This window comes from Streptomyces sp. NBC_00667, assembly GCF_036226825.1.
Taxonomy (GTDB): Bacteria; Actinomycetota; Actinomycetes; order Streptomycetales; family Streptomycetaceae; genus Streptomyces.
Genome location: NZ_CP109022.1, coordinates 1,687,501 through 1,743,235, shown reverse-complemented (window position 1 = coordinate 1,743,235; position 55,735 = coordinate 1,687,501). Strand labels below are relative to the sequence as shown.

The 55,735-nt window shown below is 71.8% G+C and carries 58 protein-coding genes and 1 riboswitch (2 of these 59 running past the window's edge); of the genes, 32 read left to right on the top strand and 26 right to left on the bottom strand.

All coding sequences use genetic code 11. The features are described from left to right. Window positions 1-70, bottom strand: a riboswitch (cobalamin riboswitch) (it extends 64 nt beyond the left edge of the window). Between the two features lie 173 nt (window positions 71-243). After that, window positions 244-465, bottom strand: coding sequence for a hypothetical protein (locus tag OHA81_RS08335; protein ID WP_329194208.1), 222 nt, complete (start codon window positions 463-465; stop codon window positions 244-246). A gap of 28 nt (window positions 466-493) precedes the next feature. Then, window positions 494-1,759, bottom strand: a complete 1,266-nt coding sequence (locus OHA81_RS08330; RefSeq protein WP_329194207.1) for an inorganic phosphate transporter — start codon at window positions 1,757-1,759, stop codon at window positions 494-496. A 341-nt stretch (window positions 1,760-2,100) separates the two neighbouring features. On the opposite strand from OHA81_RS08330, the gene OHA81_RS08325 reads away from it, so the two are divergent. Then, on the top strand, window positions 2,101-3,231 hold the full coding sequence (locus tag OHA81_RS08325; RefSeq protein ID WP_329194205.1) for an alpha/beta hydrolase: 1,131 nt from the start codon (window positions 2,101-2,103) through the stop codon (window positions 3,229-3,231). Between the two features lie 117 nt (window positions 3,232-3,348). Beyond that, window positions 3,349-4,860, top strand: a complete 1,512-nt coding sequence (locus tag OHA81_RS08320) for a hypothetical protein (RefSeq protein ID WP_443056472.1) — start codon at window positions 3,349-3,351, stop codon at window positions 4,858-4,860. A 76-nt stretch (window positions 4,861-4,936) separates the two neighbouring features. Here the strand turns inward: OHA81_RS08320 and OHA81_RS08315 are convergent, their stop codons facing one another. Together OHA81_RS08315 and ypfJ are read right to left on the bottom strand one after the other, a co-directional pair. Next, complete coding sequence (locus OHA81_RS08315) at window positions 4,937-5,332, bottom strand: VOC family protein (RefSeq protein ID WP_329194203.1); 396 nt, start codon at window positions 5,330-5,332, stop codon at window positions 4,937-4,939. A 107-nt stretch (window positions 5,333-5,439) separates the two neighbouring features. Next, complete coding sequence (ypfJ, locus tag OHA81_RS08310; RefSeq protein WP_329194201.1) at window positions 5,440-6,330, bottom strand: KPN_02809 family neutral zinc metallopeptidase; 891 nt, start codon at window positions 6,328-6,330, stop codon at window positions 5,440-5,442. Between the two features lie 261 nt (window positions 6,331-6,591). Here ypfJ and OHA81_RS08305 point away from each other — a divergent pair, with 261 nt between their 5' ends. The 3 genes from OHA81_RS08305 to OHA81_RS08295 all read left to right on the top strand — a co-directional run bounded on the left by OHA81_RS08305 (window position 6,592) and on the right by OHA81_RS08295 (window position 9,695). Beyond that, window positions 6,592-8,190, top strand: a complete 1,599-nt coding sequence (locus tag OHA81_RS08305) for an ABC-F family ATP-binding cassette domain-containing protein (RefSeq protein ID WP_190181943.1) — start codon at window positions 6,592-6,594, stop codon at window positions 8,188-8,190. A 385-nt stretch (window positions 8,191-8,575) separates the two neighbouring features. Further along, a complete protein-coding gene (locus OHA81_RS08300) occupies window positions 8,576-8,797 on the top strand; it encodes a helix-turn-helix domain-containing protein (protein ID WP_005319113.1) in 222 nt (73 codons plus the stop codon). Between the two features lie 118 nt (window positions 8,798-8,915). Beyond that, window positions 8,916-9,695 (top strand): enoyl-CoA hydratase/isomerase family protein, encoded by a 780-nt coding sequence (locus tag OHA81_RS08295; protein WP_329194192.1) that lies wholly within the window; start codon window positions 8,916-8,918, stop codon window positions 9,693-9,695. A gap of 100 nt (window positions 9,696-9,795) precedes the next feature. Here OHA81_RS08295 and OHA81_RS08290 read toward each other — a convergent pair whose 3' ends face one another. From OHA81_RS08290 to OHA81_RS08270, 5 genes are all read right to left on the bottom strand, one after another. Then, window positions 9,796-10,551, bottom strand: a complete 756-nt coding sequence (locus OHA81_RS08290; protein ID WP_329194190.1) for an SDR family oxidoreductase — start codon at window positions 10,549-10,551, stop codon at window positions 9,796-9,798. 10 nt (window positions 10,552-10,561) lie between these two features. Next, the gene (locus tag OHA81_RS08285; protein WP_329194189.1) at window positions 10,562-11,350 is read right to left on the bottom strand and encodes an SURF1 family cytochrome oxidase biogenesis protein; all 789 of its coding nucleotides are present in this window, start codon (window positions 11,348-11,350) and stop codon (window positions 10,562-10,564) included. Window positions 11,351-11,398: 48 nt separating this feature from the next. Continuing rightward, window positions 11,399-11,659 carry a hypothetical protein gene (locus OHA81_RS08280; protein ID WP_329194187.1) on the bottom strand — a complete coding sequence of 87 codons (261 nt, stop codon included), beginning with the start codon at window positions 11,657-11,659 and terminating at the stop codon, window positions 11,399-11,401. Window positions 11,660-11,723: 64 nt separating this feature from the next. After that, window positions 11,724-12,701, bottom strand: coding sequence for a DEDDh family exonuclease (locus OHA81_RS08275; RefSeq protein ID WP_329202091.1), 978 nt, complete (start codon window positions 12,699-12,701; stop codon window positions 11,724-11,726). 282 nt (window positions 12,702-12,983) lie between these two features. After that, on the bottom strand, window positions 12,984-13,679 hold the full coding sequence (locus OHA81_RS08270) for a TetR/AcrR family transcriptional regulator (RefSeq protein WP_329194186.1): 696 nt from the start codon (window positions 13,677-13,679) through the stop codon (window positions 12,984-12,986). A gap of 110 nt (window positions 13,680-13,789) precedes the next feature. Here OHA81_RS08270 and OHA81_RS08265 point away from each other — a divergent pair, with 110 nt between their 5' ends. The 7 genes from OHA81_RS08265 (at window position 13,790) to OHA81_RS08235 (ending at window position 20,787) form a co-directional block, all read left to right on the top strand. After that, window positions 13,790-14,587, top strand: coding sequence for an acetoacetate decarboxylase family protein (locus OHA81_RS08265; protein WP_329194185.1), 798 nt, complete (start codon window positions 13,790-13,792; stop codon window positions 14,585-14,587). 1 nt (window position 14,588) lies between these two features. Beyond that, window positions 14,589-15,473, top strand: coding sequence for an SDR family NAD(P)-dependent oxidoreductase (locus tag OHA81_RS08260; protein WP_329194183.1), 885 nt, complete (start codon window positions 14,589-14,591; stop codon window positions 15,471-15,473). Window positions 15,474-15,492: 19 nt separating this feature from the next. After that, entirely contained in the window at window positions 15,493-16,779 is a 1,287-nt protein-coding gene (locus tag OHA81_RS08255; RefSeq protein WP_329194182.1) for an amidohydrolase family protein, read from the top strand. Further along, on the top strand, window positions 16,776-17,996 hold the full coding sequence (locus OHA81_RS08250; protein ID WP_329194180.1) for an amidohydrolase family protein: 1,221 nt from the start codon (window positions 16,776-16,778) through the stop codon (window positions 17,994-17,996). The genes OHA81_RS08255 and OHA81_RS08250 overlap by 4 nt, the downstream gene beginning before the upstream one ends. Before the next feature lie 162 nt (window positions 17,997-18,158). Continuing rightward, complete coding sequence (locus OHA81_RS08245) at window positions 18,159-19,031, top strand: sterol desaturase family protein (RefSeq protein WP_329194178.1); 873 nt, start codon at window positions 18,159-18,161, stop codon at window positions 19,029-19,031. Beyond that, window positions 19,028-19,714 carry a lysoplasmalogenase gene (locus tag OHA81_RS08240; RefSeq protein WP_329194176.1) on the top strand — a complete coding sequence of 229 codons (687 nt, stop codon included), beginning with the start codon at window positions 19,028-19,030 and terminating at the stop codon, window positions 19,712-19,714. Before OHA81_RS08245 ends, OHA81_RS08240 begins: the two co-directional genes overlap by 4 nt. Window positions 19,715-19,743: 29 nt before the next feature. Continuing rightward, a complete protein-coding gene (locus OHA81_RS08235; protein WP_329194174.1) occupies window positions 19,744-20,787 on the top strand; it encodes a zinc-dependent alcohol dehydrogenase family protein in 1,044 nt (347 codons plus the stop codon). Window positions 20,788-20,846: 59 nt separating this feature from the next. Here OHA81_RS08235 and OHA81_RS08230 read toward each other — a convergent pair whose 3' ends face one another. Further along, on the bottom strand, window positions 20,847-22,400 hold the full coding sequence (locus OHA81_RS08230; RefSeq protein ID WP_329194172.1) for a S8 family peptidase: 1,554 nt from the start codon (window positions 22,398-22,400) through the stop codon (window positions 20,847-20,849). Between the two features lie 287 nt (window positions 22,401-22,687). Between OHA81_RS08230 and OHA81_RS08225 the strand changes: the two genes are divergently transcribed. The 3 genes from OHA81_RS08225 to moaA all read left to right on the top strand — a co-directional run bounded on the left by OHA81_RS08225 (window position 22,688) and on the right by moaA (window position 25,844). Further along, window positions 22,688-23,056, top strand: coding sequence for a DUF485 domain-containing protein (locus OHA81_RS08225; RefSeq protein ID WP_329194170.1), 369 nt, complete (start codon window positions 22,688-22,690; stop codon window positions 23,054-23,056). Next, window positions 23,053-24,678, top strand: a complete 1,626-nt coding sequence (locus OHA81_RS08220) for a solute symporter family protein (protein WP_329194168.1) — start codon at window positions 23,053-23,055, stop codon at window positions 24,676-24,678. Before OHA81_RS08225 ends, OHA81_RS08220 begins: the two co-directional genes overlap by 4 nt. A gap of 176 nt (window positions 24,679-24,854) precedes the next feature. Beyond that, complete coding sequence (moaA, locus tag OHA81_RS08215; RefSeq protein WP_329194166.1) at window positions 24,855-25,844, top strand: GTP 3',8-cyclase MoaA; 990 nt, start codon at window positions 24,855-24,857, stop codon at window positions 25,842-25,844. A gap of 284 nt (window positions 25,845-26,128) precedes the next feature. Here moaA and OHA81_RS08210 read toward each other — a convergent pair whose 3' ends face one another. Continuing rightward, entirely contained in the window at window positions 26,129-26,386 is a 258-nt protein-coding gene (locus OHA81_RS08210; protein ID WP_329194165.1) for a hypothetical protein, read from the bottom strand. A 137-nt stretch (window positions 26,387-26,523) separates the two neighbouring features. After that, the gene (locus tag OHA81_RS08205; RefSeq protein ID WP_329194163.1) at window positions 26,524-26,856 is read right to left on the bottom strand and encodes a DUF3099 domain-containing protein; all 333 of its coding nucleotides are present in this window, start codon (window positions 26,854-26,856) and stop codon (window positions 26,524-26,526) included. A 178-nt stretch (window positions 26,857-27,034) separates the two neighbouring features. Here OHA81_RS08205 and OHA81_RS08200 point away from each other — a divergent pair, with 178 nt between their 5' ends. Continuing rightward, window positions 27,035-27,316 carry a GlsB/YeaQ/YmgE family stress response membrane protein gene (locus OHA81_RS08200; protein ID WP_329194161.1) on the top strand — a complete coding sequence of 94 codons (282 nt, stop codon included), beginning with the start codon at window positions 27,035-27,037 and terminating at the stop codon, window positions 27,314-27,316. An 83-nt stretch (window positions 27,317-27,399) separates the two neighbouring features. On the opposite strand, the gene tyrS is transcribed toward OHA81_RS08200, so the two are convergent. The 3 genes from tyrS to OHA81_RS08185 all read right to left on the bottom strand — a co-directional run bounded on the left by tyrS (window position 27,400) and on the right by OHA81_RS08185 (window position 31,666). Continuing rightward, window positions 27,400-28,665: a tyrosine--tRNA ligase gene (gene tyrS, locus OHA81_RS08195; protein WP_329194159.1), complete on the bottom strand. Its 1,266-nt coding sequence runs from the start codon at window positions 28,663-28,665 to the stop codon at window positions 27,400-27,402. Window positions 28,666-28,742: 77 nt separating this feature from the next. Beyond that, a complete protein-coding gene (locus OHA81_RS08190; RefSeq protein ID WP_329194157.1) occupies window positions 28,743-30,143 on the bottom strand; it encodes a metallopeptidase TldD-related protein in 1,401 nt (466 codons plus the stop codon). Beyond that, window positions 30,143-31,666, bottom strand: a complete 1,524-nt coding sequence (locus tag OHA81_RS08185) for a TldD/PmbA family protein (RefSeq protein WP_329194155.1) — start codon at window positions 31,664-31,666, stop codon at window positions 30,143-30,145. Before OHA81_RS08185 ends, OHA81_RS08190 begins: the two co-directional genes overlap by 1 nt. A gap of 186 nt (window positions 31,667-31,852) precedes the next feature. Between OHA81_RS08185 and fabG the strand changes: the two genes are divergently transcribed. The 3 genes from fabG to OHA81_RS34585 all read left to right on the top strand — a co-directional run bounded on the left by fabG (window position 31,853) and on the right by OHA81_RS34585 (window position 34,098). Then, a complete protein-coding gene (gene fabG, locus OHA81_RS08180; RefSeq protein ID WP_329194153.1) occupies window positions 31,853-32,572 on the top strand; it encodes a 3-oxoacyl-[acyl-carrier-protein] reductase in 720 nt (239 codons plus the stop codon). A 5-nt stretch (window positions 32,573-32,577) separates the two neighbouring features. Then, entirely contained in the window at window positions 32,578-33,348 is a 771-nt protein-coding gene (gene fabI / locus OHA81_RS08175) for an enoyl-ACP reductase FabI (protein WP_329194152.1), read from the top strand. Between the two features lie 213 nt (window positions 33,349-33,561). Then, the gene (locus tag OHA81_RS34585) at window positions 33,562-34,098 is read left to right on the top strand and encodes a hypothetical protein (protein WP_443056470.1); all 537 of its coding nucleotides are present in this window, start codon (window positions 33,562-33,564) and stop codon (window positions 34,096-34,098) included. Window positions 34,099-34,106: 8 nt separating this feature from the next. On the opposite strand, the gene OHA81_RS08165 is transcribed toward OHA81_RS34585, so the two are convergent. Continuing rightward, complete coding sequence (locus tag OHA81_RS08165) at window positions 34,107-34,778, bottom strand: FadR/GntR family transcriptional regulator (protein WP_329194151.1); 672 nt, start codon at window positions 34,776-34,778, stop codon at window positions 34,107-34,109. Between the two features lie 90 nt (window positions 34,779-34,868). On the opposite strand from OHA81_RS08165, the gene OHA81_RS08160 reads away from it, so the two are divergent. From OHA81_RS08160 to OHA81_RS08145, 4 genes are all read left to right on the top strand, one after another. Continuing rightward, window positions 34,869-36,155, top strand: a complete 1,287-nt coding sequence (locus OHA81_RS08160) for a CynX/NimT family MFS transporter (RefSeq protein WP_329194149.1) — start codon at window positions 34,869-34,871, stop codon at window positions 36,153-36,155. 5 nt (window positions 36,156-36,160) lie between these two features. Continuing rightward, window positions 36,161-36,280 carry an SGM_5486 family transporter-associated protein gene (locus tag OHA81_RS08155; RefSeq protein WP_329194147.1) on the top strand — a complete coding sequence of 40 codons (120 nt, stop codon included), beginning with the start codon at window positions 36,161-36,163 and terminating at the stop codon, window positions 36,278-36,280. 157 nt (window positions 36,281-36,437) lie between these two features. After that, a complete protein-coding gene (locus OHA81_RS08150; RefSeq protein ID WP_329194145.1) occupies window positions 36,438-36,659 on the top strand; it encodes a hypothetical protein in 222 nt (73 codons plus the stop codon). A 107-nt stretch (window positions 36,660-36,766) separates the two neighbouring features. Then, window positions 36,767-37,288 carry a SixA phosphatase family protein gene (locus OHA81_RS08145; RefSeq protein WP_329194143.1) on the top strand — a complete coding sequence of 174 codons (522 nt, stop codon included), beginning with the start codon at window positions 36,767-36,769 and terminating at the stop codon, window positions 37,286-37,288. Window positions 37,289-37,362: 74 nt separating this feature from the next. Here the strand turns inward: OHA81_RS08145 and OHA81_RS08140 are convergent, their stop codons facing one another. From OHA81_RS08140 to serB, 5 genes are all read right to left on the bottom strand, one after another. Then, complete coding sequence (locus OHA81_RS08140; protein WP_329194141.1) at window positions 37,363-38,223, bottom strand: tryptophan 2,3-dioxygenase family protein; 861 nt, start codon at window positions 38,221-38,223, stop codon at window positions 37,363-37,365. Next, a complete protein-coding gene (locus OHA81_RS08135) occupies window positions 38,216-39,163 on the bottom strand; it encodes a diiron oxygenase (RefSeq protein ID WP_329194139.1) in 948 nt (315 codons plus the stop codon). The genes OHA81_RS08140 and OHA81_RS08135 overlap by 8 nt, the downstream gene beginning before the upstream one ends. Next, complete coding sequence (locus OHA81_RS08130) at window positions 39,160-40,422, bottom strand: aminotransferase class I/II-fold pyridoxal phosphate-dependent enzyme (RefSeq protein WP_329194137.1); 1,263 nt, start codon at window positions 40,420-40,422, stop codon at window positions 39,160-39,162. The genes OHA81_RS08135 and OHA81_RS08130 overlap by 4 nt, the downstream gene beginning before the upstream one ends. Next, entirely contained in the window at window positions 40,422-41,216 is a 795-nt protein-coding gene (locus tag OHA81_RS08125; protein ID WP_329194136.1) for an SDR family NAD(P)-dependent oxidoreductase, read from the bottom strand. Before OHA81_RS08125 ends, OHA81_RS08130 begins: the two co-directional genes overlap by 1 nt. A gap of 304 nt (window positions 41,217-41,520) precedes the next feature. Continuing rightward, a complete protein-coding gene (gene serB / locus OHA81_RS08120; RefSeq protein ID WP_329194134.1) occupies window positions 41,521-42,720 on the bottom strand; it encodes a phosphoserine phosphatase SerB in 1,200 nt (399 codons plus the stop codon). A gap of 314 nt (window positions 42,721-43,034) precedes the next feature. Between serB and OHA81_RS08115 the strand changes: the two genes are divergently transcribed. Continuing rightward, window positions 43,035-45,560 carry an ABC transporter ATP-binding protein/permease gene (locus OHA81_RS08115; protein ID WP_329194132.1) on the top strand — a complete coding sequence of 842 codons (2,526 nt, stop codon included), beginning with the start codon at window positions 43,035-43,037 and terminating at the stop codon, window positions 45,558-45,560. Between the two features lie 114 nt (window positions 45,561-45,674). On the opposite strand, the gene OHA81_RS08110 is transcribed toward OHA81_RS08115, so the two are convergent. Continuing rightward, window positions 45,675-46,346, bottom strand: a complete 672-nt coding sequence (locus OHA81_RS08110) for a transglycosylase SLT domain-containing protein (RefSeq protein ID WP_329194130.1) — start codon at window positions 46,344-46,346, stop codon at window positions 45,675-45,677. 551 nt (window positions 46,347-46,897) lie between these two features. On the opposite strand from OHA81_RS08110, the gene OHA81_RS08105 reads away from it, so the two are divergent. The 3 genes from OHA81_RS08105 (at window position 46,898) to OHA81_RS08095 (ending at window position 49,052) form a co-directional block, all read left to right on the top strand. Further along, window positions 46,898-48,049 (top strand): GAF domain-containing sensor histidine kinase, encoded by a 1,152-nt coding sequence (locus OHA81_RS08105; protein WP_329194128.1) that lies wholly within the window; start codon window positions 46,898-46,900, stop codon window positions 48,047-48,049. Next, window positions 48,042-48,689, top strand: coding sequence for a response regulator transcription factor (locus OHA81_RS08100; RefSeq protein ID WP_329194126.1), 648 nt, complete (start codon window positions 48,042-48,044; stop codon window positions 48,687-48,689). The genes OHA81_RS08105 and OHA81_RS08100 overlap by 8 nt, the downstream gene beginning before the upstream one ends. Window positions 48,690-48,806: 117 nt before the next feature. Continuing rightward, window positions 48,807-49,052, top strand: coding sequence for a chaplin (locus tag OHA81_RS08095; RefSeq protein WP_329194124.1), 246 nt, complete (start codon window positions 48,807-48,809; stop codon window positions 49,050-49,052). Window positions 49,053-49,327: 275 nt separating this feature from the next. On the opposite strand, the gene OHA81_RS08090 is transcribed toward OHA81_RS08095, so the two are convergent. Beyond that, complete coding sequence (locus OHA81_RS08090; RefSeq protein WP_329194122.1) at window positions 49,328-50,104, bottom strand: hypothetical protein; 777 nt, start codon at window positions 50,102-50,104, stop codon at window positions 49,328-49,330. A 134-nt stretch (window positions 50,105-50,238) separates the two neighbouring features. On the opposite strand from OHA81_RS08090, the gene OHA81_RS08085 reads away from it, so the two are divergent. From OHA81_RS08085 to OHA81_RS08070, 4 genes are all read left to right on the top strand, one after another. Next, window positions 50,239-51,033: an ABC transporter ATP-binding protein gene (locus tag OHA81_RS08085; RefSeq protein WP_329194120.1), complete on the top strand. Its 795-nt coding sequence runs from the start codon at window positions 50,239-50,241 to the stop codon at window positions 51,031-51,033. Window positions 51,034-51,087: 54 nt separating this feature from the next. Continuing rightward, window positions 51,088-51,519, top strand: coding sequence for an NfeD family protein (locus OHA81_RS08080; protein ID WP_329194118.1), 432 nt, complete (start codon window positions 51,088-51,090; stop codon window positions 51,517-51,519). Window positions 51,520-51,603: 84 nt separating this feature from the next. Further along, window positions 51,604-52,581 (top strand): SPFH domain-containing protein, encoded by a 978-nt coding sequence (locus OHA81_RS08075; protein ID WP_329194115.1) that lies wholly within the window; start codon window positions 51,604-51,606, stop codon window positions 52,579-52,581. Between the two features lie 89 nt (window positions 52,582-52,670). Further along, entirely contained in the window at window positions 52,671-53,441 is a 771-nt protein-coding gene (locus tag OHA81_RS08070; protein ID WP_329194112.1) for a sulfite exporter TauE/SafE family protein, read from the top strand. A gap of 49 nt (window positions 53,442-53,490) precedes the next feature. Here OHA81_RS08070 and OHA81_RS08065 read toward each other — a convergent pair whose 3' ends face one another. The 3 genes from OHA81_RS08065 to OHA81_RS08055 form a co-directional block, all read right to left on the bottom strand. After that, window positions 53,491-53,994: an HNH endonuclease gene (locus OHA81_RS08065; protein ID WP_136216287.1), complete on the bottom strand. Its 504-nt coding sequence runs from the start codon at window positions 53,992-53,994 to the stop codon at window positions 53,491-53,493. 149 nt (window positions 53,995-54,143) lie between these two features. After that, entirely contained in the window at window positions 54,144-54,677 is a 534-nt protein-coding gene (locus OHA81_RS08060; protein WP_329194106.1) for a YbhB/YbcL family Raf kinase inhibitor-like protein, read from the bottom strand. A gap of 51 nt (window positions 54,678-54,728) precedes the next feature. Next, window positions 54,729-55,511 (bottom strand): sporulation protein, encoded by a 783-nt coding sequence (locus tag OHA81_RS08055; RefSeq protein ID WP_329194104.1) that lies wholly within the window; start codon window positions 55,509-55,511, stop codon window positions 54,729-54,731. Between the two features lie 110 nt (window positions 55,512-55,621). On the opposite strand from OHA81_RS08055, the gene OHA81_RS08050 reads away from it, so the two are divergent. Further along, window positions 55,622-55,735 carry the 5' portion of a DNA-3-methyladenine glycosylase gene (locus OHA81_RS08050; RefSeq protein ID WP_329194102.1) on the top strand. The gene runs 528 nt beyond the window's last position, so only the first 114 of its 642 coding nucleotides appear in the window; its start codon is at window positions 55,622-55,624; its stop codon lies off the right edge, out of view.

Here is a 55,735-nt window from a genome sequence, read left to right as displayed (position 1 = left end):
GGTGACAGTGGCGGGACCGCGCCGGATTCGCACCGGACTTCCTCTCCATGCCGCCGTAATGGCTCGGGCAGTCCACCACGCACCGCGAACGCCCGTCAACTTGCCGTTGACCTGCGGCGAGGGAGCGGGACGGCCGGGCAGGGTACGCGAAAGCTCCCCACGGGAATCCCGCGGGGAGCTTTCGACGACCGGCGCGTCGGCCGACGCACGGTCAGAGCGTCGGCCGACGCGCCGGTCCTCGCGTCAGCTGACGATCAGGTAGATCGCGTAGGCCACGGCGAGGCCGCACAGCGCGAAGCACGCGTACGCGCCGCTGCGGGCCACGGTCGCGGTCCCGCCCTGCTCGGTGGCGGTCTCGTGCTTGGAGAGACCCACGAGGCCCAGGGTGAACAGGGCCACGAGGGCGACGGTGGCGGAGAGGCTGACCCCGAAGACGGAGCCGAGTGCTGCCCAGTCGATCTTCATACCGCTGATTCCTCTGTCGTTCTCGGGGTCAGACCGCGGCGGCCGGGGCCGCGGGTGCCGGGGTGGCCGCCGGGATGGTGGCCTTGAGGTCCTCGTCGGTCACGGCGGCCGTGGTACCGGCGGCGGCGATCGGCGGGACGGTGACGGCGGCCATGGCCGTGGTGACGACACCGGGCGCCTCGGCGGCGGCCGTGGCCGTCTCCGTGACGTTGTGGTGGTCGACGACCTGGCGGCGCGAGATGAACCAGATCGCGGCGCAGGAGGCGACCAGGAAGACCACGACGGCGGCGACGCCGACGTTGCCGGTCCGCATGACCAGCTCCGCACCGGCGCCGACCAGGGCGGCGGCGGGCAGGGTCAGGCCCCACGCGATGAACATCCGGGTGGCGGTGGACCAGCGGACCACGCCGCCCTTGCGGCCCAGGCCCGCACCCATGACCGCGCCGGAGCAGGCGTGGGTGGTGGAGAGGGAGAAGCCGAGGCTGGAGGAGGCCAGGATGACGCTGGCGGCCGAGGTCTGGGCCGCGAAGCCCTGCTGCGGCTGGAGGTCGGTCAGGCCGCTGCCCAGGGTGCGGATGATGCGCCAGCCGCCCAGGTAGGTGCCCGTCGCGATGGCCATGCCGGCCGAGATGATGACCCAGACCGGGGGGTTCGCACCGGACTCCAGGGCGCCGCCCGCGACGAGCGCGAGGGTGATGATGCCCATCGTCTTCTGCGCGTCGTTGGTGCCGTGCGCGAGGGAGACGAGACCGGCCGAGGCGATCTGACCGGCGCGGTAGCCCTTGGTGGAGGTCTTCCCGCCGACCTTGCCGCCGAGCTTGTACGTGAGCCTCGCGGCCAGCATGGCGGCCGCACCGGCCACGAGGGGAGCCGCGACCGCGGGGATGAGCACCTTGGTGACGACAACGCTGCCGTTGACCGCGCCGAGGCCGGCCGAAGCGACCGCGGCGCCGATCAGGCCGCCCATCAGGGCGTGGGAGGAGCTGGAGGGAAGCCCGACCAGCCAGGTGACGAGGTTCCAGAGGATCGCGCCGACCAGGGCGGCGAAGATCACCTCTGGCTGGATGCCCTCCTCGTTGACCAGGCCCTTGGAGATCGTCTTGGCGACCTCCACGGACATGAACGCCCCGACGAGGTTGAGCACGGCGGACATGGCCACCGCGGTCTTGGGCTTGAGAGCGCCGGTCGAGATGGTGGTCGCCATCGCGTTGGCTGTGTCGTGGAAACCGTTCGTGAAGTCGAACACGAGAGCGGTGATGATCACGATCCCGAGGAGAAGCGTTATGTGCTCCATTTACCCAGGCTTCTGTTTGGCGTCAGTGGTTCGGCGACCGTAGGCAACCTGGGTGAACGGAAGATGAACTGAGGGGGGTCGGTCGGTGTCCCGTCCCGGTGCCCGATCGGGGGCTTCCTCCCGATTCGGCCCCAGATCCCGCGATAAGGGCACGTCAGGGCGGGTGAACGTCTGTTTCCGGAAGGAGCTTCGAGCGGCTGGGCGGCCCCGTGCCCGCCGCGCGACGAGACCCAGATCACGTGGCGCTCCCGCCAAGCGGAACCGTCACCGGCCGTGACGCGACGGCTGCGGAACGATCTCCTCCAGTGGCCCGCGCGCCGCCGCGCCCCGACACTGGAGCGGTGCGTACCGCCACAGCGACGGCAGCGGCCGTCACCACGACCCTGATCGGTGCCGGAGCGGCCGTCGTCGCGGCCGGCCGGTACGCCGCCGACGCGGCCCTGCGCCCCGAACCGGGCCGCCCCCTGCCCGGCGTCCCCCGGCTCACCGTCCACTCCACCGCGGCCGGCCGGGTCGTCCTGACCCGCTCCCTGGCCTCCCTGCGCCCCGGCCGGTACGGCCTGGACGCCCCCGGTGTGCACGCCGTCGTCGGCCCCGTCCTCACCGGCGTGCCGCACGGTCCCGACACCGTCGTGCGCCGGCTCCTCGCCGTCACCCACGGCAGCCTCGACCCCGGTACCCGGGTCTGCCTCACCCCCCAGGTCCACCTCGGAAACCCGCGCACGGCCCTCGGCCTCGACCACGCCGACGTCGACGTCCCCGGCGAGCTCGGCCCGCTGCCCGCCTGGTTCGTCCCGGCGGCCCGCGACACCTGGGTCATCACCGTGCACGGGCTCGGCGGCACGCGCGAGCACCCGATGGTCGTCATGCCGTTCCTGCACCGCCACGGGCTGCCCGTCCTCGACCTCGCCTACCGCGGCGACCTCGGCGGCCCCCGCCCGCCCGACGGCGTCGGCCACCTCGGGGAGTCGGAGTGGCGCGACGTCGACGCCGCCATCCGCTACGCCCTGCGCTACGGCGCCCGCCGCGTCATCCTGCACGGCTGGTCCACGGGCGCCACGATGGCCCTGCACGCCGCCGAGCGCTCGGCGCTGGCCGACCGGATCTCCGGACTGGTGCTGGACTCCCCGGTCCTCGACTGGCACGCCACCCTGCGCGCCCTTGCCGCGGCCCGGCGCACCCCGGCGCCGCTGATGCCGTTCGTGCTCCGGGCCGCCGAGAGCCGCGCGGGCCTGCGCGTCGACCGGCGCCCCCCGGGCGCCGACCCCGGCCTGCTGCGGATGCCCGTCCTGATCTTCCACGGCCCCGACGACACGCTCGCCCCCTGGGGGCCCTCCCGCCGGCTCGCCGCGGCCCGCCCCGACCTCGTCACCTTGAAGGCCGTCAGGGACGCCCCGCACGGGGCGATGTGGAACGCCGGCCCCGAGGTGTACGAGGAGACCCTGCGCCGCTTCTTGACCCCTCTCATGTGAAAGCCCTGTGGCGGACGGGGTGGCGTGGCCGTCTTGTCCCGTTATGCGCGCCGGGTCACCCACAGCAACGACCCATTCCGTTTGGGCTTTCGGCCAGTGACGGGCGAGACTGCTTCCGTGACGTCCCGAAAGCCTGATGAGCAGTTGGCTCGCGACTCCAGACTCCGACTCGTCTCCCCGCGCTCCGTCGCCGCGGCCCGCAAGGCGGTGACCGACCGGCGGACGCGAACCACCCCCCGGCCCCCGGCGGGCACGCCCGCGACGGCCGACCTCGCGAACCGGGCCCGGGCCTCACTCGCCGACGCGGTACGCCTGGCCCGCTGGGCCGAGCGGCACCTCGGGGCCGGAGACGGGGGAAGGCCCGCCCCGGCGGGCGCGCTGCCCGCCGCCGACGTCGAACGGGCCGCGGACGACCTGCGCCTGACGCACGGCCAGATCCGTGTCGGCTGGGACCGTGCCCGTCTGTCGGGCCTGGTCGAGGTGCACGGCGGCCACGCCCGGCCGGGCTGGCGCCTGCGCGCCTGGGACCGCGACGACACCGCCGTCCTGCGCGGCTGGGTCGCCCTCTTCGACGCCTGGTCGCTCGTCCACCCGGCTCCCGCCGACATCGCCCCCGCCGCGGTGGCCGAGGTCGTCGAGGCCATGCCCCAACTCCTGTCCCTGCTCCAGCTGTCCGCCGGTCCGGTGACCGTCCCGGACCTGCTGGACCTGCTCGGCCAGCGGGTGACCGAACTGCGCGACGAACGGTGCGAGGTCCCGTACGAGGGCGCTGCCACGGACGGCACCGCCACGGACGGCACCGCCACGGACGGCACCGCCACGGACGCCTGCGCGCACGACGGCCCCGTGGTGGCGGTCACCGCCCGGGCGGCCCCCTCCGCCCAGGAGAGCGCCCCCGCGCCCCCCGTCCCCCTCGCCCGGCTGCTGCGCTGGGCGCTCGGCGGGCTCGCCGCGGTCGACGCCGTCACCCTCGGGCCCGCGCAGGCCACCCTCACTCCGCTCGGCAGCTGGGCCGTATGGGTCAAGCTGGAGCAGATCTGCGTCGCCGCGCAGAGCCCGGCCGGGAACATCGAACAGTCCGCCGCCGCCATGCTGCACGGCTGCGCCCGGCTCACCCCGGGCCCCGCGCGCGCCGAGTACCGGGCCTGGCTCGCCGCCCGGCCCGTCGGACACGCCGTCAGCGAACTGCTCCAGGCCGCCCGCGGCGAGGACGCCCTGCTGCGCGGCCTCGCCTTCGAGGCGCTCCGCGTGGTCGGCGCCCCCGCCGAACCCGAGGTCCGCGGCGCCGTCCGCGATCCGGCGCTGCGGCCCTACGCCCTGCTCTGGCTCGCCGAGCACGACGGGGTGGACCCCGACGAGGCGCAGGACGTCCTCACCCCCGAGGAGTCCACCTGGCTGTGGGTGGACACCGCCGCGGCCATCGCGGACCACGGCGAAGCCGAACTCCTGGCCCGCCACCTCGACTCGGCCGTGCGCACCACCGTGCCCCGGCTGCTGGACGAGGTCCGGGCGGTGGGCCACCCCCGGACCGTGCAGGTCCTGGTCGCGCTGGCGGCCGCCCATCCCGACCCGGCCCTGGCCAAGGCGGTCCGCCGGGCCGCCTTCCAGGTCCACACCGGCGGCGCGTAGCACCGCGGGGCGTGCGGACGCACCGCCTGCACGGGCGCACACGCGTGCGGGCGTACGGAGGTACGCGCCGCCGGGGTCAGACCTGCGGCGCGTACGTCCCGAAGCTCCAGATGTTGCCCTCGGCGTCGCGGGCCATGTAGTCCCGCGAGCCGTAGTCCTGGTCGGTCGGCTCCATCACGATCTCCACGCCGTGCTCCGCGGCCCTGCGGTGGTGGGCGTCCACGTCGTCCACGACGACGTAGACCCCGGCGGGACCGCCGTCCGCCATGGCCTTGTCGAAGGCCCCGCCGCGGCCCTTGCTGCCGAGCATCACCGCGCCGTTCCCGTACGACAGCTCCGCGTGCATCACGGTGCCGTCCTCACCCTCGTAGACGGCGACCTGCGTGAAGCCGAAGGCCTCGGTCAACTGCCGGATCGCGGCCTTGGCGTCGCGGTAGAGCAGCGTCGGAACGATGGACGGAACACCTGCCATGACGATCACTCCCTCTCGTGCGGTGCGCGTGTGCGGATCTGCGCCCAGGTGACCGGCGGGGCGGCCACCTCGACCCGCGGCCCCAGCATGGCAGGCCCCGCCGACGGTCAGCGGAAGGTGTCGCACCGGGCCATGTCACCGGTCCGGTAGCCCTCGTAGAACCACTGCCGGCGCTGCTGCGCCGAGCCGTGCGTCCAGGTCTCCGGGGTGACCCGCCCCTGGAACTTCTCCTGGATCCGGTCGTCGCCCACCGCGGCCGCCGCGTCGAGACCGTCCTGGATGTCCTGCTCGGTGAGGCTGGTGATCAGCGGGCGTCCGGTGGACTCGTCCGGGGTCCGGGTCGCGTTGTGGGCCCACACCCCGGCGTAGCAGTCGGCCTGGAGCTCCACCTTGACCGAGCTGCTGTTCTCGCCCCGCTGCCCGTCCTGGTACGCGCGCAGCACTCCCGTCATGTCCTGGACGTGGTGCCCGTACTCGTGGGCGACCACGTACGCCTGGGCGAAGGGTCCGCCGCTCGCGCCGAACTTCGTCCGCAGCTCCTGGAAGAAGCCCAGGTCGAGGTAGACCTTCCGGTCACCGGGGCAGTAGAACGGGCCGACCGCCGAGGTGGCCGGGCCGCAGGCGGTGTCCACCTGACCGGTGAAGAAGACCGTCGAGGCGGGGACGTACCGGGCACCCCGTCGCAGGAACTCCTGCCGCCAGTAGTCCTGCGTGCTGTTCGTCACGGCGACGAGCCGGCAGTCCTCGCGGGTGTTGGCGTCGTGGCCGGTCCGGCAGGTCTGCTGCACCTGGGCGGCGGACGAGGGGCTCGTCACCGGCCGGGGGCTCCCGCCCGACAGCCCGAGCTGGTCCGGTCCCACCCCCAGCAGCAGTCCCAGGACCAGGGCGATCACACCGACCAGGCCGCCGCCGATCGTGGCCCTGCCGCCGGGGACGCGGCTGCCGCGCTGGTCCGAGACCTCCGACGTGTCCAGATGTGCGTCGTCGTCGAACTGCATGCCGCACCGCCCTCGCTCCCACGTGTCCGCCCCTGCGGCGACCGCCACGTCCTCACTGATACGTGCCCCGGCGCGCGCGGGTGATCCGTGCGCCGAACGGAGGATCCGGTCAGGGCGCGCAGGTCGCCGGGCGCCCCCGAAAAGTGGTTGCGCGCCCCCGGTAGAATGTCTTCATGGCAAATCTCCTCGCGGATTAGCGGCGTCGAAGCTTCGCGCGTCCCTGCCCCCCTTCCGCCGTCCCCACCGCCCTGGAGTATTTCCGTGATCACCGCCACCGGCATCGAGCTGCGCGCCGGCGCCCGCGTCCTCATCGAGTCCGCTTCCTTCCGTGTCGCCAAGGGCGACCGCATCGGCCTGGTCGGCCGCAACGGAGCGGGCAAGACCACCCTCACCAAGTGCCTCGCGGGCGAGGGCCAGCCCGCCGCCGGCTCCATCGCCCGTTCGGGCGAGGTCGGCTACCTGCCGCAGGACCCGCGCACCGGCGACCTCGACGTACTCGCCCGCGACCGGATCCTCTCCGCGCGCGGGCTCGACGTGCTGATCAAGAAGATGCGCATGAACGAGGAGCGCATCGCCACCGGTTCCGGCGGCACCCGCGACAAGGCGATGAAGCAGTACGAGCGCCAGGAGACCGAGTTCCTGACCAAGGGCGGCTACGCCGCCGAGGCGGAGGCCGCCACCATCTCGGCCGCCCTCGGCCTGCCCGACCGGGTGCTCGGCCAGCCCCTGCACACCCTCTCCGGCGGTCAGCGCCGCCGCGTCGAGCTCGCCCGGATCCTCTTCTCGGACGCCGACACCCTGCTCCTCGACGAGCCCACCAACCACCTCGACGCCGACTCGATCGTCTGGCTGCGCGACTACCTCAAGAACTACCGCGGCGGATTCATCGTGATCTCCCACGATGTCGACCTGGTCGAGACCGTCGTCAACAAGGTGTTCTACCTGGACGCCAACCGCGCCCAGATCGACGTCTACAACATGGGCTGGAAGCTCTACCAGCAGCAGCGCGAGGCCGACGAGAAGCGCCGCAAGCGCGAGCGCCAGAACGCCGAGAAGAAGGCCGCGGCCCTCAACTCCCAGGCCGACAAGATGCGCGCCAAGGCGACCAAGACCGTCGCCGCGCAGAACATGGCCAAGCGGGCGGAGCGGCTGCTGTCGGGCCTGGAGGCCGTCCGCGTCTCCGACAAGGTCGCCAAGCTGCGCTTCCCGGACCCGGCGCCCTGCGGCAAGACCCCGCTGACCGCGGAGGGCCTGTCGAAGTCCTACGGCTCGCTGGAGATCTTCACCGACGTCGACCTGGCCATCGACAAGGGCTCGCGCGTCGTGATCCTCGGCCTCAACGGCGCCGGCAAGACCACGCTGCTGCGCCTGCTCTCGGGCACCGAGAAGCCGGACACCGGCACCGTGACCCCCGGTCACGGCCTCAAGCTCGGGTACTACGCGCAGGAGCACGAGACGCTCGACCCCGAGCGCACGGTCCTGGAGAACATGCGCTCCTCCGCGCCCGACCTGGACCTGGTGGCCGTCCGCAAGACGCTGGGCTCGTTCCTGTTCTCCGGCGACGACGTGGACAAGCCGGCGGGCGTGCTCTCCGGCGGTGAGAAGACCCGTCTGGCGCTGGCCACCCTGGTCGTCTCCTCCGCGAACGTCCTGCTGCTCGACGAGCCCACCAACAACCTCGACCCGGCCAGCCGCGAGGAGATCCTCGGCGCGCTGCGGACGTACAAGGGTGCGGTCATCCTCGTCACGCACGACGAGGGCGCGGTGGAGGCCCTGGAGCCGGAGCGGATCATCCTGCTGCCGGACGGCGTGGAGGACCTGTGGGGCCCGGACTACCGGGACCTCGTGGCCCTCGCCTAGTGCGCGCGGGGGCCCCGCGCGGGCCCTCCACGGTCCCCCTCCTGGCGTGATCCAGTTCCTTATGGATCATTCGGCCCACGCGTGATCCATCATCTGAGTGAGGCGGTCTCATACCGCCGCACCGCCACGACGGCCCCGGCCGTGCCCGTTGGGGTACGCGACCGGGGCCCGTCCGGTTTTCGGCGTCCTGCCCCTGACCTGGTGATTCCTTGCGCGGGCGGGGGAGTGTGACGGAGGTCATGCGGCGGAACGCGAGATTCCGCTCTGCTCGTGCGTCCACTCCTCGGCAAATGCCGTCGTACCGACCTTGCTGAATGGGTGGCCAGGATCGCGGAGAGGGGTGATCATGAGAAGTCCAGAGCGCACTTCCCATGAGGAGGCACGGGTGGCCGAGACTCTGAAGAAGGGCAGCCGGGTAACCGGCGCCGCGCGCGACAAGCTCGCGGCAGACCTGAAGAAGAAGTACGACTCCGGTGCGAGTATCCGGGCGCTGGCCGAGGAGACCGGCCGGTCCTACGGATTCGTCCACCGGATGCTCAGCGAGTCCGGAGTCGTGCTGCGCGGTCGCGGCGGCGCGACGCGCGGCAAGAAGGCGGCCTCGGCCTGACCCTGGCCGTCACGGACGGTTCTTCGGTGGCCCCCGGTCGGCCGTGTGGCCGACTGGGTGGTTACTGTGCAGTCACTTAGGCCGGGATTGCCGGCCGCTGCACACCGGAGGCACCGAGATGGCTCTGCTCGACAAGGACGGCGTACGGCTCACCGTGGACGACACGGTCGCCACGGTGACACTGACCAATCCGGCCAAGCGAAACGCTCAGTCCCCCGCGCTCTGGCGGGCTTTGGCGGAGGCCGGACGGTCGTTGCCGGGCAATGTCCGGGTCGTCGTGCTTCGCGGCGAAGGCAAGTCCTTCTCCGCCGGACTCGACCGCCAGGCGTTCACGCCCGAAGGCTTCGAGGGTGAGCCGTCCTTCCTCGATCTGGCGCGCGGTTCGGAAGAACTGCTCGACAGGACCATCGCCGAGTACCAGGAGGCGTTCACCTGGTGGCGGCGCAACGACATCATCTCCGTCGCCGCCGTGCAGGGGCACGCGATCGGCGCCGGCTTCCAGCTCGCGCTCGCGTGCGACCTGCGCGTGGTCGCGGACGACGTGCAGTTCGCCATGCGCGAGACCAGCCTCGGCCTCGTGCCCGACCTGGCCGGGACCCAGCCGCTGACCTCGCTGGTCGGCTACGCCCGCGCGCTGGAGATCTGCGCGACGGGCCGCTTCGTGCATGCCGAGGAGGCCGAACGGGTCGGCCTGGCGAACCTCGTGGTCCCCGTGGACGAGCTGGACGCTGCCGTCCAGGACCTGTCGACGGCGCTGCTGGCCCCGCCGCGCGACGCCGTCATCGAGACGAAGGCGCTGCTCCGCGACGCCACGTCACGCCCCTACGACGCCCAGCGCAGCGCCGAACGTGCGGCGCAGGCCCGCCGTCTGCGCGACCTGGCCGGCCTCTCCGACTGACCTGCCACCCCTCCGCCGCCCGGCGTACCGCGTCCTCCGGGCGGCGGAGGGGCTCCGCGCGTGCGCGAGCCGGGTCACCTGACGCCGGTCGCGGGCGCCGTCAGAAGCCGTGGCGAGCGCCGCCGTCGACCGGGAGCATGACGCCCGTCAGGTAGGACGCCGCCGGGGAGAGGAAGAACGCCGCCGTGCGGCCGAACTCCTCGGCCGTGCCGTAGCGCCGCAGCGGGATGCGCGATTCATTCGCCGCCCGTGCCGCGGCCGCGTCACCGGACAGGCCGTCCAGCTCCCGCACCCGGTCCGTGTCGATCCGCGAGGGCAGCAGCCCGATGACCCGGATGCCCCGCGGGCCCAGGTCCACCGCCAGGGACTTCGCGAAGCCGGCGAGGCCCGGGCGCAGGCCGTTGGAGATGGTCAGGCCGGGGATCGGCTCGTGCACCGAGCCCGAGAGCACGAAGCCGATGACCCCGCCCTCGCCCAGCTCGGCCGCCACTGCCCGGGCGAGGCGGACCGCGCCCAGGAAGACCGACTCGAAGGCGGCCGACCACTGCTCGTCGGTGTTGTCCGCCGCCGCGCCCGGAGCGGGACCGCCGACGCTGATGAGAATGCCGTCGAGGCGGCCGAAGCGTTCCACGGCGGTGGCGACGAGCCGCGCGGCCGCGCCGGGGTCGGAGTTGTCCGCCGCGACGCCCACCGCGTTCGGTCCCAGGGAGGCGGCGGCGGACGTCGCGCGCTCCTGGTCCCGGCCGGTGACGACCAGCTTCGCGCCTTCGGCGGCCAGTTCGCGGGCGGAGGCGTAGCCGAGGCCGCGGGTGGCTCCGGTGACGATGTAGACACGGTCCTCAAGTCCAAGATCCATGCCGGACACGCTACGCCGGGGCGGTCGCCAATTCCGAGGCGGCCTTGGCCGACGCCTCGTCACGGTCCCGCTTCTCCCGGCGCACCAGGATCACCCACCCCACGGGCACCGCCGCGGCGAACAGCCACCACTGCACGGCGTACGCCATGTGCGGGCCGATCGAATCGTGGTCGGGCTCGGCGACCGGCTCCGGGCTGCCGCCCGCCGGGGCGGGGGCGGTGAGCTCCAGGTAGCCGCCGAGCACGGGCCGGCCCACGTACGCCGTCTGCTGGGTGCTGTTGATCAGCATCACCTGGCGCTCCGGCAGGCCCTTGCGGTCCTTGATGCCGCTGTCCCCGCTGGTCTCGTCCGCCTTGAGCCGCCCGGTGACCGTCACCTCGCCCGTGGGCGCGGCCGGCACCGGCGGGTACGCGCGGGAGTCCTCGCCGCCCGCCACCCACCCGCGGTTGACCAGCACCACCCGGCCGTCGTCCAGCACCAGCGGGGTGACGACCTGGAAGCCGACCTTGTCGTCGTTGGAGGTGCGCATCCGCACGACCACCTCGTGCGCCGAGTCATAGGTACCGGTGGCCGAGACCGCGCGCCAGTAGTCGTTCCTCGGGACGACGTGGCCGGGTGAGGTGAGCTCGCTCACGGGGACCGGCTTGCCGTACAGGTTCCTCGCGATCAGCTCGTTCTGCGCGACCCGGTGCTCATGGCGGTGGTACTGCCAGAACCCCAGCTTGATCATCACGGGGATGAGGGCGAGGGTGATGAGGGTGAGGCACACCCACTGCCGGGTCAGCACAAAGCGGTACACGCCCACGACGGTACCCCCACCCGCGAAGGCCGCGGCGGCCGGGTGGCGTCATCCCGGGGAGCCGGCCGCGCTGCCCACCTTGTCGACGATCCCGGCCCTGCCCTCCGCCCGGGCGCAGTGCGCTCCGCAGTACCAGTGGCCGTCCGCCTCGACGCCCTGTCCGATGATCTGCACCCGACAGTGCTCGCAGATGGGCGCCATCCGGTGGATGGCACAGGAGAAGGAGTCGAACACGTGCCGCGCACCGTCCTGGGTCTCCACGTAGAACGCCAGGTCGTAATCGTTTCCGCATACTTCGCAACGGGCCATGCGCCACAGGGTGGGACCGGACGGCGGGCTCGGGGAAGAGGGCGCGTGGCGAGTCGTGCGAGGGTCACCCGTCTGCCGGAGCCACGTCCCTCAGGAGCTGGGTGAAGGCCGCCTCGTCGACCACCGGCGTTCCGAAGGACTTCGCCTTCACGGTCTTCGAGGTCGCCGAATCGGGGTCGTTGGTGACCAGGAGGCTCGTGAGCCGCGACACACTCGTCGCGACGTGCAGACCGGCCTCGACCGCACGGTCCTCCAGGAGCTCCCGGTCCACTGAGGTGTCCCCGGAGAACGCGATCCGCATGCCCTGCTTGAGCGGCTCGCCGTCCTGGAACCGGCCCGGGTTGGGGTACGGGCACGGCGGGCGCTTGCGGGAGGGCCGCCAGCTCGTCGCCCCGAAGGGGCCCTGGTAGCCGATGCGGGGCGCGGCGGGCGAGTCCGACCACTCCGTGAGCGGGCGGCATTCCAGCAGGGGCAGCCGTACGCCGTCCCGGGCGGCGGCGTGCAGCGACGGACGGAAGGCCTCGGCGAGGACGCGGGCGTCGTCGAGGGCGTGGTGGGCGCGCTGCTGGACCACGCCGAAGTGCGCGGCGAGCGACTCCAGCTTGTGGTTGGGCAGCGGAAGGTTCAGCTCCTTCGACAGCGCGATCGTGCACAGCCGCTGACGGACCGGCGCGGCCGCGGCGGCCCGGGCGTACTCACGGGCGATCATCTGCCAGTCGAAGATGGCGTTGTGCGCGACCAGCACCCGGTCCTCCAGGCGGCCGGAGAACTCCTCGGCGATGTCCTCGAAGAGCGGGGCGTCCTGGAGCATGTCGCTGGTCAGACCGTGGATCCACACCGGCCCCGGATCCCGGCGCGGGTTGACCAGGGTGTACCAGTGGTCCTCCACGTTGCCCTGCGCGTCGAGCCGGTAGACGGCTGCGGAGACTATCCGGTCGTCGCGAGCGAGCCCGGTGGTCTCCACGTCGACGACCGCGTACCCCTGGGGGTACGCGGTCGGCCACATCGTCTCTGCGGTCGTTCGGTCGTCGAGCATGGTCACAGAGGATATCGGCACGGACCGACACCCGGGGCCCGACGGGTTTTCACCGGCTGTCCGCCACCGCGCCCCGCCGCTCGTTGCGGCCCGCCGAGGAGGTCGCCGCAGCGGGCGGCCGGCCCGCGCGGCCGGCGCCGCCCCGGCCGGCCGTGGCGGACGAGGCGGACCCGTCGTCGGGCACCTAGGCGGGCAGCGAGGCGGGCAAACAAGCCGGGGAAACAAGACGGGGGACAAGGCGGAAAAGAAGGCCGGCAGTGAGCGGTCGGCCCCTCGGCTGCCGGCGGATCACCCGGGCGCGGGCCGGTCCGGCAGGCGCGGACGGTGTGCGGGCGGCGCGCCGGCACGGCCCGTCGGCGAGGCCGCGCCGGGGGCCAACAGGGCCTGGACGAGAGCCCGTACGGACAGCAGGAACAGCCGTTCCGGATCCGGCGGGCGGGCCAGGGCGCGCGAGAGCGCCGGGTCGCCGGGCGCCGCGGCCGGGCCCCAGAGCTGCCCCTCGTCGGGGGACTGGGCGGGGGAGCGTTCGCGGTTGCGCTCCACCAGCAGGAAGCCGACGATCTGGAACTGGACGGCGCGCACCGCGTCGGCGGCCCGGGCCCCGCGCAGCCCGGCCGCGCGGACCTCCTGCACGAGGGCCTGCTGGGCGGGGAGGAACATCCGCTCCGTCAGCCCGCGTTCGTGGACCATCGCGATCAGGTGCGGCCTCCCGCGCAGTTCGCGGCGCAGCAGCCGGGCCACGGAGACGATCCGCTCGGCCGGGGTGCGGCCCGTGGGCCTGATCGCACCCATCTCCAGCACGGTGCGCTCCACGAGGGCGTCGAGCAGCGATTCGCGGTTGCCGACGTGCCAGTAGATGGAGGTGACGGCGGTGCCGAGTTCCGCGGCCAGCCCCCGCATGGTGAGGGCCGCCGGGCCGTGCCGTCTGACCAGGGACGCGGCCGCGTCCAGTACCTCCTCGCGGGTCAGCGCGCTTCGCGCCATGGATGCGCCGCCAATCTGTCGGTCCGTCAGTTGTCGCGGTCGTGGGTCTTTACCCTTCATCGTCCGCGGTGTAACTGTGTTACAGACCCGACCGAGAGGTGGTGCGAGACATGGCACGCGTACGGTACGGAGCGCGGACCGGGGCCGAGATCACGGCGTCGCGCGAGAAGAGCGCCAAGCTCCCCGACATCTGGTCCACCGGTGTGGTGGCCGTCTGGGAGAGCGACCCGGACGTGGTCGCGGCGGTCCTGCCGCCCCCGCTCAAGCCCGCCGAACGACCCCTGGTACGGGCCAACATCAGCAAGGTCGACCTGCCCGGTTACCCGCTCGGCGCCGGCTCGGTGGCCGTCGCGGCCCGCCACGGCGAGGTCGAGGGCTGGTACCCGCTCGTCATGCCGATGACCCACGAACGCGCCCTGGTCGGCGGCCGTGAGGTGTTCGGCGAACCGAAGAAGCTGGGCGAGGTCACCGTCGAGCGCGAGGGCCTGGTCGTCCGCGCCTCCCTCGCCCGGCACGGCATCGCCTTCGTGGAGGTGCGCGGGGCCGTCGACGGCGCCCTCCCGCTGCCCGGGCCCACCGTCAAGACCGACTTCTACTTCAAGTTCCTCCCCGCCGTCGACGGTTCGGGCTTCGAGGCCGACCCGGTGCTCGTGCACTGCACGCGCAACGAGAAGGTCCGCAGGCTGGAACACCTCACCGGGGACGTGGTGCTGCGCGAGTCGATGTTCGACCCGGTGGCCGACCTGCCCGTACGCCGCATCGTGGAACTGACCATCGGCGAGAAGACCACCGACCAGAAGGGCCGGGTCGCCGAACGCGTCAGCGCCCAGGCCCTCCTCCCGTACATCCACCAGCGCTACGACGACCCGCTCCAGGTACTCGACGGGCCGCCCGAGGGGAGCGTGTGAGATGCACCTCGAACCGGGACAGGTCGCCGTCGTCACCGGCGCGGCCGGCGGCATCGGGCTCGCCATGGCCCGCCGCTTCGCCGCCGAGGGACTGCGGGTCGTACTCGCCGACGTGGAGGAGGGCGCCCTGCGCGAGGCGGCCGCCGAACTGACCGCCGAAGGCGCGGAGGTGCTGGCCAGGCAGGTCGACGTCAGCGAACGCGATGCGGTCGTCGCCCTCGCGGACGCCGCCTACGACACCTTCGGCGCCGTGCACGTCCTGTGCAACAACGCGGGCGTCGGCTCCGGCGCCGAGGGCCGGATGTGGGAGCACGAGCCCAACGACTGGAAATGGGCGTTCGCCGTCAACGTCTGGGGCGTCTTCCACGGCATCCAGGCCTTCGTCCCCCGCATGATCGCGGGCGGCGCCCCGGGGCACGTCGTCAACACCAGCTCCGGCGACGGCGGGATCGCCCCGCTGCCCACCGCCTCCGTGTACGCCGTCACCAAGGCCGCAGTGGTCACCATGACCGAGTCCCTGTACGCCCACCTCAAGGCGGAGGGCGCCGACGTCGGCGCCTCCGTCCTCTTCCCCGGACCGCACATGCTGCGCACCGGCCTGTGGGAGTCGCACCGCAACCGGCCGGAACGCTACGCGAAGCAGCGGCCGCGCAAGACCCCGTACCGCAGCCTCCACGACTACGAGGCCGCGATGAAACGGGCCGGCCACGAGGTGCGGTTCACCCCGGTGGAGGAGGTCGCCGAGCACGTGGTCGACGGCATCCGCGCCGACCGGTTCTGGATGCTGCCGGCCGGCGAGCACAGCGACCGGCAGATCCGCGCCCGTTCGCAGTCGATGCTCGACCGCGCCAACCCCGCCTACCTCGAAAGCTTCATCCTCGACTGAGGAGCAGAGGAGCCCTGCCGTGAACGCGTACGAAGACCCGTACCTGATCATCTCCTCCGACTGCCACGCGGGACTGCCCACCGAGCGCTACCGCCCCTACCTCGACTCCCGCTTCCACCCGCAGTTCGACGAGTTCCTCGGACAGCAGGGCGCCCGCCGCGAGGAGGCCACCCGGCTCGGGGTGCGCAACGACGCCTTCGCCGAGAAGTGGTTCTACGACCACGAGGAAGGCCTCAGGGGCGGCTGGGACGTGGGGCAGCGGCTCAAGGAACTCGACGGCGACGGGGTGGCCGCCGAAGTCGTCTTCCCCGACGCGGACGCGGTCGACAGCCGGACCGCGGCCCCCTTCGGGGTGGGCCTCGGCCTCTCCGGCGACCAGGACCCCGAGCTCGGCATGGCCGGCGCGCAGGCCCACAACCGCTGGCTGGCGGAGTTCGTCTCCGAACACCCCGAACGGCACTGCGGCGTCGCCCTGCTGCCCATCACCGGCGAGCCGGCGAAGGTCGTCGCGGAGATCCACCGGGCGAAGGAGTCCGGGCTCGGAGCACTGATGATCCCCTCCATGTGGGTCGACCGGGCGCCCTACCACGACCGCCGCTACGACCCCGTCTGGGCGGCTGCGGCCGAGACGGCGATGCCGGTCGTCACCCACTCGGGGGCGGCGCCCCGGCACGAGTACGGCGACCACCTCGGCATCTACGTCTCCGAGGTCACCTGGTGGCCGGCCCGCCCGCTGTGGTTCCTGCTGTGGTCGGGGGTGTTCGAACGGCACCCCGGGCTCAAGTTCGGCGTGGCGGAGTCGGGCTGCTGGTGGCTGCCCAACCAGCTGTGGTTCATGGACCGGCTCTACCTGGGGGCGCACGGCGGCAAGAAGCTCTCCCCGTTCGCGGAGCTGAAACGCCCGCCCAGCGAGTACCTGGACCGGCAGGTCTTCGTCTGCGCGACGAACACCAAGCGGCGCGAGCTGGCCCAGCGCTACGAGATCGGCGTGGACAACATCCTGTGGGGTTCGGACTTCCCCCACCCCGAGGGCACCTGGCCCGACACCCGGAACTGGCTGCGGAACACCTTCCACGACATCCCGGTCGGCGAGAGCCGCCGGATGCTGGGCCTGGCCGCGGCGGAGGTCTTCGGCTTCGACACCGCCGAGCTGGCCCCCCTCGCCCGGCGGATCGGCCCGACCCCCGCGGAGCTCGGCCAGAGCGCCGACCAGGCGGCGGTGGAGGCCTCCTGGGCCGGCTCCCGCGAGGTGGGCCGGCACTGGCTGACCGGCCACGACTTCCCGTCGCTGGGGGTCTCGTCATGACGCAGGACCGCTACACGGTCATCTCGGCGGACTGCCACGCGGGCGCCGACCTGCTCGACTACAAGCCGTACCTGGAGAAGCGCCACCACGACGAGTTCGACGCCTGGGCAGCCACCTACGTCAACCCGTACGAGGACCTCCTCGCCGACACCGCCGACCGCAACTGGAACTCGGCCCGGCGCGTGGCCGAACTCGAAGCGGACGGCATCGTCGCGGAGGTCGTCTTCCCCAACACCATCCCGCCGTTCTTCCCCAAGACCTCCCTGATGGCCCAGCCGCCCACGGCCGCGGAGTACGCACTGCGCTGGGCGGGCCTGCAGGCCCACAACCGCTGGCTCGCCGACTTCTGCGCGGACGCCCCGGGCCGGCGGGCCGGGGTGGCCCAGATCCTGCTCAACGACGTGGACGAGGCGGTGCGCGAGATCCGCCGCACCCGGGCGGCGGGCCTCACGGGCGGGATCCTCCTCCCGGGCGTCCCGCCGGGCTCCACCGTCCCCGAGCTCTACTCCTCGGCCTACGACCCGATCTGGGCGGTGTGCGACGAACTGGACGTCCCGGTCAACCACCACGGCGGCTCGGCGTCCCCGCCGCTCGGCGACGAACCGGCCGCCAGGGCCGTCTTCATGGTGGAGACCACCTGGTTCTCGCACCGGGCCCTGTGGCACCTGGTCTTCGGCGGGGCCTTCCGCCGCCACCCCGGTCTCAAGCTGGTCCTGACGGAGCAGGGCTCCGGCTGGATCCCGGGCGTGCTGGACATGCTGGACTACTACCACGCCCGGCTGGTCGCCGCCTCGGCCACGGCGGAGGCCAAGTTCGGTGCGGGCCTGGCGGATTCCATGGGCAAGGGCCCGAGCGAGGTGTGGCGGGACAACTGCTTCGTGGGGGCGAGCTTCATGCGTCCCCACGAGGTCCCGCTGCGGCAGCGGATCGGCCTCGACAAGATCATGTGGGGCAGTGACTACCCCCACGACGAGGGCACCACCCCCTTCTCCCGCGAGGGCCTGCGCATCGCCTACGCGGGCCTGCCGAGGGAGGAGGTCGCCGCCATGGTCGGCGGCAACGCGGCCCGCGTCTACGGGTTCGACCTGGAGCTGCTGGACCCGTTGGCGGCGGAGCACGGCCCCCTCGTCTCGGAAACCGCCGAACCCCTCACCGAAATCCCCCCACAGGCCACCAGCCCCGCCTTCGCCCGCGGGGCCTCGGTCCGCGTCTGGTGACGCGACCCCTCCCGGGGCGGCTCACGGCAGGTCCGTGATCCGCTCCACGGGAGGCGGTCCGCCGCCGTGGACCCACGTAAGGGGTACCCCGGGTAACCGCGATGGATACCGATCGGTAACAACCCCTAGCGGCGGCGGTGGGGGCGCCTCTATGGTGCGGGCATGCCGAACCTGCCCGATGTCGTGCTGTGGTCCATACCCGCCTTCGTGCTGCTCACCGTCGTGGAGCTGGTGAGCTACCGGCTCCATCCCGACGAGGACGCCGCCGGGTACGAGGCCAAGGACGCGGCCACCAGCATCGCCATGGGTCTCGGCAGCATCGGGTTCGACCTGCTCTGGAAGCTCCCGGTCGTCGCGGTCTTCACGGCGGTCTACGAACTGACCCCGCTGCGCGTGCCGTTCCTGTGGTGGACCGTCCCGCTGATGCTGCTCGCCCAGGACTTCCTCTACTACTGGCAGCACCGCGGCCACCACGTCATCCGGATCCTGTGGGCCTGCCACGTCGTCCACCACAGCAGCCGGCGGTTCAACCTCACCACCGCCCTGCGCCAGCCCTGGACCAGCGCCACCACCTGGTGGTTCTACCTGCCGATGGTCGCCCTCGGGGTGCACCCGGCCGTGATCCCGTTCTGCTACGGCATCAACCTGCTCTACCAGTTCTGGGTCCACACCGAGCGCATCGACAAGCTGCCGCGGGCCTACGAGTACGTCTTCAACACCCCCTCCCACCACCGCGTCCACCACGCCTCCCAAGGCGGTTACCTGGACCGCAACTACGGCGGGATCCTGATCGTCTGGGACCGGATGTTCGGCTCCTGGGTGGGGGAGGGCGAGAGGCCCGTCTACGGGCTCACGAAGAACATCAACACCTTCAACCCGCTGCGCGTGGCCACCCACGAGTACGCCGCCATCGCCCGCGACGTCCGCGCCGCCCGCAGCTGGCGCGAGCGCGCCGGACGGGTCTTCCGCGGCCCCGGCTGGCAGCCCGCCCCGGCCGCCGAGCCCGCCAAGGCCGCGGCGGAGCAGGCCGCGTGAGCGCCACCGAGTCCCGTACCCCCTCCTGGGCGCACCCCGTACCGGACGACACCCGCGGGCGGGTGCTGCTCGCCGCGTTCGCCGCCGCCGGCGTGCTCGACCTCGCCTCGCTGCTCGCCGGCTGGCACCTCGGGCACGTCCTCGCCAAGCCGCTGCTGATGCCGCTGCTCGTCGCCCACGTGGTCACCCGAGGGGCGCCCCGGCTGCTCGTCGCGGCCCTGCTGTTCGGGTGGGGCGGGGACCTGGCGCTGCTCTTCGACGCCGGGCCCGCCTTCCTCATCGGCATGGGCTCCTTCGCCGCCGGGCACGTCTGCTACCTCCTGCTCTTCGGCAGGGGCAGGACGCACCCCGCGCTCGGGGGCGCGTACGCCGCCGCGCTCGTCGCCACGGTCGCGCTGCTCTGGAGCGACCTTCCGGGCGACCTGAGGGTGCCCGTCGCCGGGTACAGCCTGCTGCTCACCGCGATGGCCTACCGCTCCAGCGCCCTCGGGACGCGCGCGGCGATCGGCGGGGCGCTGTTCCTGCTCTCGGACACCCTCATCGCCACCGGCGTCGCCGACTGGCCGCAGCCGCCCCGACCGGACCTGTGGATCATGGCCACCTACCTCGCCGCCCAGTACCTGCTGGCCACGGGCGCGCTCGCCTCCCGGCAGGCGTACGGTGGGTCAGTCATACAAGACTGAACCAACCTGATCGGGAGGGCAGCACCACCATGCGTGCCACCGTCATCCACGCCCCGCACGACATCCGCGTGGAGGAGGTGCCCGACGCTGCGATCCAGCGCCCCGAGGACGCCGTCGTCCGCGTCCTGCGTGCCTGCATCTGCGGCAGCGACCTGTGGGCCTACCGCGGCGCGGCCGCGCGCCGGCCCGGCCAGCGCATCGGTCACGAGTTCCTCGGCATCGTCGAGGAGACCGGCTCCGCCGTCTCCGGCCTGCGCGCGGGCGACCTCGTCGTCGCGCCCTTCATGTGGTCGGACGGCACCTGCGACTACTGCTCCGAGGGCCTGTACACCTCCTGCGTGCACGGCGGCTTCTGGGGTTCGGTCGGCTACGACGGCGGCCAGGGCGAGGCCGTGCGCGTACCGCACGCCGACGGCACCCTGGTGAAGCTGCCCGCCGACGCGGCCTCCGACGAACACCTGCTGACCGGGCTGCTGTCGCTGTCCGACGTCATGGGCACCGGCCACCACGCAGCCGTGGGCGCCGGAGTCCGCAAGGGCTCCACGGTCGCCGTCGTCGGTGACGGCGCGGTCGGCCTGTGCGGCGTCCTCGCGGCCAAGCGGCTCGGCGCCGACCGGATCATCGCCCTGGGCCGCCACACCGCCCGTACCGACATCGCGAAGCGGTTCGGGGCCACCGACATCGTCGCCGAACGCGGCGAGGCCGCCGAGGCGGCCGTCCGCGAGCTCACCGGCGGCCAGGGCGCCCACTGCGTCATCGAGGCCGTCGGCACCGAGCAGTCCATGCGCACGGCGGTGAACATCGCCCGCGACGGCGGGGCCATCGGCTACGTCGGCGTCCCGCACGGCAGCGGCACCGGCCTCGACCTCGGTGTCATGTTCGACCGCAACCTCACCCTGCGCGGGGGCGTCGCCCCGGTGCGCGCGTACATCCCGGAGCTGCTGGAGGACGTGCTGAGCGGCGCGATCGACCCGGCGCCCGTCTTCGACCGGGCGGTCTCCCTCGACGAGGTGCCGGACGGCTACCGCGCGATGGACGACCGCAGCGCCCTCAAGGTCCTGATCACGCTCTGAGGCGGTCCCGCACGGCCGGCCGGGGAACCTCCCCCGGCCGGCCGCGTGCGTACGTGCCGTTACTTCACGGCCTTGAGGGCGTCCACCACGCCGTAGCCGTAGTAGCCCGTCTGACCCCACTTGGCCTGGCAAGTGGTGGCGTCGATCAGCGTGCCCGCACCGTCGTAGATCTTGTCCGGGCAGGCCGCCTTCGTGGCCTGCGCCTTGAGCATCGCCTGGAGCTGCGAGGGCGTCGCCGACGGGTGGGCGCTCTTGAGCAGGGCCGCGACGCCGGCGACGTGCGGACCGGCCATCGAGGTGCCCTGCTTGTAGCCGTAGCCGCCGCCCGGGAGGGTGGACAGCACGCGGCCGTTGGCGTCCGGGGTGTCCGGTATCTGCCACTTGTCGCCGCCGGGCGCCGCCACGTCGATGACGCCGAGGCCGTAGCTGGAGTAGTAGGACCGCAGCCCCTTGTCACCCGTGGCGGAGACGGAGACCACCCCCGGCAGCTGCGTCGGCAGGTCCAGGCAGTCGTGCGGGTCGACCGTGCGCGGCGTCGGGGTCCCGTCGTCCGGGCTCGTCGTGTCGGTGATCGAGTGGGAGGCCAGGTCCCAGTTCTCGTTGCCCGCGGAGGCCACGTTGAGCACGCCCTTGCGCTCCGCGTACTTGGTCGCCCGGCCGATGGCCTCCACCAGCGCCTTCTGGTCGTCGTCCGACTTGCAGTTGAAGTACCAGGGGTCGACGTAGTAGCTGTTGTTGGTCACCTCGATCCCCTTCTCGGCGGCGAACACGAAGCCGCAGACGACCGCTTCGGTGTAGAAGAGGCTGGTCCCGGGCTCGCTCACCTTGATCGCGGCGACCTTCGCGCCCGGCGCGACACCGCTGACGCCGATGCCGTTGCGGGCGGCCGCGATGGTGCCCGCCACGTGCGTGCCGTGGTCGCTGCCGTCCGGGTACGGGCGCCACGCCCCGTCCGTGGTGTCGGCGACGCCGCCGACGCAGTTGGCCGACTGGCTCTTGGAGAAGTTCGCGGCGAGGTCCGGGTGGGTGTCGTCGACACCCGTGTCGATGACCCCCACCGTCACGTCGGGGCTGCCGGGGTTGATCGCCTGCGCCTGGTCGGCCTTGATCGCCCGCAGGTCCCACTGGTTGGGCTCCAGCGGCTCCTGTCCGGGCTGCGCGCTCGCCGCCGCCTTCGCCGCGTCCGCCGCGCCGAGGGGCTGGGTGGTGCCCTCCTCGGTCGTCTGCACCGTCTTGAGGGGGGCGGTGCGGGTGGCGCCGACCGACACGAACAGGCCGCGCTGGGCGCGCAGCTGCTTGGCGAAATCGGGGTTCTGGGAGTGGGCGACGATCACCCCGATCTGCTCGTACGTGGTCACCACCGTCCCGCCGGCCCGCTCCACGGCCTTCGTGGCGGCCGTCACGGTGGCGTACGTGTTCAGGTTCGCCACGTACGACAGCTCGGGACCGGACGTGTCCGGCTTGGCGGTGACCGCCGCGTCCGCCGTCGTGCCCAGGGGCGCGGCGGAGGCCGCGACCGGGGACAGGAAGGCGAGCGAGGCGGTGAGGGCCAGGCCGGCCGGTACGGCGAGACGGCCGCGCCTCTTGGGGGATCGTGACCCCAGCTGAGCCATGGGTTCTCCACATCGTCAGTGAAAGGGCCGTCCGCGCATGGTCCGCGCAGGCGACGGGTTCATGACAGGCGAACCTAGTGCCGGACTTCACCCCTGCGCCATCAGTTCGAAGAATCCCGTGGGACGAGCGAGGCGGAGGAAAACGGCCGCAGAAACGGAACATGCTGAACCGTCCCGTCGCGTGAGCCGTGCCGTTGTCAGGGGGAACCGGCGCCACCGCCCCCCACCACGGAGGTTGTTTTGTCCGTACCAGCCCCCTCGCACCCGCGTCACAAGGAGAGCCCCCGGTGACAACCCAAGCAGCAGCGCAGCCGCCCGGCGGCCTCGACCCACGTCCGGCGGGCCCCACGGCCGAAGAGTTCGAACGGGTCCAGCAGAGCCCGGAGTTCGCCGCACTGCGCCGCTCCCACCGCTCCTTCGCCTTCCCCCTCACCGTCACGTTCATCGCCTGGTACCTGCTGTACGTCCTGCTCTCGAACTACGCGGGCGGCTTCATGGGGACCAAGCTCTTCGGCAACATCAACGTGGCCCTCTTCCTCGGCCTCGCCCAGTTCGCGACGACCTTCCTCATCGCCTGGCTCTACTCGCGGCACGCCGCCGCCGACCTCGACCCCAAGGCCGCCGCCATCAAGGCCCGGATGGAGGCCGGGGAATGAGCACTCCACTGCACCTGACGGCCGCCGCCGGGGCCACCGAGCACCGGCCGCTGATCATCACCCTGTTCGGGCTGTTCGTCGTCGCCACCCTCGTCATCACCGTCTGGGCCGGCCGCCAGACCAAGGACGCCGCCGACTTCTACGCCGGCGGCCGCCAGTTCACCGGCTTCCAGAACGGCCTGGCCATCTCCGGCGACTACATGTCCGCCGCGTCCTTCCTCGGCATCGCCGGGGCCATCGCCCTCTTCGGCTACGACGGCTTCCTCTACTCCATCGGGTTCCTCGTGGCCTGGCTGGTGGCCCTGCTGCTCGTCGCCGAGCCGCTGCGCAACTCCGGCCGCTACACGATGGGTGACGTCCTCGCGTACCGGATGCGCCAGCGGCCCGTGCGTACCGCCGCGGGCACCTCCACCATCGTGGTGTCGATCTTCTACCTGCTCGCCCAGATGGCCGGCGCCGGCGTGCTGGTCTCGCTGCTCCTGGGCATCACCAGCGACGGCGGCAAGGTGGCCGTCGTCGCCCTGGTCGGCGTCCTGATGATCCTCTACGTGACCATCGGCGGGATGAAGGGCACCACCTGGGTCCAGATGGTCAAGGCCGTCCTCCTCATCGCGGGCGCCCTGCTGATCACCTTCCTGGTGCTGCTCAAGTTCCACTTCAACGTCTCCGACCTGCTGGGCAAGGCTGCGGAGAACAGCGGCAAGGGCGCCAAGTTCCTGGAACCCGGTCTCAAGTACGGCGCCAGCGGGACCACGAAGCTGGACTTCATCTCGCTCGGCATCGCCCTGGTCCTGGGCACCGCGGGCCTGCCGCACATCCTGATCCGCTTCTACACCGTGCCCACCGCCAAGGCCGCCCGGAAGTCCGTGAACTGGGCCATCGGCATCATCGGTGCCTTCTACCTGATGACGATCGCCCTCGGCTTCGGCGCCGCGGCCCTGCTCGAGCGGGCCGACATCCTCGCCTCCAACAAGGCGGGCAACACCGCGGCGCCGCTGCTCGCCCAGGAGGTCGGCGGCGGTCCCGGCACCACCGGCGGGGCCGTCCTGCTCGCGGTGATCTCCGCGGTCGCCTTCGCCACCATCCTGGCGGTGGTCGCGGGCCTGACCCTCGCCTCCTCCTCGTCGTTCGCGCACGACATCTACGTGAACGTCATCCGCAAGGGCAAAGCCACCGAGAAGGAAGAGGTCCGCGCGGCCCGCTGGTCCACCGTCGTGATCGGCGCCGCCGCCATCGGACTCGGCGCCCTCGCCCGCGACCTCAACGTCGCGGGCCTGGTCGCCCTCGCCTTCGCCGTCGCGGCGTCCGCCAACCTGCCGACGATCCTCTACAGCCTGTTCTGGAAGCGCTTCACCACCCAGGGCGCGCTGTGGTCCATCTACGGCGGCCTGGTCTCCTCGGTCGTCCTCGTGCTCTTCTCCCCGGTGGTTTCCGGCAAGCCCACCTCGATGTTCAAGGACGCCGACTTCTACTGGTTCCCGCTGGAGAACCCCGGCATCGTCTCCATCCCGCTCGGCTTCCTCCTGGGCTGGCTGGGAACCCTCCTGTCGAAGGAGCGGGCCGACCCCCGGAAGTTCGCCGAACTCGAGGTCCGGGCCCTGACGGGAACAGGCGCTCACTGAGATACTCCAGACGCCCGCCGTGGCCGTGTCGTATTTCCCTACGACACGGCCACGGCACGTCTCGTTCGTTCGGGCACCACAACAAGTCACGGGCGTCGCGTAGGCTCGAAAGCAGCGCACACATGTCTCGACCGAGCGGCGCTACCTCTACGAAGCGGACAGGGGAGGGGCCCACAGTGCTTCTCGACACCTACGGCCGCGTGGCCACTGACCTGCGCGTCTCACTCACCGACCGGTGCAACCTGCGCTGCACCTACTGCATGCCCGAGGAGGGCTTGCAGTGGCTGCAGAAGACGGACCTGCTCAGCGACGACGAGATCGTCCGGCTGATCCGCATCGCCGTCACCCGGCTCGGCATCACCGAGGTCCGGTTCACCGGCGGCGAACCGCTGCTGCGCCCCGGTCTCGTCGGCATCGTCGAGCAGTGCGCGGCCCTCGAGCCGCGGCCCGACATGTCGCTGACCACCAACGGCATCGGCCTCAAGCGCACCGCACAGGCGCTCAAGGCCGCCGGCCTGGACAGAGTGAACGTTTCGCTGGACACCCTGCGGCCCGAGGTGTTCAAGACCCTCACCCGCCGTGACCGCCACCACGACGTCATCGACGGCATGGCCGCCGCCCGCGAGGCCGGCCTCACCCCGGTGAAGGTCAACGCGGTGCTCATGCCCGGACTGAACGACGACGAGGCCCCCGACCTGCTCGCCTGGGCCGTGGAGAACGCGTACGAGCTCCGCTTCATCGAGCAGATGCCGCTCGACGCGCAGCACGGCTGGAAGCGCGAGGGCATGATCACCGCCGGTGACATCCTCGCTTCGCTGCGCACCCGCTTCACCCTCACCGAGCAGGGAGCCGACGAACGCGGCTCCGCCCCCGCCGAGCGCTGGCTCGTGGACGGCGGCCCGGCCACGGTCGGGGTCATCGCCTCCGTCACCCGCCCGTTCTGCGGCGCCTGCGACCGCACCCGCCTCACGGCCGACGGCCAGGTGCGTACGTGCCTCTTCGCCACCGAGGAGTCGGACCTGCGGGGCGCGCTGCGCTCGGGAGCCCCGGACGAGGAGATCGCCCGCCTGTGGAAGGTGGCGATGTGGGGCAAGAAGGCCGGCTCCGGCCTCGACGACCCGAGCTTCCTCCAGCCCGACCGCCCGATGTCGGCGATCGGCGGCTAGGTCGTCTCTTTCGGATCTTGCCTGACCCACGCCGTCCGGCACCGCACCTCGCCGCGTTGTCGGGGCGCCGGAGTACGTCCAGTACACCGGCGCCCCTCCGCCTTGCGATGCACGGCACCGGACGACGCGGGCTTGACCGGCCAGATCCGAAAGAGACGGCCTAGAGCAGCGCCGGGCCCGACAGGGGCCGGCAGCCGCCCGTCACGCCACGAGGCCCCGTCCGGCGACCGGACGGGGCCTCGACCCGTTCTCGAGCGAAGCTCCGGCGCACCTGCGGCGGCTTTCTAGCGCTCGCGCTCCGAGCCCTCCGGCTGGACCCACTCCTCCAGCTTCACGACGTCCTTGAGGAAGCCGCGCACGTCCAGGAACCGCGAGAGGTGCTCGCGGTGCTCCTCGCAGGCCAGCCACGTCTTGCGGCGCTCCGGCGTGTGCAGCTTCGGGTTGTTCCACGCCAGGACCCAGACGGCCGCGGCGCGGCAGCCCTTGGCGGAGCAGGTGGGGTCGGTGCCGGGGGTGCTGGTGTCCGTATCAGGGGAGTTCACAGCTCAACCCTACAAACGGAAGGGCGACGCCGAGCAGCCACGGGGGGAGCTGCCCGGCGTCGGTCCGTCGCTCCGACGGGGGATGCGGAGCGCGTAGGCAGTATGTCACGCAGGACCCGGTGCGGTGCACCGGAACTTCATGATTGATCTGAGGTTTTCTTGAGGTTTCCCGCCTCCAGGGCCGGGCGCACAGGAGCGGGCAGGAAGTGCGAGGGGAGTGAGGGCGCCGACTCGCGCCCCGCGTTGGCGATGACCACCGCGACGTAGGGCAGCAGGGCGCCCGCCACCAGCGTCACGATCGCCACGTGACGCTCCACGTTCCACAGGAAAACGGTCGCGATGACCGAGAGCGTCCTGATCGTCATCGAGATCACGTACCGGCGCTGCCGGCCGCGTACGTCCTCGCTGAGGCCCATCCGCGCTCCGGTGATCCGGAAGACCTCGGCCCCGTTCCGCTTCGACCGTTCCACGCTCCACCACCCGATCCACCCGCCGGGCGCTCCCGGCCCGGACCCCTTCCACCGTACGCCCGGGGCCACCGGGACGAGGAGAGGGGGTGCCCCCGAACGGCGCTGCCGGAATGCGGGCCGTGCGGGGTGCGCCGAAACTGGGCCCACCTGCGCACAACGCGCCACGAGGAGGCTCGACATGCATTGGTTGTGGGCGATCATCGTCGGTTTGGTGCTGGGGCTGATCGCCAGGGCCATCCTGCCCGGCAAGCAGCACCAGCCGATCTGGCTGACCGTGATCTTCGGCATCATCGGAGGCATCCTCGGCAACGCCGTGGCCACATGGATCGGTGTCCACGACACCAAGGGGATCGACTGGATCCGGCACCTGCTCCAGCTCGCCGGGGCCGTCCTCATCGTCGGACTCGGCGACATGGTCTACATGGCCCTCAAGGGCGACCGACGGCACCAGATGACCTGAGCGACCCGGCTCCCTCCGCGGACGTGACGAAGGGGCCGGTACGGACGTCCGTCCGTACCGGCCCCTTCGCGCGCGGGGGCTCGTCAGCCCGTGATCTCGACCGCGGCCAGGTTCTTCTTGCCGCGGCGCAGTACGAGCCAGCGCCCGTGCAGCAGGTCCTCCGCGGCCGGCACCGCGTCCTCGGCGGTCACCTTCACGTTGTTCACGTAGGCGCCGCCCTCCTTCACGGTCCTGCGGCCCGCGGACTTGCTCGCGACCAGGCCCGTCTCCGCGAAGAGGTCCACGACCGGGGCGAGCTCCGCGACCCGGGCGTGCGGCAGCTCCGACAGGGCCGCGGCCAGTGTCGCCCGGTCCAGGTCGGCCAGCTCGCCCTGGCCGAACAGCGCCTTCGAGGCGGCGATCACGGCGGCGCACTGGCCGGCTCCGTGCACCAGCGTCGTCAGCTCCTCCGCCAGCGCCCGCTGGGCGGCGCGCGCCTGCGGCCGCTCGGCGGTCTGCTTCTCCAGCTCCTCCAGTTCCTCGCGGGACTTGAAGGACAGGATCCGCATGTAGCCCGAGATGTCCCGGTCGTCCACGTTCAGCCAGAACTGGTAGAACGCGTACGGGGTGGTCATCTCCGGGTCGAGCCAGACGGCCCCGCCCTCGGTCTTGCCGAACTTCGTACCGTCCGACTTGACCATCAGCGGCGTCGCCAGCGCGTGCACCTGGGCCTGCGGCTCCATGCGGTGGATCAGGTCCAGGCCGGCCGTCAGGTTGCCCCACTGGTCCGAGCCGCCCTGCTGGAGGGTGCAGCCGTAGCGGCGGTACAGCTCCAGGAAGTCCATGCCCTGGAGCAACTGGTAGCTGAACTCGGTGTAGCTGATGCCCTGGTCGGATTCCAGCCGCTTGGCGACCGAGTCCTTCGTGAGCATCTTGTTGACGCGGAAGTGCTTGCCGATGTCCCGCAGGAACTCGATGGCGGACATCCCCGCCGTCCAGTCCAGGTTGTTGACCATGACCGCCGCGTTCTCGCCCTCGAAGGACAGGAACGGCTCGATCTGCGTACGCAGCCGCGTCACCCAGTTCGCGACCGTCTCCGGGTCGTTCAGGGTGCGCTCGGCGGTCGGTCGCGGGTCACCGATCTGCCCGGTGGCCCCGCCGACCAGCGCCAGCGGCCGGTGACCGGCCTGCTGGAGCCGGCGCACCGTGAGGACCTGCACCAGGTGCCCCACGTGCAGCGAGGCCGCCGTCGGGTCGAATCCGCAATAGAACGTGACAGGACCGTCCGCGAACGCCTTGCGCAGCGCTTCTTCGTCGGTGGACTGGGCGAACAGCCCGCGCCACTTCAGTTCGTCGACGATGTCCGTCACGGTCGTGACTCTCCTTGAACGAGATGAACCAGATGAAGAGGGTTTCCCCGCCAGTCTAGGCGGGCGGGGAGGGCCCCTCAGACGCCCTTGCTGACTGAGCTCATGTTGAAGTCCGGGATCCGCAGGGCCGGCATCGCGGTGCGGGTGAACCAGTCGCTCCACTCGCGCGGCAGGGTCTTCTCGGTCCGGCCGGCCTCCGTGGCCCGCGACAGCAGGTCCACGGGGGACTCGTTGAACCGGAAGTTGTTGACCTCGCCGATGACCTCGCCGTTCTCCACGAGGTACACGCCGTCCCGGGTCAGGCCCGTGAGCAGCAGCGTCGCCGGGTCGACCTCGCGGATGTACCAGAGGCAGGTCAGCAGCAGGCCGCGCCCCTGGTGGCCGGTGCCCGCCACCATCTCCTCCAGCGACTTCTCCCCGCCCCCGTCCAGGATCAGGTTCCCGAAGCCGGGGGAGAGCGGGAGCCCGGTCAGGTCCGCGCTGTGCCGGGTCGTCGTCAGCCGGGTGAGCTCGCCGCCGCTCATCCACTCCGTGGCCGGGACCGGAAGGCCGTTGTCGAACACCGAGGCGTCGTCGCCGGAGCTGTGTGCGATCACGAACGGCGCGGACTCCAGGCCCGCCGCGTTCGGGTCGCTGCGCAGCGTCAGCGGCAGCCGGGACAGCCGCTCACCGATCCGGGTGCCGCCGCCGGGCTTGGAGAACACCGTCCGGCCCTCCACCGCGTCCCGGGCCGCCGCCGACCACATCTGATAGATCAGCAGGTCCGCCACGGCCGTCGGCGGCAGCAGGGTCTCGTACCGCCCGGCCGGCAGGTCGAAGCGGCGCTCCGCCCATCCCAGGCGTACGGCGAGCTCCGCGTCCAGCGCGGTCGGGTCGACGTCCTTGAAGTCCCGCGTGGCGCGGCCGGCCCACGCCGAGCGCTGGCGGTCCGGTGACTTCGCGTTCAGCTCCAGCGTGCCGTTCGGCTGGTCGTGGCGCAGCCGCAGCCCCGTCGAGGTGCCGACGTAGGTGGAGACCAGCTCGTGATTGGCGAAGCCGTACAGCTCCCGGCCGCCCGCGCGGGCCCGGGCGAAGGCCTCGCCGAGGGCCGGGGCGAAGTCCGTGAACACCGCCGAGGAGGTCTCGGCCGGGGCGTCGGTGAAGTCCGGCGAGGCCGGGGTGCCGGTGACCAGGGGCTGGGCGTCCTCCGCCGGTGCCGCGTTCCGCGCGGCCGCCTCGGCTGCGCGCACCAGCGGCTCCAGGTCGGCCGCGGTGACGGCGGAGCGCGACACGACCCCCGAGGCCGTGCCCTCCTTGCCGTCGACGGTGGCGATGACCGTCAGGGTCCGGCCGCGGGTGACGCCGTTGGTGGTGAGCGCGTTGCCCGCCCAGCGCAGGTTGGCCGTCGACTCCTCGTCGGCGATGACGACGCAGCCGTCGGCGGTGGACAGCTCCAGGGCCCGCTCGACGATCTCGTGGGGCTTGGTACGAACCGACATCAGCGTCCGGCCTCCTGGGTCGTGTTCAAGATGTTCACGTCACGGAACAGCGCCGACGGGCAGCCGTGGGACACGGACGCGACCTGGCCCGGCTGTGCCTTGCCGCAGTTGAAGGCGCCGCCCAGCACGTACGTCTGCGGGCCGCCCACCTTCTCCATCGAGCCCCAGAACTCGGTGGTCGTCGCCTGGTAGGCCACGTCGCGCAGCTGCCCGGCCAGCCTGCCGTTCTCGATCCGGAAGAACCGCTGCCCGGTGAACTGGAAGTTGTAGCGCTGCATGTCGATCGACCAGGAGCGGTCGCCGACCACGTAGATCCCGCGCTCCACCCCGCCGATCAGGTCCTCCGTGGACAGGCCGCCCGGATCGGGCTGGAGCGAGACGTTCGCCATCCGCTGCACCGGCACGTGGCCCGGCGAGTCCGCGAACGCACAGCCGTTGGAGCGCCCCAGCCCGGTCAGCTTCGCGATCCGCCGGTCCAGCTGGTAGCCGACCAGGGTGCCGTCCTTGACCAGGTCCCAGCTCTGCGCCTCGACGCCCTCGTCGTCGTAACCGATCGTTGCCAGGCCGTGCTCCGCCGTGCGGTCACCGGTCACGTTCATGATCGAGGAGCCGTACTTGAGCTCGCCCAGCTGGTCGAAGGTGGCGAAGGAGGTCCCCGCGTACGCCGCCTCGTACCCGAGCGCCCGGTCCAGCTCGGTGGCGTGCCCGATGGACTCGTGGATGGTCAGCCACAGGTTGGACGGGTCCACGACCAGGTCGTAGCGTCCGGCCTCCACGCCGGGCGCCCGCATCTTCTCGGCGAGCAGGCCGGGGATCTGCTCCAGCTCGGAGTCCCAGTCCCAGCCGGTGCCCGTCAGGTACTCCCAGCCGCGCCCGGCCGGCGGGGCGATGGTGCGCATCGAGTCGAACTCGCCGGTGGAGGCGTTGACGGCGACCGCGGTGAGCTGGGGGTGGATCCGTACCCGCTGCTGGGTGGTGGAGGTGCCGGAGGTGTCGGCGTAGAACTTGTTCTCGTGGACGGCCAGCAGCGACGCGTCGACGTGTGTCACGCCGTCGGCCGCCAGGAGCCGCGCGCTCCACTCGGCCAGCAGGGCCGCCTTCTCCGCGTCCGGCACCTCGAACGGGTTCACGTCGTAGGCGGAGATCCAGGTCCGCTCGGCGTGCACCGGCTCCTCGGCGAGCTCCACCCGCTCCGTCGAACCCGCGGCCTTGAGCACCTGCGCCGACAGCTTGGCCATGGCCACGGCCTGCGAGGCCACCTTCGCCGCGCCGTCCATGGTCAGGTCGACGCCGGAGGCGAAGCCCCAGCTGCCGCCGTGCACCACGCGCACCGCGTAGCCGAGGTCGGTGGTGTCCGAACTGCCGGAGGGCTTGGCGTCGCGCAGCCGCCAGGAGGCGCTGCGGATCCGCTCCAGCCGGAAGTCGGCGTGGTCGGAGCCCAGCGCGCGCGCCCGCGCGAGCGCCGCGTCGGCGAGCGCCCGCAAGGGCAGCGCGGTGAAAGCCGCGTCGATGGAATGGGGCACGTCAATTCCTCCCGGGGTCGGGGCCGGTCGCCCCGATCATGTCGCGCCCGGGGCCGTTGTGCACACTTCTTTCTGTAGAGACTCCACAGAGGCTGCGGCAAGGCCCTGTCGGGCCCCGATTCTCCTTATCCAGGGCGGGACCGATAGGTTTTTGTTCATCACACAGCTAAGCGAAAGGGTGATCCGTTGAGCCGCTCGGTTCTCGTCACCGGAGGAAACCGGGGCATCGGCCTCGCCATCGCCCGAGTCTTCGCGGAGGCGGGCGACAAGGTCGCGATCACGTACCGGTCCGGCGAGCCGCCGCAGGAGCTCGCCTCGCTGGGTGTCCTGGCGGTCCGCTGCGACATCACCGACTCGGAGCAGGTGGAGCAGGCCTACAAGGAGATCGAGGACAAGCACGGCGCGGTCGAGGTGCTGGTGGCCAACGCCGGCATCACCAAGGACACGCTGCTCATGCGGATGTCCGAGGAGGACTTCGCGTCCGTCGTCGACACCAACCTCACCGGCACGTTCCGGGTCGTCAAGCGGGCCAACCGCGGGATGCTGCGCGCCAAGAAGGGCCGCGTCGTCCTGATCTCCTCGGTCGTCGGTCTCCTCGGAGCGGCCGGCCAGGCCAACTACGCCGCCTCGAAGGCCGCCCTCGTGGGCTTCGCCCGCTCGCTCGCCCGTGAGCTCGGATCCCGCAACATCACCTTCAACGTCGTCGCCCCCGGTTTCGTGGACACCGACATGACGAAGGTGCTCACCGACGAGCAGCGCGCGGCCATCGTGGGCCAGGTGCCCCTGGGCCGCTACGCGCAGCCCGAGGAGGTCGCGGCGGCCGTGAGCTTCCTGGCGTCCGACAACGCCGCGTACATCACCGGAGCCGTCATTCCCGTAGACGGCGGATTGGGCATGGGTCACTGATCACCATGAGTGGAATTCTCGAAGGCAAGCGCATCCTCATCACGGGGGTGCTGATGGAGTCGTCCATCGCCTTCCATGCCGCCAAGCTGGCCCAGGAGCAGGGCGCCGAAGTCATCCTCACGGCGTGGCCGCGCCCCTCGCTGACCGAGCGCATCGCCAAGAAGCTGCCCAAGCCGGTCAAGGTGATCGAGCTCGACGTCACCAACGAGGAGCACCTGGCCCGCCTGGAGCAGCTCGTCCGCGACGAGCTCGGCGGCCTGGACGGGGTCGTCCACTCCATCGGCTTCGCGCCGCAGGACGCCCTGGGCGGCAACTTCCTGAACACCCCGTTCGAGTCGGTCGCCACCGCCATGCACGTCTCGGCGTTCTCGCTGAAGTCGCTCACCATGGCCTGCAAGCCGCTGTTCCCGCACGAGGGCGCGGCCGTCGTCGGCCTGACCTTCGACGCGCAGTTCGCCTGGCCGCAGTACGACTGGATGGGCCCGGCGAAGGCCGCGCTGGAGGCCACGAGCCGCTACCTCGCCCGTGACCTGGGCAAGGAGAACATCCGCTGCAACCTGGTCTCGGCCGGTCCGCTCGGCTCGATGGCCGCGAAGTCCATCCCGGGCTTCTCCGACCTGGCCGACGTGTGGAACTCCCGCTCCATGCTGGAGTGGGACATGAGCGACCCGGAGCCGACGGGCCGGGCCATCGTGGCCCTGCTCTCCGACTGGTTCCCGAAGACCACGGGCGAGATCGTCCACGTGGACGGCGGCCTGCACGCCATGGGCGCCTGACCTCCGCCCCCTTACGTCCGTACGGCGGTGGCCGCGCTTCCCCCCGGGGAGGCGCGGCCACCGCCGTTTCGCGCCTGGCGGGCACGGTTTCGCGGGGCGCTCGATCGGATGTTCGTCGTCTGACCGGATCTTCCCGAGTCGTAAACCGGGACATGTGCCTGCAAACTGACCGGGCCGGGATCTTCCCGGGTCCTTCGGGGAGGAGGTACGGGCGTGGGCGCGAGGCCGAGCCGAGCGGTATCACTGCTGGTCACCTCGGTGGCCCTGGCCGCCCTCCTGATCCCGGGAGCCGTCGCGCAGCCGGTCCCGGCCGCCGGGGAACAGGGAGTGGGGAGCCAGGGCATCGGGGGGCGGCCTCCCGAGGCCGTCGAGGGACAGGCCGTCGAAGGCCAGACCGTCGGGGGACAGACCGCCGGGGGACAGGCCCTCGAGGACGCGGGCCTCGTGGACCTGGCCGCCGTGGACCTGGACGAGATCCCCGCCGAGCCGCCCGTGCCGTCAAAACCGCCCGCCCGTGAGCTGTTCGGCGCCGACTGCGACACCGTGATCGAGGCCTCGCAGGTGACGGCGTACTGCCACAACAGCTTCCCGCGGACCGACCTGGTGCGGCTGCACGTGGAGTGCGACCGGTGGTGGGACATCGACGGGGACGGCGCGGCCGTCGCCGTGGGACCCGCCGGCCGGGCCGAGCTCACCGGCCGGTGCTGGAAGGAGGTCCGCTCGGCGTGGGTGAGCCACGAGCCGGGCTGACCTGACGGCTACTGCCCCCGCAGGCAGGCGAACGGATAGCCCGCCGCCTCCGACGCGGCCGTGTCCGCGTCCCCGCGCCGGATCGCCTCGATCAGCCGGGCGTGGTCCATGTGCGTCTGGGGGGTCAGCTCCGGCCCGACGTCCGCCCGCAGCCAGTCCGCCACCAGGTCGCCCAGGTCCGCGTACAGGCCCACCAGCACCTCGTTGTGCGAGGCCGTCACCACCGCCATGTGCAGGCTGACGTCCGCCGCCACGAACAGCTCCGCGTCCCCGCTGCGCCAGGCCTCCTCGCGCCGGGCCAGCAGCGCGTCCAGCTGGTCGAGGTCCCGTTCGGTGCGGCGCTCCGCCGCCAGCCGGGCCGCCGAGGACTCCAGCGTGGAGCGCAGCTCGGCGATGTGCCGGGGGTCGGCGCCCGCGAAGCGGCGGTGCATCACCCCGGCCAGCTCGCTGGTGGCGAGGACGTAGGTGCCCGAGCCCTGGCGGATGTCGAGGAGGCCGTTGTGGGCGAGGGCCCGGACGGCCTCCCGCACCGTGTTGCGGGCGACGCCCAGTAGCTCGACCAGCTCGGGTTCGGTGGGGATCCGGGCGCCCACGGGCCACTCACCGGAGGTGATCTGGTTCCTGAGCTGGGCGATCACCTGGTCGACGAGCGCGGATCGCCGGGGCGAGGTCAGCGGCATGCGGTCGGGGTCCTCTCCGGACGTGGATGCGGAAGACGAGCGGTCCAGGAGACTGGACAACCAATCATCCCATGATTCTATGATGGAGCAATGTCCGAGGATGAAGTCCAGACCGTGATCCGGCCCCAGACCGCCCGCACGGCGCCCCAGCAGCCGTCGGCCGCCTCCGCGAACGCCGAGCCGGCGTGGCTGGGACCCGTGCTCATCGCCGGCATCGTCATCGCCGCCCTGAACCTGCGGCCCGCCATCACCAGCCTCGGAGCCCTGTTCGAAGAGACCCGCACCGGTCTGGGCATGAGCGGCACGGTCGCCGGGCTCATCACCTCGGTCCCCGCCCTCTGCTTCGCCGTCTTCGGCGTCACCGCACCGCGCCTCTCCCGGCGCTTCGGGCCGGCCGCCGTCGTCTGCGCGGGCATGGCCGCGGTCGCCGCCGGCCTGCTGATCCGGCCCTTCGCGACCGACGCCGCCGGGTTCCTCGCGGCCAGCGCCCTGTCCCTGGCCGGCATAGCCCTGACCAACGTGCTGCTCCCGGTGATCATCAAGCGCTGGTTCCCGGACCGCGTCGGCACCATGACCGGCGTCTACTCGATGGCACTGGCGGCCGGCACCTCCCTCGCCGCCGCCTCGACCGTCCCGCTCACCTCCGCCCTGGGCGGCAGCTGGCGCACCGGCCTGCTCGTCTGGGCCTTCCTCGCCGTCGCCGCCGTGCTGCCCTGGCTGCCCATCGCCGCCGCAGGCCGCAGGGCCAGGGGGGCCGCCCCCGCCGGGGCGGCCGCCGACACCGGCCCGCGCGTCGTGCGCAGCCGTACCGCCTGGGCCCTGGCCTGCTACTTCGGCCTCCAGGCCACCGGCGCCTACGTCACCATGGGCTGGCTCGCGCAGATCTTCCGCGACTCCGGGGTCTCCGCCTCCACGGCCGGCGTGCTGCTCGCCGTCACCATGTTCATGGGCGTCCCGCTCGCCTTCGTCATCCCCCGCCTCGCCGGCCGGATGCGCCACCAGGGCCCCATCGCCGTCACCCTCGGCCTCTTCGGGTTCCTCGGGTACGCCGGCCTCTGGCTCGCCCCCGCCGCCGGGGCCTGGGCCTGGGCGCTCCTGCTCGGCGTCTCCAACTGTGCCTTCCCGCTGGTCATCACCATGATCGGGCTGCGGGCCAAGTCGCCGGCCGGGGTCGTCAAGCTCTCCGCCTTCGCCCAGAGCGCCGGCTACCTCATCTCCCTCCCCGGCCCGCTGCTCATCGGCGCGCTCTACCAGCACAGCGGCGGCTGGGACCTGCCCCTGGCCCTCATGGCCGGGCTGCTGGTCCCGCAGATCGTGCTCGGCGTACTCGCCGGACGGGACCGGACGATCGAGGACGAATGCGGCATGGGACACTGAGCGGCATGTCGCCCGTACTCGAACCGAACCCCCAGAACGGCCACAAGAAGCTCGGCCTCGTGCTGGGCGCGATGCTCGTCGTGACCGTCATCATCTCCGTGATCGCCACGCTCGCCTCCCCCTGACACCCGCCCCCGGCAGGTGCGGGGTGGGGAAAGCCCCCGTACCCCTAGGGGGTCAGGCTCAGGGTGAACTGGGGTGTGCCCCGGATGGGAGCCGCGGAGCCGGATCAATAGATTCGACACCGCGAGCCAGACCACCAGCACACCCCCGGAGGCGGCCATGTCGGCCCCCACGCACACCCCGTCCGTCACCCGCCGTCGCGCCTCCGCGCCCGGTACGGGCGCCGACGCCCGGCTGCACTGGTGGGCGCTGGCCCTGCCCGCGCTCGCCTTCTGCCTCCTGCTGCTGCTCCTGGCGGGATCCGGCGAGGCACACGCCGCGAGCGGCGAGGGCTCCTCACTGGTCCACGTCACGGCACAGCTGCTGCGTGCGGTCGGCTGACCGGCGCACGCCGGGGCGCACCGGGGGCGCATGAAGACGCCGCAACCCGGCGGCGAACCCCTCAACACCCCGCGCCCCATGGCTCCTTTCATGCGAAGCTGGGATCCATGAGCGCCGACACACCCCGCAGGATCGTCCTCCTCCGGCACGCCAAGGCCGAATGGTCGGACGGCACGGACCACGAACGCCCACTGGCGGAACGCGGCCGCCAGGACGCCCCGGCCGCCGGCCGGAAACTGGCGCAGACCGGCATCGGCTTCGACCTGGCCCTCTGCTCGACCGCCGCCCGCACCCGCGAGACCTGGAAGCTCGCCGTCCAGGAACTCCCGCACCGGCCGAGGACCACGTACGAGGAGCGGCTCTACGACGCCTCGCTGGGCGAGCTCATCGCCCTGCTGAACGAGACCTCCGACGAGGTGGCCGACCTCCTGGTCATCGGCCACAACCCGGGGATGCACGCCCTCGCCGACGCCCTGTCCGGGACGGCCCAGGGGGACACGCTCCAGCGGATGAGCCGCAGCGGCTTCCCGACCTCGGCCCTCGCCGTCGTCTCCTTCACCGGCGGCTGGAAGTCCCTGGAGCACGGCGTCGGCACCCTGCTGGACTTCTGGACCCCGTCGGACCACTGACACCTGCCGCCCCGCCGCGGAGCCGGGCCACCTCCGTGTGGCCGGGCTCCGCGTCCTGGCTCCGCGTCCTGCTCTCAGCGCCCGTACGCCACCTCGGGCAGCGCCGCGTCCCGCGCCCGCCACAGCTCGGGGTAGAACCGACGGTGCACCGACGCCCGCAGATGGGCGACGCCGGTGCTGCCGCCCGACCCCGGGCCACTGCCGATCTGGCGCTCCACGAGGAGCGCGTGGCAGGCCCGCCACTCGGTCCAGGCCTCGTCCAGGTCGACCAGCGCCTCCACCAGCTCGCTCAACTCCGCGAACTGCGCGGGAGCCCCCTCGGCCCAGGGGCCCGCCAGCCGCTCGTACGCCGCCCGCCGGCCCTCCTCGTCCGCCACAGCGAAACCCGCCTTGCCCAGGAGCGCCACGAACGCGTCCCACACCGTGGGCTGCGCGAGGCGCTCGCGCAGCCGCTCCTGCTCCGGCCCGCTCAGCCCCGCGATGACCCGGTCCCCGTACGCGCCGCGCACCCAGTCGGCGCCGCACAGCACGGCGATCTCGACGTACTGCGCCGACTGCGCGCCACTGCTGCTGCCCAGCACCCCCCGGAAGGCGTGGAACTCCCGGGGCGGCATCCCGCGCAGCGGCCGGATCCCCGCGATCAGCACCCGGGTGATCCCGACGCACCGTACGAGCCGTACCCGGGCCGTGCGGGCGTCCCCGTCGAGCATCCGCCCGCGGGCGTCGGCCAGTTCGGCGAGCAGCTGGCCGAACCACAGTTCCTGCACCTGGTGGACGGTGATGAACAGCCGCTCGTCGTGTGCCCCGTCGGCCAGCGGAACCTGGAGCGACAGCAGTTCGGGCAGCCGCAGGTAGTTCGCGTAGGTGACGCCCTCCGGCTCCGCCGCCCGCTCCGGGTGGGCCGCCCGCTCCGACGTCCCCACTGCCTCAGTCATCGCAGTCCTCCGGTGCGCGCAGCCCGTACGCCGCGAACGCCTCGGTGACGCCCGGCAGGTCGAACGCGTCGACCTGGGCGCACAGCCGCAACGTCGAGCGGGAGATGCTCTGGATGCGGTCCGCGCCCGCGCCGCCGCCGTAACTGTCCTCCAGGACCGCCTCGACACGGTCGTCGTCCAGGCCCGCCAGCCGCAGGGATGCGCGGACCGGCTCCAGGTCCCAGTCGAGCGCCGCACGGATCATGGCCGGCAGGGCCCGCGCCGCCGCGATCCGCCGGCCCGGGTCGAGCCGCGCCCACAGTTCCAGGAAGAACGCGGAGAAGAAGCGGTGGTGGCGGCCCTCGTCCTTGGCGTGGTCCCGCATCAGTTCGCGGACGGTGCTCACCACGGTCGGGTCCTGCGGCACCTCGTTCAACACCGCCGTGATCAGCGTCTCGAAGACCACCGCCTGCAACTGGCCGGCCAGCACCGGATCGTCGGGCAGCAGGCGCCGCCCGCTGTCCTGGAGGGCGGTGACGAAGCCGCCGTAGTCGACGTCCGGGACCGGGATGCCGGTGACGGCGGCGACCTGGTCGGCGAGGTCGAGGCTGTACAGGGCGTGGTAGCCCTCGTCGCAGTACACCTTGAAGGCGTCCATCCGCAGCGCCGTGGGGAAGTGCAGCCCGGAGATGCCGTTGGCGACGGGCTCGGCCGCCCCGTTGACCACCCGGGTCTCCAGGTGCGTCGTGGAGTGCAGGAACTGGTAGAGGTGCCGTACGGAGATCTCCCGGATCCGCTCCGGGGCCAGTGCCTTCACCTCCGGATGGGCCAGGTGCGGCACCAGCGCGTCGGGGAAGAAGACCCGCCCCTGCTCGGCCTCGGCGTGGAAGATCCGCCGTACGCCGCCGCGTACGCCGGCGATCTCGTACCAGCGGTCGAGGGGACCGGGCGCGGCGCTCATGAGGGACCTCCGTTCGCGGGGGTGTACGGGACAGGGCCCAGGTGGGCGGCGATCCGCCGGACCGCCTCGGCGACCAGCGGCGCGTCGACGGTGTGGCACAGCCGGAACCAGCCGGGCTGCGGCGACCGGAACGCCCCGCCGGGCAGGATGCTGACCTTCGCGGAGTCCAGCAGCCCCCGCCACAGCCGTTCCTCGGCGTCGAAACCGGTACCGGGCAGCCAGCGGCGCAGGTCCAGCCACACGGAGAACCCCGCCTCGGCAGGCGCGTACGGGAGGCCGTGCGCCTCCAGCAGGGCGACGAGGTGGCCGTACGAGGCGGCGAGCCGCTCCCGGCCGGCCTTGAGGAAGCCGGCCGCCCACTCCTGATCGGCCAGCAGGGCGGCCAGCGTCTCCTGCGTGGCCGTGGAGACGGGTGCGAAGTAGGCCATCGCGCGGGCCGCTGCCAGGACCTGCGGGGCGCGGGTGTGCAGGACACCGGTCTTCAAGCCGGGCAACCCGAAGTCCTTGGCGAAGCCCCATACGACGTGGGTGCGCCCGGCCCAGTGCGGGTTCACGGCCGGGTCGGCGGCGCTGGTGAAGCCCCGGGCGCCGAAGACGGCGTGCGCGTAGATCTCGTCGGAGATCAGGTCCACGTCGTGCGCGCGCACCACCCGCAGCAGCTCGGCGAGCACCTGCGGCGGGTGCACCTCCCCGATGGGGTTGGAGGGGGAGGACAGGGCGACCGCGCGGACCGTCGTACCGGCGGACCGTGCCTCGCGCAGTGCCCTGTCGACGGCCGCGGCGCTCAGCCGGAAGCCGTCGCCGGGGGAGAGCGGCGCGGGCAGGATCCGGGCGCCGGAGCGCCCGCCGAGATCGGTGTCGAAGGCCCCGTAGTAGGGGGCGGGCACCACGATCGCCTCGCCCGGATCGCACAGGACGGAGGCGATCGCGTCCAGTGCCCCGGTCGCCCCGCTGATCACCACCAGGTCCTGGGCGTCCAGCGGCGTACCGAAGGTCCCGGACAGTAGGGCGGCGACCCGCTCGCGCAGTTCGTCGGTGCCGTGCAGCGGGGCGTAGCGGGCCGCGCCCTCCCGCATCGTCGGCAGCCCGGCCAGCCGGGCTTCGAGCAGGTCCCACAGCAGGCGGTTCTCGGCGGTACCCAGGTTGAGGTAGCCGTCCGGGCGCAGGCGGGCGTCGTACGGCTCGGCCTCGGCGCGGAAGTGCGCCTCGGCGATGGCGGGGGTGTCGGCGAGGAGCCGGGCGGCCTGGCGGGAAACCATCAGGCCCTCCCGCTGTCGACACCGGCGGCGGTCAGCAGGCCGGGATTGACGCCGAGGCCCATGGAGGCGTCGATGACGGCGCCGTGCAGGGCGGCGGACTGGTCACCGGCCAGCCACCACACGAACTCCGCTATCTCCTCGGGGCGGATCATGCGCGAGCCGGGCAGTCGTGCGGTGAGCGCGGCGCGCTCCTCGGGCGTCAGCTTGTCCAGGGTGCTGGCGTGGAACATGTGGGTCTCGACCACGCCCGGGCACAGGGCGAAGACGTGGACCGGGGCGTGCACCAGTTCGGCGGCGAGGTGGCGGGTCAGATAGGTCAGCGCGGCCTTGCTCATCCCGTCGGCGGGGTGGAAGCCCGGGAACTGGAAGATCCCGCCGCCCACGCTGGAAATGTTGACGATCTTCCCGAACCCGCGCTCCAGCATGCCCGGGAGCAGCCCGTCGACGAGCCACAGCGGGCCCACCGCGTTGATCTGGAAGAAGGCCGACGCCTTGGTGTGCCGGGGGCCGTCGGTGTGCTGCTCGATGGTCTTGGAGCCGACGGCCGCGTTGTTCACCAGGACGTCGACGGGGCCGGGCAGCCGGTCCAGCAGCCGCTCGTGATCCTCCCAGTCGCCCTGGGCGAAGGGGAACGCCTCCACCTTGGCCCGGCCGGTGAGGGCCAGCTCCTGTACGAGTTCCTCGGCCCGGTCCCGCCCATGACGGTAGGTGAACCAGACCGTCCAGTCTTCTTCGCGGGCGAACCTCTCCACGCAGGACCGGCCGATACCGCCCGACCCCCCTGTGATGAGCACGCTTCGAGTCATTGGCTCCCCTTGAACGACTTGGCCGGTTAGCGCCTTTCTAGCGAAGGCCGCTTGAGAACGGCTCGCTAGAAGGCCCGTCGAGGGCGGCTCAAAGGGGATGTGGGGGGATCGACGCGAGCGGGCCGGAACGTCCGGCCGGGACGCCTGGAGAACAGACCGTCCGGTATGGGCTGGGGCGGGTAATGGCGCCGGTCCGCGCCCGCGCAGGCCGGCCCCCCTCAAGGCGGCCCCTCAAGGCGGCCCTCAAGGCGGCCCTCAAGGCCGGCCGGGGCCGTCGGCGCGGGCCGGGCCGTCAGGCCAGATCGGCGGCTTCCACCTCTTCGCGCGTGATGCCGAGCAGGTACAGCACCGCGTCCAGGAACGGCACGTTCACCGCCGTGTGCGCGGCCTCGCGGACCACCGGCTTGGCGTTGAAGGCCACGCCCAGCCCGGCCGCGTTCAGCATGTCCAGGTCGTTGGCGCCGTCACCGATCGCCACGGTCTGGGCCAGCGGCACACCCGCCTCCGCCGCGAAGCGGCGCAGCAGCCGGGCCTTGCCCGCCCGGTCCACGATCTCGCCCGTGACCCGGCCGGTCAGCTTCCCGTCGACGATCTCCAGCGTGTTCGCCGAGGCGAAGTCCAGGCCGAGCCGCTCCCGGAGGTCGTCCGTGACCTGCGTGAACCCGCCCGAGACCACCCCGACCTGGTAGCCGAGCATCTTGAGCGTCCGGATCAAGGTCCGGGCGCCGGGGGTGAGCCGCACCTCGGAACGCACCTTGTCCACGACGGAGGCGTCCAGCCCCGCGAGCAGCGCGACCCGGGCGTGCAGCGACTGCTCGAAGTCGAGCTCCCCGCGCATCGCCCGCTCGGTGACCTCCGCGACCTCGGCCTCACAGCCGGCGTGCGCCGCGAACAGCTCGATGACCTCGTCCTGGATCAGCGTCGAGTCCACGTCCATCACGACCAGGCGCTGCGCCCGGCGGTGCAGTCCCGCCGACACCACGGCCACGTCGACGCCGATCTGCGCGGCGGCGGTCGCCAGCGCGGTCCGCAGCGGCTCCGTCTCCGCGCCGGAGACGGCGAATTCCACGGCCGTCACCGGATACTTCGCCAGGCGGAAGATGCGGTCGATGTTGCCGCCCGTCCCGGTGATCCTGGCCGCTATGGCCGCCGTCGACTCGGCGGTCAGGGGGTGCCCGAGCACGGTCACGTGCGAGCGGCCGCTGCCGCGCGGCCGGTTGTCGCCGGTTCCGGAAAGGATCTCGGCCTGCATCTTGAGCGACTCGGCCCAGCTGTGGACGGTGGCCCGCAGCTCGCCCTCGGTGCCGCCCACGGGCATGGTGACGAGGGCGCACAGGACGATGCGGCCGCGGGTGACGACCTGCTCGATGTCGACCACGTCGACGGAGTAGGCGGCGAGGGTGTCGAACAGCCCGGCGGTGATCCCGGGACGGTCCTTGCCGAAGATCTTGACGAGGAGGGTGGGGACGTCGGAGGTCTGCGAAGCGCTCATGGTCCTCTCACCGTATCTTGACCACTCCCGGACCAGGACCCCCGTCCCACCCAGCGGTCACAACCTTCCCCCGGTGTTTGCCCGCACGCCATCCGGACGTGGCGGCGGAGTGACGCCGGGGGAGTGCTCCCCCCGTGCCCTCCCGGTGGCTTTCGACCGGGTCTGCGCCGCTACGCGGACCCCCGGCGAGGCCCCGATTCCACATGTGGGCCCGGGCCTGAAATAGTTCCCCCGGATGTTCGCCATCCCTAGACTCCCTGACGTCGGACTCCCTGACGCCAGGGGGATTCTCGGGGGACTTAAGTGGGGCTGGAGTGCCGGAACTCGTACTGGAATTGAATGGCAGGACCTGGACGCTCGATCCGTCCAGGTCGTACTCGCTGGGGCGCGACCCCCAGGGAGACGTGGTGATCGACGACGCCCGGGTGTCGTGGCGGCACGCCACCATCACCTGGAACGGCCGTGGTTGGGGTCTCGAGGACCACGGCAGCACCAACGGCACCTATGTGCACGGGAGTCGGGTCCAGCAGACCGAACTCGTGCCCGGTACGCCGGTCCACCTCGGCAACGCGACCGACGGGCCGAGGCTGAACCTGAGCGCCGCCGTCGCGGCGGCTGCGCCCGCCTACCAGGGGCAGGCCCCCGCGTACGAGGCCCCGCCCCAGCAGCAGGCCCCCGCGTACGAGGCCCCGCCCCAGCAGCAGGCCTGGCAGCAGCAGGCACCGCCCCAACAGCACCAGCACCCCCAGCACCAGGCCCAGCCGCACTTCCCGCAGCAGCAGGGCGGCGGCGCCCAGCCCGCGCAGGGAGCGACACCCGGCTACAGCGACCGCAGCCCGACGACGTTCCACCAGATCGCCGTCGGCCGCGTCATGCGCATCGGCCGTGCCCTGGAGAACGAGCTCGTCGTCTCCGACCTGCAGGTCTCGCGCCACCACGCGGAGTTCCGCTCCACCGGCGGCCGCTTCGAGATCCACGACCTGGGCAGCCACAACGGCACCTACGTCAACGGCCAGCCGCTGCCCAAGTCCGGAACCGCGCTCCTCGGCCCCAACGACATCGTCGGCGTCGGCCACTCCACGTTCCGGATCGTCGGGGACCGGCTGGAGGAGTTCGTCGACACCGGCGACGTCTCCTTCTCGGCCCGCCACCTCACCGTCACCGTCGACGGCGGCAAGCAGATCCTCAAGGACGTCACCTTCGGCGTCCCGGAGAAGTCGCTCATCGGCGTCATCGGCCCCTCCGGCTCCGGAAAGTCGACCCTGCTCAAGGCGCTGACCGGCTACCGGCCCGCCAACCAGGGCGACGTCCTCTACGACAACCGCAACCTGTACAAGCAGTTCGCGGAGCTCCGCCAGCGCATCGGCCTGGTCCCGCAGGACGACATCCTGCACAAGGAACTCAAGGTCAGCACCGCCCTCAAGTACGCGGCCAAGCTCCGCTTCCCCGGCGACACCGCCGAGTCCGAGCGCGCCGCCCGCATCGACGAGGTGCTGCGCGAGCTCAAGCTCGACATCCACAAGGACAAGAAGATCACCTCGCTCTCGGGCGGTCAGCGCAAGCGCGTGTCCGTCGCCCTGGAGCTGCTCACCAAGCCCTCCCTGATCTTCCTCGACGAGCCCACCTCCGGCCTCGACCCGGGCATGGACCGCGACGTCATGCAGCTGCTGCGCGGCCTCGCCGACGACGGCCGCACGGTCCTCGTCGTCACCCACTCCGTCGCGGAGCTGTCCATCTGCGACAAGCTGCTGGTCATGGCCCCGGGCGGGTCGGTCGCCTACTTCGGCCCGCCGGCCGAGGCGCTGAACTTCTTCGGCTACTCCACGTGGGCCGACGTGTTCTCCGCCTTCGAGAACTTCCGCGACTACGACTGGGCCGGCCGCTGGAAGGGCTCGCAGCACTACCAGCTGTACGCCGCCGACATCGACGCGGTGGCCCCGCAGTCCGTCGCGCTGCCGCCCGCGCAGCAGATGCGCCCGCCCAAGCCGCAGGGCTGGGGCTCGCAGCTGTGGACGCTGATCCGCCGCTACCTCGCGGTGATCGCGTCCGACAAGGGCTTCATCGGGCTGATGCTGATCCTGCCGGCGGTGCTGGGCGTGGTCTCCACGGTCATCCCCGCCACCTTCGGCCTCGCGCCGCCCAAGGCGCCGTCGCGCTTCAACGGCGACGCGGGCACGATCATGCTGATCCTCTGCGTCGGCATGTGCTTCTCCGGCGCCGCGAACTCGGTCCGCGAGCTGATCAAGGAACGCGTCATCTACGAGCGTGAACGCGCGACCGGCCTGTCCCGGTCCGCGTACCTCATGTCGAAGGTGATCGTCCTCGGTGTCATCACGGCCGTCCAGGGCGTGATCATCTGCGTGATCGGCTTCACCCCGCGCGACCTGCCCACCGAGGGCCTGCTCATGCCGCCGGCCGTCGAGCTGTGCCTGTCCGTCACCGCACTCGGCTTCACCTCGATGATGTTCGGCCTCGTGATCTCCTCGCTGGTGAAGACCGCCGAGAAGACCATGCCGCTGCTGGTGATGTTCGCGATCGTCCAGGTCGTCTTCACCGGCATCCTGTTCAAGGTCTACGACTCCATCGGCCTGGAGCAGGTCGCCTGGCTGATGCCGTCCCGCTGGGCCATCGCCGCCGCGGGCACGACGCTGAACCTCGGCCAGCTCATGCCGCCGTGGGACCACGACAACCCGTCGAACACCGACCCGCTGTGGGACCACTCGATCGGCCAGTGGAGCCTGGACATCACCATCCTGCTGCTGATCGGCGTCGCCTGCGGCTTCGTGGTACAGCGCCTGCTGCGCCGCCACGAGCCCGAGGTCATGCGCGCCGGCAACTAGGCCCGGGCCCGGACAGGACGCATCCTCTCGGCAAGCGCGCGAAACGCCTCAGGGCGGCACCCGGAACACCGGGGGCCGCCCTGAGGCGCATGGGGGTTGCTCCGCCGCCAGGCCTCAGTAGGCGCTGTTGACGTTGTCCATCGAGCCGTAGCGGTCGGCCGCGTAGTTGCAGGCGGCGACGATGTTCGCGACGGGGTCGTACAGGTCGAACTTCGTGCCCTTGACGTGGTAGGCGGCGAAGGTCGGCTGGATGACCTGGAGGAGACCCTTGGACGGGATGCCGTTCTGGGCGTTGATGTCCCAGTTGTTGATCGCCCGGGGGTTGCCGCTGGACTCACGCATGATGTTGCGGTGGATGCCGGCGTAGGTGCCCGGGATGCCCTCGCGCTTCATGATGGACAGGGCTTCCTTGATCCAGCCGTCCAGGTTGTTCGCGAAGACCGGGGCGCGGACCGCGGAACGGCTGGCGGCGGCCTTCTGCTCGCGCGCCTTCTTCGCATCGGCCTCGGCCTTCGCCTTGGCCTTCGCGTCGGCCGCGGCCTTGGTCTTGGCTATGGCGAGCTGCGTGCCGAGGTGCGCCTGCACGGTCTTCGTCTGGGCGCCGTCCACGACCTTCGTCCACGCCACGGGGGCGAGGGCGACCGTCGTCCCGCTCGTCTCGGCGGCGTTGGCCGGAACGAGGGAGAAGGCGAGCGCGGCGGCACCGAGGGTGGCGATGCCGGCGAAGGAGAGCTTCTGGGCCTTGGTCGGACGAAGACTGTGGCCGGGGGTGCTGGTCTCGGACATGCGTGAGCAACCTCTTCGAATAGCGGGGGCCGCAGGAAAGCGCCGCGGGATCCGGAGATCGCGGCGCTGTGCGACGTCGACATTCTTAGCGGTGGCAAAAAGGCATGGCAAAGGTGTGACGTACGATCCCGCTTAGTGGATCAGGATCGTCCGCTGAGGCTTGATTGCAGGCATCGCGGCAAGGCGCAGCAGTGCTGACGGTGCCTTTACTTACGTACTACGCAGCTTCGTAAGTGACCTGCGTCCTATGCCGGGGCTCACATCGGGCAGGTAACGGTTTCACCGTAAGTTGCCGGTGCAATGCAATCCGTGAACGGTGTCATCCTCAGGTCGCAGGCGAAGGTCCCGAGCCTCGTCCCGCAGACCGAGCCGGCCGCCGCCCCGCCGCCCCTGCGGCCGACCCGGACGCCCGTACCCCCGTACCGGCCCCGTATGCGGGACCTGCCCGTGCGCGAACGCCGCGACCGTCCCCGCGTCCCCTCCCGCCCGGGTCCCCAGCCCTACGCCCGCAGACCGATCCCGCAGGTCAGGGCCGCCGGTACGGTGAGCCCATGCACCGCAACGGACCCTGCACCGGACTGGCCGCCGTCAGTACCGCGCTGCTGGCCATGAGCCGCCGCCTGGAGGTCCACGACGTCCTGCGGACGATCGTCGTCTCCGCGCGGGAGCTCCTGGACGCCGAGTACGCGGCCCTGGGCGTCCCCGACGACCACGGCGGCTTCGCCCAGTTCGTCGTGGACGGCGTCAGCGAGGAGCAGTGGAGGAGCATCGGCCCCCTGCCCCGCCAGCACGGCATCCTCGCCGCGATGCTCCACGACGAGGGCCCCCAGCGGCTCACCGACGTACGCGAGGACCCCCGCTTCGGCGGCTGGCCCGCCGCGCACCCCGACATGGCCGACTTCCTCGGCATGCCCATCCGGGACGGCGAGGAGACCCTCGGCGCCCTCTTCCTCGCGAACAAGCGCGACACCGGCGGCCGGCCCGGCACCCGGGGCTTCTGCGACGAGGACGAGGAACTCCTCTCCCTCCTCGCCCAGCACGCCGCGATCGCCCTCACCAACGCCCGCCTCTACGAACGCAGCCGCGAGCTCACCATCGCCGAGGAGCGCTCCCGCCTCGCCCACGAGCTGCACGACGCCGTCAGCCAGAAGCTGTTCTCCCTGCGCCTGACCGCCCAGGCCGCCGCCGCCCTCGTGGACCGCGACCCGGCCCGGGCCAAGGACGAACTCCAGCAGGTCGCCGCCCTGGCCGCCGGGGCCGCCGACGAACTGCGCGCCGCCGTGACCGAGCTGCGCCCCGCGGCCCTGGACGAGGACGGACTCGTCGCGACCCTGCGCGACCACGTCCGCGTCCTGGACCGCGCCCACACCGCGCACGTCACCTTCGTCTGCGACGGCGTACGGGCCCTCCCCGCGACCCAGGAGGAAGCCCTCCTGCGCGTCGCCCAGGAGGCCCTCCACAACGCCCTGCGCCACTCCGGCGGCGACCGGGTCGAGGTCACCCTCGTCCGCCGGGCCGCGGGAGCCGCCTTGACCGTCACGGACAACGGAAGCGGCTTCTCCCCTTCCACCATCCGCGCGGCCGGCCGCCACCTGGGCCTCGTCTCCATGCGGGACCGGGCCGGCGGCGTCGGGGGCCGGCTCGAAGTCCGCTCGCAGCCCGGTGGGGGCACCACGATCGAGATGGAGGTCCCCGGTGGCTGACACACCCATCCGCGTCCTGCTGGTCGACGACCACCAGGTGGTCCGGCGCGGCCTGCGCACCTTCCTGGAAGTACAGGAGGACATCGAGGTCGTCGGCGAGGCCGCGGACGGCGAGGAGGGCATCGCCCGCGCCGGGGAACTGCGCCCCGACGTGATCCTCATGGACGTCAAGATGCCCGGTACCGACGGCATCGAGGCACTGCGGCGGCTGCGCGAACTGGAGAACCCGGCGCGGGTCCTGGTCGTCACCAGCTTCACCGAACAGCGGACGGTGGTCCCCGCCCTGCGGGCCGGGGCCGCCGGATACGTCTACAAGGACATCGACCCCGACGCCCTGGCGGGAGCCATCCGCTCGGTCCACGCGGGCCACGTCCTGCTCCAGCCGGAGGTGGCCCGCGCCCTGCTCGCCCAGGAGGACCAGCCGTCGTCCTCACCGCGCGCGGGCGCGCTGACCGACCGGGAACGCGAGGTCCTCTCCCTCATCGCGGACGGCCGGGCGAACCGGGAGATCGCCCGGGCGCTGGTCCTGTCCGAGAAGACGGTCAAGACGCACGTCTCGAACATCCTGATGAAACTGGACCTCTCCGACCGCACGCAGGCCGCCCTGTGGGCGGTCCGCCACGGCATCGTGGAGGCTTGAGCCCTCTTCATACGATCGGGTGTATGTCGCCCACACGGCGTATCCGGGCACGCGTGTGGCCGTTCTCCATGCACGCCGCGACGGCTGGTCGCGGCGGACGTATGGAGGAAGAAGAACGTGAAGAACTTCAAGAAGGCCACCGCCGTCACCATGATCGCGGGCGGCCTCATCGCCGCCGGCGCGGGTGTCTCCTCGGCGCACGGTGGTGCGTCGGCGGAGGGCGCGGCCCAGAACTCGCCGGGCGTGGCCTCGGGGAACCTGGTCCAGGCCCCCGTGAACGTCCCCGTCAACGTGGTGGGCAACTCGGTCAACGTGATCGGCCTCCTGAACCCCGCCTTCGGCAACTCGGGCATCAACGCCTGACCCCTCCCCACCCGGCCCCGCTTCCCCCTCTCCCCGGAAGCGGGGCCGTCCCCGCCGCCGGGCCGGCGCATCCCCCGCCGCCGTTTTCCAGCGCCCGGCCGGCACGTCCAGCCCCGTCGGCGTTGGAGGCGCGGGGCGTGGGGCGGAGCCCCACCAGGCCCGGCGCAGCCGGGGGCCGCTTGCGCGACGGCGCCGCACCCGAGGGTCCGCAGCGGACTCCGGTCGCAGTCGCAGCGCCGGAGCACCCCCGCACCGGAGCACCCCGCAGGGGCCCCTCAGCCCCGCTGTTCGACCGCCGCGTTGTACGCCGCCACCAGCGCCCGCCGGGCCACCCGCTCAACGGGCCGCAAGGCCTCCGCCCGCGCCGCCATCTCCGACGCGGCCACCGCACCCCCGTGCCCGTTCTCGTACGCCAGCGACACCAGCAGGTCCACCCGCTGCGCCAGCGCCAGCACCCGCACCGCCCGCGCCGGATACCCCGGCGCCAGCACCTCCCCGCCGGACTCCGCCCGCGCCCGGTACGCCGACAGTGCCGCCTCCGCCACCGGCCCCGACCCCGCCACGTCCAGCCGCGTCAGCACCACCGTCGCCTCGCGCAGCGCCTCCGCCAGCTCCCGCTCCGCCTCGCCGAGCGACGGCACGTCCGCCGGCGGCGCCTCCCGCACCGGCAGGCAGTGCCACGTCACCGAGACGTGCACGTCCCCCTCCGGCCCCGCCTCGGCGACCTCCGGCACCAGACCCAGCGCCGCCCCCACCGCGATCACCGCCTCCTCGGCCTCCAGCGCCCGCGCGTTGAACTCCGGCGGCCCGCTGAGCCCCAGCGGATGCCCCGGCGCCGGCAGGGCCACCCGCAGCCCGGTCACCCCCAGCGCCCGCATCCGGCCCAGCGCCAGCGTCAGCCCCACCGGACCCGTCTCCCCGGGCAGTCCCTCCACCCGGTGCACGGCGTCCTCACCCACGATCGACAGCACGGCCTCGTCGGGCGAGACGAGACCGGCCAGCAGCGCGTTCCCCCAGGCGGCAAGCCGCCCTGAACGTGGTTCGAAAAGCATCCCCCCACTTTACGGATCGGCCCGCGGGACCGGCCTGGCGCCCGTACCCCTCCGCCAGTGGCGTAGGTTTTCCCCTGGGGCTGCGCCTACCGGTGCACAGACGAACCGAGACTGCAAGGGGAGACAACACGCTCATGAGCGATGTTCTGGAGCTGGTGGACGTATCCGTGGTCCGCGAGGGCCGGGCGCTGGTGGACCAGGTCTCCTGGTCGGTGAAGGAGGGGGAGCGCTGGGTGATCCTCGGCCCCAACGGCGCCGGGAAGACCACCCTGCTCAATGTCGCCTCCAGCTACCTCTTCCCCACCGCGGGCGGGGCCACCATCCTCGGCAGCACCCTCGGCAAGGTGAACGTCTTCGACCTGCGCCCCCGCATCGGAGTCGCCGGCATCGCGATGGCCGACAAGCTCCCCAAGCGGCAGACCGTCCTGGAGACCGTCCTCACCGCCGCCTACGGCATGACGGCGACCTGGCAGGAGGAGTACGAGGACATCGACGAGCAGCGCGCCCGCGCGTTCCTCGACCGCCTCGGCATGACGGACTACCTCGACCGGAAGTTCGGCACCCTCTCCGAGGGCGAACGCAAGCGCACCCTGATCGCCCGCGCCCTGATGACCGACCCCGAGCTGCTGCTCCTCGACGAGCCCGCCGCCGGTCTCGACCTCGGCGGCCGCGAGGACCTCGTACGGCGCCTCGGCCGTCTCGCCCGCGACCCTCTCGCACCCTCCATGATCATGGTCACGCACCACGTCGAGGAGATCGCCCCCGGCTTCACGCACGTCCTGATGATCCGCCAGGGCAAGGTCGTCACCGCCGGCCCCATCGATCTGGAACTGACCTCCCGCAACCTCTCGCTGTGCTTCGGCCTCCCGCTCGTCGTGGAGCGCAACGACAGCGACCGCTGGACCGCCCAGGGCCTCCCGCTGCGCTAGCGGGTCCGCACCGCACCCTGTCCCGACCGCGCCCGCCAGACCTACCATGACCATGTGACCAACATCGACGCATGGGTGTGGTGGCTCATCGGCGCGGTCGGACTGGGCATCCCCCTGGTCATCACCGCGATGCCGGAGTTCGGCATGTTCGCCGTCGGCGCGGCCCTCGCCGCCGTGACGGCCGCGCTCGGCGGGGGAGTGGTGGCCCAGGTCCTGGTGTTCGTGACCGTGTCGGTCGCGCTCATCGCCGTCGTCCGCCCCCTCGCCAACCGCCACCGCGACCAACGCCCCCAACACCGCAGCGGCATCGAGGCGTTGAAGGGCAGGAGCGCCCTCGTCCTGGAACGCGTCGACGGCAGCGGCGGCCGCATCAAGCTCGCCGGCGAGATCTGGTCCGCGCGCACCCTCGACTCGGACACCAGTTTCGAACCCGGCCAGTCCGTCGACGTCGTCGACATCGACGGGGCGACCGCGGTCGTCATGTGAGAACCACCCGACTCGCGACCCCAGGGTCTGCGAGACTCCGATCAACGGGGCAGCACAGACAGCCGGAAGGGCACGGGGAACCGCATGCAACCGATCATCATCGTCCTGATCATTCTGGTGGTTCTGGTCTTCATCGCACTGGTCAAGACGATCCAGGTGATCCCGCAGGCCAGCGCCGCCATCGTCGAGCGGTTCGGCCGCTACACCCGCACCCTCAACGCGGGCCTTAACATCGTCGTCCCGTTCATCGACTCGATCCGCAACCGGATCGACCTCCGCGAACAGGTCGTCCCCTTCCCGCCGCAGCCGGTCATCACCCAGGACAACCTGGTGGTCAACATCGACACGGTCATCTACTACCAGGTGACCGACGCCCGGGCCGCGACGTACGAAGTCGCCAGCTACATCCAGGCCATCGAGCAGCTCACCGTCACCACCCTGCGCAACATCATCGGCGGCATGGACCTGGAACGCACCCTCACCTCCCGCGAGGAGATCAACGCGGCCCTGCGCGGCGTACTCGACGAGGCAACCGGCAAGTGGGGCATCCGCGTCAACCGCGTCGAGCTCAAGGCCATCGAGCCGCCGACCTCCATCCAGGACTCGATGGAGAAGCAGATGCGCGCCGACCGCGACAAGCGCGCCGCGATCCTCCAGGCCGAAGGTGTCCGCCAGTCCGAGATCCTGCGCGCCGAGGGTGAGAAGCAGTCGTCCATCCTGCGCGCCGAAGGTGACGCCAAGGCGGCCGCCCTGCGCGCCGAGGGCGAGGCCCAGGCCATCCGTACGGTCTTCGAGTCCATCCACGCCGGCGACGCCGACCAGAAGCTCCTCGCCTACCAGTACCTCCAGATGCTCCCGAAGATCGCAGAAGGCGACGCCAACAAGCTCTGGATCGTGCCCAGCGAGATCGGCGACGCCCTCAAGGGCCTCTCCGGCGCCATGGGCAACTTCGGTCCCATGGGCGGCGGTTCGGGCTTCAACCCGGCCGGCTCCGGCAAGGACGGCGCGAGCGCGGCCGACAAGGCCGCCGCGGACCGCCGCGAACAGCCCCCCATCGACTGACCGGCCGCCGCCTGTTGCATGATCAGTGAGGCCCCTCGACCTTCACGGCGGGGAGGCGACTCACTCATGCGAAGGGGATGGCAGCGTCCATGTCCATCTGGGAATCACTCGCGGTCTTCGCCGCAGGCGTCGGAGCCGGCACCATCAACACCATCGTCGGCTCCGGCACCCTCATCACCTTCCCCGTCCTGCTCGCCACAGGACTGCCGCCGGTCACCGCCAACGTGTCCAACACCCTCGGTCTCGTGCCCGGCTCGATCAGCGGCGCCATCGGCTACCGCAAGGAACTCAAGGGCCAGCGCGCCCGCATCCTGCGGCTCGGCGCCGTCTCCCTCGTCGGCGGACTCGGCGGCGCGATCCTGCTCCTCACCCTGCCGTCGGACTCCTTCAACACGATCGTGCCCGTCCTCATCGGACTGGCCCTCGTCCTCGTCGTCCTCCAGCCGCGCCTCGCCGCCGCCCTGCGCGCCCGCCAGGAAGCCGCGGGCGGCGACACCGGACACCCCGACGGCGGCCCCGCCCTGCTGACCGGAATGCTGCTCTCCAGCGCCTACGGCGGCTACTTCGGCGCCGCCCAAGGAGTGCTCTACCTCGGTCTGATGGGGCTGCTGCTCCACGATGACCTGCAACGGATCAACGCCGTCAAGAACGTCGTCGCCGCCCTCGTCAACGGCATCGCGGCCGTCTTCTTCCTCTTCGTCGCCGACTTCGACTGGACGGCCGTGGTCCTCATCGCCCTCGGCTCCACCCTCGGCGGCCAGATCGGCGCGAAGGTCGGCCGCCGACTGCCCCCGACGGTGCTGCGCGCCGTCATCGTCGCAGTCGGGATCATCGCCATCGTCCAACTGCTCCTGCGCTGAACGGCGTAGTGCGCCTACGCAGCCCAGCGCAGCCGCGTGCCTCGACGGACTAGGCGGTACGCGCCAGCCACTCGGGCAATACCTCGCGCCCGCCGGAACCCAGCGCGAGCAGCATCGCGTCCGCCGGCGACGGAACGAACGGCTTGCGGAGCAACGGCATCCCCGCCTCCTCCGGAGTGCGGGCCGCCTTGCGGTGGTTGTCCTCCGCACAGGACGCCACCGTGTTCAGCCAGGTGTCGCCACCCCCCTGGGCCCGCGGAAGCACGTGGTCCACGGTCGTCGCACGCTTCCCGCAGTACGCGCACCGGTGCTGGTCACGGGCCAGCACGCCCCGCCGCGACCAAGGAGCGTGTCTTCGGAACGGCACCCGAACGTACCGGCAGAGCCTGATCACCCGCGGCATCGGTAGCTCCATCGTGGCCGCCCGGACACGCAGCTCGGGATGCGACTGTTCGACCACGGCCTTGTCCTGGAGCACCAGTACCACAGCCCGGTTCAACGTCACCGTCGACAGCGGCTCGAAGCTCGCATTCAGCACCAGCGTGTCCCGCATCTCGCCCACCTCCCGTGTGCAGGCCCGCGACCTCCCTGGCGGCAAGGCCCGGAACCACTCTGGCCGCGCGCGCCACGCGGGACAACGCAATAAAAATGCCCGGTCCTGGCCGTCTTTAGACCAGGACCGGGCAAACGCTCGGGAAACGATCAGCTCGCCGGAGCCTCGTACTCACCGATCAGCTGCGCACGGCCCAACGTGTGGAACCTCAGGTTGAACCCGACGACCGCCGGCGAGACGTCCGAGCCGGGCCCGAGCTTCTCCTGGTCCACCGCGTACACGGTGAACACGTACCGGTGGCGCTCCCCGGCAGGCGGGGCGGCCCCGCCGAAGTCCTTCGTCCCGTAGTCGTTGCGCACGTGCACGGCCCCGGCCGGCAACCCCTCGAACTTCCCGCCGCCCGCCCCGGCCGGCAACTCCGTCACCGAGGCCGGGATGTCGAAGAGCACCCAGTGCCAGAACCCGCTGCCCGTCGGCGCGTCCGGGTCGAAGCACGTCACGGCGAAGCTCTTCGTCCCCTCCGGGAACCCCTCCCACCGCAGGTGCGGCGAGCGGTTCCCGGCCGACTGGACCTGGGCCTCCCCGAGATCCGCGCCGGGTGCCAGGTCGTCACTCACCACGGAGAAGGAATCGACCTCCGGGTGGAAGTCGTGCGGAAGAGGCGCCCTGCTCTGCTCGGCCACTGCTGAACCTCCTGATCGCTTAACCAGTACCGCCCCGAGCCTAAACAGCCCTCAGAACCAGTTGCGGTGCGAACCCACGGAGGCGATCCACTGGTTCAGATACGCCGCCCAGTCGGTCCCCTCGTACGACTGCAGACCCACCTGGAAGCAGCGGTAGGTGTCGCTGCCCTCGGAGAAGAGGCCCGGCTTCTTGTCCATCTCCAGGACGACGTCCATCTCACGGCCGTCCGAGACGAACGTCAGCTCCACCTGGTTCAGCCCCCGGTACTGCGACGGCGGAAGGAACTCGATCTCCTGGTAGAACGGCAGCGTCTGCCGCGTCCCGCGGATGTGCCCGCGCTCCATGTCCGCCGAGCGGAACGAGAAACCGAGCCGACGGAACGCGTCCAAGATCGCCTGCTGCGCCGGAACCGGGTGCACGTTGATCGGGTCCAGGTCACCCGCGTCCACCGCCCGGGCGATCTCCAGCTCCGTGCTCACCCCGATGTTCATGCCCCGCAGGTGCTGGCCCTCGAAATGGGTGATCGGCGTCTCCCACGGGATCTCCAGCCCGAACGGCACCACGTGCAGCGCACCCGGCTGGACCTGGAACGCACCGCCCAGCCGCTGCTTCGCGAAGACGATGTCCTGCTTGTGCTCCTGGTCGCCGCCCTCCACCTCCACCCGCGCCTGGAGCCCGACCGACAACCCCTCGATCTGCTGCTCGACGGAACCGCCCTGGATGCGGACCTCGCCCTGGACGATGCCGCCCGGAACGACGTTCGGTTCGGTGATGACGGTGTCCACCGAGGCACCACCGGCACCCAGCGCCGCGAACAGCTTCCTGAACCCCATGCTCTGACTCCCCTTTGAAGCTCTGTGACGTAAAGGCTGGTGACTACCCCTACAAACGCGGAACCCTAGGCCCCGGTTGCAAGCGCACGACCTCCAGTACGCTCGACTGGATGAGCGCGCGACCCGACCGTACGCCCCTGCCCCGGTCCTTCTTCGACCGCCCGGTCCTCACCGTGGCCCCCGACCTGCTCGGCCGCACCCTGGTCCGGCGGACCGCCGAGGGC

Coding starts and splice junctions, on each gene's coding strand:
- OHA81_RS08150 (WP_329194145.1), top strand. CDS start 36,438: ATGTCGGCCCCCACGCACACCCCGTCCGTCACCCGCCGTCGCGCCTCC.
- serB (WP_329194134.1), bottom strand. CDS start 42,720: ATGAGCGCTTCGCAGACCTCCGACGTCCCCACCCTCCTCGTCAAGATC.
- OHA81_RS08265 (WP_329194185.1), top strand. CDS start 13,790: ATGGCACGCGTACGGTACGGAGCGCGGACCGGGGCCGAGATCACGGCG.
- fabI (WP_329194152.1), top strand. CDS start 32,578: ATGAGTGGAATTCTCGAAGGCAAGCGCATCCTCATCACGGGGGTGCTG.
- OHA81_RS08190 (WP_329194157.1), bottom strand. CDS start 30,143: ATGTCGGTTCGTACCAAGCCCCACGAGATCGTCGAGCGGGCCCTGGAG.
- OHA81_RS08200 (WP_329194161.1), top strand. CDS start 27,035: ATGCATTGGTTGTGGGCGATCATCGTCGGTTTGGTGCTGGGGCTGATC.
- OHA81_RS08295 (WP_329194192.1), top strand. CDS start 8,916: ATGGCTCTGCTCGACAAGGACGGCGTACGGCTCACCGTGGACGACACG.
- OHA81_RS08280 (WP_329194187.1), bottom strand. CDS start 11,659: ATGGCCCGTTGCGAAGTATGCGGAAACGATTACGACCTGGCGTTCTAC.
- ypfJ (WP_329194201.1), bottom strand. CDS start 6,330: ATGCAGTTCGACGACGACGCACATCTGGACACGTCGGAGGTCTCGGAC.
- OHA81_RS08055 (WP_329194104.1), bottom strand. CDS start 55,511: ATGGGGTTCAGGAAGCTGTTCGCGGCGCTGGGTGCCGGTGGTGCCTCG.
- OHA81_RS08105 (WP_329194128.1), top strand. CDS start 46,898: ATGCACCGCAACGGACCCTGCACCGGACTGGCCGCCGTCAGTACCGCG.
- OHA81_RS08235 (WP_329194174.1), top strand. CDS start 19,744: ATGCGTGCCACCGTCATCCACGCCCCGCACGACATCCGCGTGGAGGAG.
- OHA81_RS08270 (WP_329194186.1), bottom strand. CDS start 13,679: ATGGCGCGAAGCGCGCTGACCCGCGAGGAGGTACTGGACGCGGCCGCG.
- OHA81_RS08165 (WP_329194151.1), bottom strand. CDS start 34,778: ATGCCGCTGACCTCGCCCCGGCGATCCGCGCTCGTCGACCAGGTGATC.
- OHA81_RS08135 (WP_329194139.1), bottom strand. CDS start 39,163: ATGAGCGCCGCGCCCGGTCCCCTCGACCGCTGGTACGAGATCGCCGGC.
- OHA81_RS08140 (WP_329194141.1), bottom strand. CDS start 38,223: ATGACTGAGGCAGTGGGGACGTCGGAGCGGGCGGCCCACCCGGAGCGG.
- OHA81_RS08315 (WP_329194203.1), bottom strand. CDS start 5,332: ATGGCAGGTGTTCCGTCCATCGTTCCGACGCTGCTCTACCGCGACGCC.
- OHA81_RS08075 (WP_329194115.1), top strand. CDS start 51,604: ATGCAACCGATCATCATCGTCCTGATCATTCTGGTGGTTCTGGTCTTC.
- OHA81_RS08155 (WP_329194147.1), top strand. CDS start 36,161: ATGTCGCCCGTACTCGAACCGAACCCCCAGAACGGCCACAAGAAGCTC.
- OHA81_RS08250 (WP_329194180.1), top strand. CDS start 16,776: ATGACGCAGGACCGCTACACGGTCATCTCGGCGGACTGCCACGCGGGC.
- OHA81_RS08160 (WP_329194149.1), top strand. CDS start 34,869: ATGTCCGAGGATGAAGTCCAGACCGTGATCCGGCCCCAGACCGCCCGC.
- OHA81_RS08110 (WP_329194130.1), bottom strand. CDS start 46,346: ATGTCCGAGACCAGCACCCCCGGCCACAGTCTTCGTCCGACCAAGGCC.
- OHA81_RS08130 (WP_329194137.1), bottom strand. CDS start 40,422: ATGGTTTCCCGCCAGGCCGCCCGGCTCCTCGCCGACACCCCCGCCATC.
- OHA81_RS08245 (WP_329194178.1), top strand. CDS start 18,159: ATGCCGAACCTGCCCGATGTCGTGCTGTGGTCCATACCCGCCTTCGTG.
- OHA81_RS08085 (WP_329194120.1), top strand. CDS start 50,239: ATGAGCGATGTTCTGGAGCTGGTGGACGTATCCGTGGTCCGCGAGGGC.
- OHA81_RS08290 (WP_329194190.1), bottom strand. CDS start 10,551: ATGGATCTTGGACTTGAGGACCGTGTCTACATCGTCACCGGAGCCACC.
- OHA81_RS08065 (WP_136216287.1), bottom strand. CDS start 53,994: ATGCGGGACACGCTGGTGCTGAATGCGAGCTTCGAGCCGCTGTCGACG.
- OHA81_RS08220 (WP_329194168.1), top strand. CDS start 23,053: ATGAGCACTCCACTGCACCTGACGGCCGCCGCCGGGGCCACCGAGCAC.
- OHA81_RS08335 (WP_329194208.1), bottom strand. CDS start 465: ATGAAGATCGACTGGGCAGCACTCGGCTCCGTCTTCGGGGTCAGCCTC.
- OHA81_RS08260 (WP_329194183.1), top strand. CDS start 14,589: ATGCACCTCGAACCGGGACAGGTCGCCGTCGTCACCGGCGCGGCCGGC.
- OHA81_RS08070 (WP_329194112.1), top strand. CDS start 52,671: ATGTCCATCTGGGAATCACTCGCGGTCTTCGCCGCAGGCGTCGGAGCC.
- OHA81_RS08090 (WP_329194122.1), bottom strand. CDS start 50,104: ATGCTTTTCGAACCACGTTCAGGGCGGCTTGCCGCCTGGGGGAACGCG.
- OHA81_RS08330 (WP_329194207.1), bottom strand. CDS start 1,759: ATGGAGCACATAACGCTTCTCCTCGGGATCGTGATCATCACCGCTCTC.
- OHA81_RS08230 (WP_329194172.1), bottom strand. CDS start 22,400: ATGGCTCAGCTGGGGTCACGATCCCCCAAGAGGCGCGGCCGTCTCGCC.
- OHA81_RS08145 (WP_329194143.1), top strand. CDS start 36,767: ATGAGCGCCGACACACCCCGCAGGATCGTCCTCCTCCGGCACGCCAAG.